Annotated in this window: 49 protein-coding genes and 1 tRNA gene; 19 read left to right on the top strand and 31 right to left on the bottom strand. The window is 64.6% G+C overall.

From position 1 onward, the window contains the following. The first annotated feature begins 46 nt into the window (after positions 1-46). Entirely contained in the window at positions 47-2,074 is a 2,028-nt protein-coding gene (locus tag C725_RS11975; RefSeq protein WP_051051378.1) for a S9 family peptidase, read from the top strand. Here the strand turns inward: C725_RS11975 and C725_RS11980 are convergent. From C725_RS11980 to C725_RS12000, 5 genes are all read right to left on the bottom strand, one after another. After that, on the bottom strand, positions 2,055-2,795 hold the full coding sequence (locus C725_RS11980; RefSeq protein WP_243442748.1) for an RNA methyltransferase: 741 nt from the start codon (positions 2,793-2,795) through the stop codon (positions 2,055-2,057). The genes C725_RS11975 and C725_RS11980 overlap by 20 nt on opposite strands. A 35-nt stretch (positions 2,796-2,830) precedes the next feature. After that, positions 2,831-3,367, bottom strand: coding sequence for a transcriptional regulator NrdR (gene nrdR, locus C725_RS11985; RefSeq protein ID WP_008603340.1), 537 nt, complete (start codon positions 3,365-3,367; stop codon positions 2,831-2,833). 25 nt (positions 3,368-3,392) lie between these two features. Beyond that, positions 3,393-4,709 (bottom strand): serine hydroxymethyltransferase, encoded by a 1,317-nt coding sequence (glyA, locus tag C725_RS11990; RefSeq protein WP_008603342.1) that lies wholly within the window; start codon positions 4,707-4,709, stop codon positions 3,393-3,395. A 6-nt stretch (positions 4,710-4,715) separates the two neighbouring features. Next, positions 4,716-5,141: a ribose 5-phosphate isomerase B gene (gene rpiB, locus C725_RS16225; RefSeq protein WP_008603343.1), complete on the bottom strand. Its 426-nt coding sequence runs from the start codon at positions 5,139-5,141 to the stop codon at positions 4,716-4,718. Between the two features lie 77 nt (positions 5,142-5,218). Further along, a complete protein-coding gene (locus tag C725_RS12000) occupies positions 5,219-6,055 on the bottom strand; it encodes a TauD/TfdA dioxygenase family protein (RefSeq protein ID WP_008603345.1) in 837 nt (278 codons plus the stop codon). A 128-nt stretch (positions 6,056-6,183) separates the two neighbouring features. On the opposite strand from C725_RS12000, the gene C725_RS12005 reads away from it, so the two are divergent. Next, positions 6,184-7,128, top strand: a complete 945-nt coding sequence (locus tag C725_RS12005) for a prolyl hydroxylase family protein (protein WP_008603347.1) — start codon at positions 6,184-6,186, stop codon at positions 7,126-7,128. Between the two features lie 4 nt (positions 7,129-7,132). Here C725_RS12005 and C725_RS12010 read toward each other — a convergent pair whose 3' ends face one another. From C725_RS12010 to murI, 5 genes are all read right to left on the bottom strand, one after another. Further along, positions 7,133-8,161 (bottom strand): patatin-like phospholipase family protein, encoded by a 1,029-nt coding sequence (locus C725_RS12010; RefSeq protein WP_008603349.1) that lies wholly within the window; start codon positions 8,159-8,161, stop codon positions 7,133-7,135. A 612-nt stretch (positions 8,162-8,773) separates the two neighbouring features. Continuing rightward, positions 8,774-9,988, bottom strand: coding sequence for a 5-aminolevulinate synthase (hemA, locus tag C725_RS12015; protein ID WP_008603351.1), 1,215 nt, complete (start codon positions 9,986-9,988; stop codon positions 8,774-8,776). A 122-nt stretch (positions 9,989-10,110) separates the two neighbouring features. Continuing rightward, positions 10,111-11,145 (bottom strand): enoyl-CoA hydratase/isomerase family protein, encoded by a 1,035-nt coding sequence (locus tag C725_RS12020; protein ID WP_008603352.1) that lies wholly within the window; start codon positions 11,143-11,145, stop codon positions 10,111-10,113. Next, positions 11,142-11,588 carry a PaaI family thioesterase gene (locus C725_RS12025; RefSeq protein ID WP_149864665.1) on the bottom strand — a complete coding sequence of 149 codons (447 nt, stop codon included), beginning with the start codon at positions 11,586-11,588 and terminating at the stop codon, positions 11,142-11,144. Before C725_RS12025 ends, C725_RS12020 begins: the two co-directional genes overlap by 4 nt. An 11-nt stretch (positions 11,589-11,599) precedes the next feature. Next, positions 11,600-12,397: a glutamate racemase gene (murI, locus tag C725_RS12030; RefSeq protein ID WP_008603354.1), complete on the bottom strand. Its 798-nt coding sequence runs from the start codon at positions 12,395-12,397 to the stop codon at positions 11,600-11,602. A gap of 62 nt (positions 12,398-12,459) precedes the next feature. Between murI and hemB the strand changes: the two genes are divergently transcribed. The 4 genes from hemB to C725_RS12050 all read left to right on the top strand — a co-directional run bounded on the left by hemB (position 12,460) and on the right by C725_RS12050 (position 16,676). Continuing rightward, the gene (gene hemB / locus C725_RS12035; protein ID WP_008603357.1) at positions 12,460-13,452 is read left to right on the top strand and encodes a porphobilinogen synthase; all 993 of its coding nucleotides are present in this window, start codon (positions 12,460-12,462) and stop codon (positions 13,450-13,452) included. A 255-nt stretch (positions 13,453-13,707) separates the two neighbouring features. Beyond that, entirely contained in the window at positions 13,708-14,079 is a 372-nt protein-coding gene (locus C725_RS12040; protein WP_038283124.1) for a DUF805 domain-containing protein, read from the top strand. Between the two features lie 84 nt (positions 14,080-14,163). Next, positions 14,164-15,687, top strand: a complete 1,524-nt coding sequence (locus tag C725_RS12045) for an AMP-binding protein (protein ID WP_008603360.1) — start codon at positions 14,164-14,166, stop codon at positions 15,685-15,687. Positions 15,688-15,695: 8 nt separating this feature from the next. Continuing rightward, positions 15,696-16,676 (top strand): META domain-containing protein, encoded by a 981-nt coding sequence (locus tag C725_RS12050; protein WP_008603361.1) that lies wholly within the window; start codon positions 15,696-15,698, stop codon positions 16,674-16,676. Here the strand turns inward: C725_RS12050 and C725_RS12055 are convergent. Genes C725_RS12055 through C725_RS12075 form a run of 5 tightly spaced genes read right to left on the bottom strand, consistent with a single transcriptional unit; the run spans position 16,649 to position 21,927 of the window. After that, positions 16,649-17,497 carry a nitrilase-related carbon-nitrogen hydrolase gene (locus C725_RS12055; RefSeq protein ID WP_008603364.1) on the bottom strand — a complete coding sequence of 283 codons (849 nt, stop codon included), beginning with the start codon at positions 17,495-17,497 and terminating at the stop codon, positions 16,649-16,651. The genes C725_RS12050 and C725_RS12055 overlap by 28 nt on opposite strands. Then, a complete protein-coding gene (locus tag C725_RS12060; protein WP_008603366.1) occupies positions 17,494-18,462 on the bottom strand; it encodes an agmatine deiminase family protein in 969 nt (322 codons plus the stop codon). Before C725_RS12060 ends, C725_RS12055 begins: the two co-directional genes overlap by 4 nt. Further along, positions 18,459-20,159, bottom strand: a complete 1,701-nt coding sequence (locus tag C725_RS12065; protein ID WP_008603368.1) for a M28 family metallopeptidase — start codon at positions 20,157-20,159, stop codon at positions 18,459-18,461. Before C725_RS12065 ends, C725_RS12060 begins: the two co-directional genes overlap by 4 nt. Positions 20,160-20,191: 32 nt before the next feature. Next, positions 20,192-20,890: an RlmE family RNA methyltransferase gene (locus tag C725_RS12070; protein ID WP_008603370.1), complete on the bottom strand. Its 699-nt coding sequence runs from the start codon at positions 20,888-20,890 to the stop codon at positions 20,192-20,194. Beyond that, positions 20,887-21,927 (bottom strand): Ppx/GppA phosphatase family protein, encoded by a 1,041-nt coding sequence (locus tag C725_RS12075; RefSeq protein ID WP_008603371.1) that lies wholly within the window; start codon positions 21,925-21,927, stop codon positions 20,887-20,889. The genes C725_RS12070 and C725_RS12075 overlap by 4 nt, the downstream gene beginning before the upstream one ends. A gap of 216 nt (positions 21,928-22,143) precedes the next feature. Here C725_RS12075 and C725_RS12080 point away from each other — a divergent pair. Continuing rightward, positions 22,144-22,217: transfer RNA gene (locus C725_RS12080), tRNA-Gln, on the top strand. A 181-nt stretch (positions 22,218-22,398) separates the two neighbouring features. Continuing rightward, positions 22,399-23,640 carry a Gfo/Idh/MocA family protein gene (locus C725_RS12085; protein ID WP_008603372.1) on the top strand — a complete coding sequence of 414 codons (1,242 nt, stop codon included), beginning with the start codon at positions 22,399-22,401 and terminating at the stop codon, positions 23,638-23,640. A 132-nt stretch (positions 23,641-23,772) separates the two neighbouring features. On the opposite strand, the gene C725_RS12090 is transcribed toward C725_RS12085, so the two are convergent. Continuing rightward, on the bottom strand, positions 23,773-25,554 hold the full coding sequence (locus tag C725_RS12090; protein ID WP_008603373.1) for a family 43 glycosylhydrolase: 1,782 nt from the start codon (positions 25,552-25,554) through the stop codon (positions 23,773-23,775). A gap of 355 nt (positions 25,555-25,909) precedes the next feature. On the opposite strand from C725_RS12090, the gene C725_RS12095 reads away from it, so the two are divergent. The 5 genes from C725_RS12095 to C725_RS12115 all read left to right on the top strand — a co-directional run bounded on the left by C725_RS12095 (position 25,910) and on the right by C725_RS12115 (position 34,213). Continuing rightward, complete coding sequence (locus tag C725_RS12095) at positions 25,910-27,481, top strand: sulfatase family protein (RefSeq protein WP_008603374.1); 1,572 nt, start codon at positions 25,910-25,912, stop codon at positions 27,479-27,481. 44 nt (positions 27,482-27,525) lie between these two features. Next, complete coding sequence (locus tag C725_RS12100) at positions 27,526-28,659, top strand: hypothetical protein (RefSeq protein WP_008603375.1); 1,134 nt, start codon at positions 27,526-27,528, stop codon at positions 28,657-28,659. 2 nt (positions 28,660-28,661) lie between these two features. Further along, positions 28,662-30,584 (top strand): family 43 glycosylhydrolase, encoded by a 1,923-nt coding sequence (locus C725_RS12105; protein ID WP_038283135.1) that lies wholly within the window; start codon positions 28,662-28,664, stop codon positions 30,582-30,584. A 201-nt stretch (positions 30,585-30,785) separates the two neighbouring features. Then, positions 30,786-33,599, top strand: coding sequence for a TonB-dependent receptor (locus tag C725_RS12110; protein WP_008603377.1), 2,814 nt, complete (start codon positions 30,786-30,788; stop codon positions 33,597-33,599). Between the two features lie 152 nt (positions 33,600-33,751). Further along, positions 33,752-34,213, top strand: coding sequence for a hypothetical protein (locus C725_RS12115; RefSeq protein WP_038283177.1), 462 nt, complete (start codon positions 33,752-33,754; stop codon positions 34,211-34,213). A gap of 31 nt (positions 34,214-34,244) precedes the next feature. Here the strand turns inward: C725_RS12115 and C725_RS12120 are convergent, their stop codons facing one another. Genes C725_RS12120 through C725_RS12130 form a run of 3 tightly spaced genes read right to left on the bottom strand, consistent with a single transcriptional unit; the run spans position 34,245 to position 36,682 of the window. Further along, positions 34,245-35,681, bottom strand: a complete 1,437-nt coding sequence (locus C725_RS12120; RefSeq protein ID WP_008603379.1) for a sensor histidine kinase — start codon at positions 35,679-35,681, stop codon at positions 34,245-34,247. After that, on the bottom strand, positions 35,641-36,315 hold the full coding sequence (locus C725_RS12125) for a response regulator transcription factor (protein ID WP_008603380.1): 675 nt from the start codon (positions 36,313-36,315) through the stop codon (positions 35,641-35,643). Before C725_RS12125 ends, C725_RS12120 begins: the two co-directional genes overlap by 41 nt. Positions 36,316-36,364: 49 nt before the next feature. Next, complete coding sequence (locus C725_RS12130; protein WP_008603381.1) at positions 36,365-36,682, bottom strand: PepSY domain-containing protein; 318 nt, start codon at positions 36,680-36,682, stop codon at positions 36,365-36,367. Between the two features lie 131 nt (positions 36,683-36,813). On the opposite strand from C725_RS12130, the gene C725_RS12135 reads away from it, so the two are divergent. The 4 genes from C725_RS12135 to C725_RS12150 all read left to right on the top strand — a co-directional run bounded on the left by C725_RS12135 (position 36,814) and on the right by C725_RS12150 (position 40,767). Next, the gene (locus tag C725_RS12135) at positions 36,814-38,607 is read left to right on the top strand and encodes an ABC-F family ATP-binding cassette domain-containing protein (protein WP_008603382.1); all 1,794 of its coding nucleotides are present in this window, start codon (positions 36,814-36,816) and stop codon (positions 38,605-38,607) included. After that, positions 38,607-39,026, top strand: a complete 420-nt coding sequence (locus tag C725_RS12140) for a secondary thiamine-phosphate synthase enzyme YjbQ (protein WP_038283137.1) — start codon at positions 38,607-38,609, stop codon at positions 39,024-39,026. The genes C725_RS12135 and C725_RS12140 overlap by 1 nt, the downstream gene beginning before the upstream one ends. Positions 39,027-39,114: 88 nt before the next feature. Continuing rightward, positions 39,115-40,098, top strand: a complete 984-nt coding sequence (locus tag C725_RS12145) for an HWE histidine kinase domain-containing protein (RefSeq protein WP_008603384.1) — start codon at positions 39,115-39,117, stop codon at positions 40,096-40,098. A gap of 27 nt (positions 40,099-40,125) precedes the next feature. Further along, a complete protein-coding gene (locus tag C725_RS12150) occupies positions 40,126-40,767 on the top strand; it encodes a glutathione S-transferase family protein (protein WP_008603385.1) in 642 nt (213 codons plus the stop codon). Positions 40,768-40,781: 14 nt separating this feature from the next. Here the strand turns inward: C725_RS12150 and C725_RS12155 are convergent, their stop codons facing one another. From C725_RS12155 to C725_RS12195, 9 genes are all read right to left on the bottom strand, one after another. Beyond that, positions 40,782-42,575 (bottom strand): ABC transporter transmembrane domain-containing protein, encoded by a 1,794-nt coding sequence (locus tag C725_RS12155; RefSeq protein WP_008603386.1) that lies wholly within the window; start codon positions 42,573-42,575, stop codon positions 40,782-40,784. 87 nt (positions 42,576-42,662) lie between these two features. Then, complete coding sequence (locus C725_RS12160; RefSeq protein WP_149864666.1) at positions 42,663-43,016, bottom strand: hypothetical protein; 354 nt, start codon at positions 43,014-43,016, stop codon at positions 42,663-42,665. Between the two features lie 166 nt (positions 43,017-43,182). Beyond that, positions 43,183-44,226 carry a recombinase RecA gene (gene recA / locus C725_RS12165; protein ID WP_008603388.1) on the bottom strand — a complete coding sequence of 348 codons (1,044 nt, stop codon included), beginning with the start codon at positions 44,224-44,226 and terminating at the stop codon, positions 43,183-43,185. Between the two features lie 122 nt (positions 44,227-44,348). Beyond that, entirely contained in the window at positions 44,349-46,784 is a 2,436-nt protein-coding gene (locus C725_RS12170) for a hybrid sensor histidine kinase/response regulator (RefSeq protein WP_008603389.1), read from the bottom strand. A gap of 186 nt (positions 46,785-46,970) precedes the next feature. Next, positions 46,971-47,288: a polyhydroxyalkanoic acid system family protein gene (locus tag C725_RS12175; RefSeq protein ID WP_008603391.1), complete on the bottom strand. Its 318-nt coding sequence runs from the start codon at positions 47,286-47,288 to the stop codon at positions 46,971-46,973. Between the two features lie 73 nt (positions 47,289-47,361). Continuing rightward, positions 47,362-47,718, bottom strand: a complete 357-nt coding sequence (locus C725_RS12180; protein ID WP_008603392.1) for a DUF1428 domain-containing protein — start codon at positions 47,716-47,718, stop codon at positions 47,362-47,364. Between the two features lie 48 nt (positions 47,719-47,766). Further along, positions 47,767-48,222 (bottom strand): SRPBCC domain-containing protein, encoded by a 456-nt coding sequence (locus C725_RS12185; RefSeq protein WP_008603394.1) that lies wholly within the window; start codon positions 48,220-48,222, stop codon positions 47,767-47,769. A gap of 2 nt (positions 48,223-48,224) precedes the next feature. Beyond that, a complete protein-coding gene (locus C725_RS12190; RefSeq protein WP_008603396.1) occupies positions 48,225-48,719 on the bottom strand; it encodes a VOC family protein in 495 nt (164 codons plus the stop codon). Then, positions 48,716-49,513 (bottom strand): VOC family protein, encoded by a 798-nt coding sequence (locus C725_RS12195; protein ID WP_008603398.1) that lies wholly within the window; start codon positions 49,511-49,513, stop codon positions 48,716-48,718. The genes C725_RS12190 and C725_RS12195 overlap by 4 nt, the downstream gene beginning before the upstream one ends. Positions 49,514-49,687: 174 nt before the next feature. Between C725_RS12195 and C725_RS12200 the strand changes: the two genes are divergently transcribed. Continuing rightward, positions 49,688-50,293, top strand: coding sequence for a winged helix-turn-helix transcriptional regulator (locus tag C725_RS12200; protein ID WP_038283141.1), 606 nt, complete (start codon positions 49,688-49,690; stop codon positions 50,291-50,293). Here C725_RS12200 and gatB read toward each other — a convergent pair. Beyond that, positions 50,290-51,774, bottom strand: coding sequence for an Asp-tRNA(Asn)/Glu-tRNA(Gln) amidotransferase subunit GatB (gatB, locus tag C725_RS12205; RefSeq protein WP_008603402.1), 1,485 nt, complete (start codon positions 51,772-51,774; stop codon positions 50,290-50,292). The two genes, C725_RS12200 and gatB, sit on opposite strands and share 4 nt — an antisense overlap. A gap of 142 nt (positions 51,775-51,916) precedes the next feature. Here gatB and C725_RS12210 point away from each other — a divergent pair, with 142 nt between their 5' ends. Continuing rightward, positions 51,917-53,005: an AI-2E family transporter gene (locus tag C725_RS12210; RefSeq protein WP_008603404.1), complete on the top strand. Its 1,089-nt coding sequence runs from the start codon at positions 51,917-51,919 to the stop codon at positions 53,003-53,005. Positions 53,006-53,008: 3 nt separating this feature from the next. Here C725_RS12210 and gatA read toward each other — a convergent pair whose 3' ends face one another. Continuing rightward, positions 53,009-54,484: an Asp-tRNA(Asn)/Glu-tRNA(Gln) amidotransferase subunit GatA gene (gatA, locus tag C725_RS12215; protein WP_008603406.1), complete on the bottom strand. Its 1,476-nt coding sequence runs from the start codon at positions 54,482-54,484 to the stop codon at positions 53,009-53,011. Positions 54,485-54,564: 80 nt separating this feature from the next. Then, entirely contained in the window at positions 54,565-54,852 is a 288-nt protein-coding gene (gene gatC, locus C725_RS12220) for an Asp-tRNA(Asn)/Glu-tRNA(Gln) amidotransferase subunit GatC (protein ID WP_008603409.1), read from the bottom strand. Positions 54,853-55,255: the final 403 nt, after the last annotated feature.

Below are 55,255 nucleotides of genomic sequence, written 5' to 3' on the forward strand. Positions count from 1 at the left end.
TTATTATTAGGCCGCGACGGAAAATTGGGGGATTATCATGGCCAGAATGGCAAGAACGCTGGGAAAGACACAAACCCTGACGCTTTCGCGGGGGATTGCATTTATCGCGGCACTTGTCTGTGGCAGCGCAGAATTAGTATCCGCAGAACCCATCGCAGAGGCGTTCGGTACGATGCCGACCGCCGACGACATGCGGCTATCGCCGGATGGCACGCATATCGCCTACCTGAACCGTTCCGGGACTTACGATGTTCTGTTCGTGGCGGACGTCGATAGCGGCGAATCGGTTCCCATTCTACGATCGAATGCGTCGTCGAGCTTCTCCAATTGCCGATTCCTGAATACCGAGCGGCTGGCTTGTCTCGCTTATGGATCGGCGGAGATAGCCAGGAGCCTGCACACGGCTACCGCATCGACCATTGCCCTTAATGTCGACGGCAGCGATCTCATACGACTTGGACGCCAGGGATCGGGACGCGACCTTTACGGAACATCGGTCTCGGGCACGATCGTGGACCCGTTACCGAATGACGCGGACCACGTCCTGATGTCAGTATATCTGGTCCCGCAATCGACGGCGGATACCCGCATCGCCAAGCGCGAAGAGGGGCCGAGCGTTCAGAAAGTGAACGTCTATACCAACCGGATGTCGACGGAATTCGGGCCTGTGACGGACGCCAGGCAATTTTTCACTGATACGAAGGGCGAAGTGCGTGCCTACAGCATCCTGTATTCCGCCCCTGACGGCTATACGGGAAACCGCCGCGTTTTCCGCGTACGTCCAGCCGGAAGCCGCGACTGGCGCCTTCTGGGAGAAGATAATGTATCCGATTATGACAGGATAAGCATCGAAGGTTTCAGTGAAGATGGAACTTCCGTTTTCATGTTAAAACCGCACGAGGGGCGAAGCGCTCTTTTTTCGGTGCCCGTTACCGCGAATGGCCCGGAAACGCTCGTCTGGTCGCGTGACGGTGTAGACGCAGACTCACTCGTCACCTTCGGACAAGAGCGCCGCCCCGTCGGCGTGGCGTGGTCCGACGAATATAATCACATCGACTTTTTCGATCCCGAACTCGAAGCGCTTTCCAAAGCGCTCGCGTCCGCGCTTGGCGGCGACGTCGAGGTGAGCCTGATCGAGAGCAGCGCAGACGGTAATCGCATACTTTTGACTGTCAGTTCCGCAGACAAGCCTGGACACTATTACGTGTATGACAAATCAGCGCGAAAGCTGATCGATTTGGCGCCAGCCCGCGGCAGTATTGACACTCGCGCGCTGGCGACGACGACGCCGATTTCCTACGAGACGGAGGACGGCACTTCTGTTCCTGCCTATCTCACCATTCCGCCCGGCAAGACGAGAGATAGCAAAAACCTGCCCTTCATCGTCCTTCCCCATGGTGGCCCCACGGCCCGCGATTACTGGGGCTTCGACTGGCTGGCGCAATATCTGGCGGCCAAGGGCTATGCGGTCCTGCAACCAAATTATCGCGGTTCGGCGGGATATGGCGCCGACTGGCTCGGTGAAAATGCCTTCCGGTCGTGGAAACTTGCCGTGTCGGACATCAACGGCGCTGCCTACTGGGCACAAGAGGCGGGGCTTGCCGACCCCGAGCGGACAGCTATCGTCGGCTGGAGCTATGGCGGATATGCTGCGCTTCAGGCGAACGTCATCGATCCAGATCTTTTTCGCGCGACAATTGCCATCGCGCCCGTGGTCGATTTGGAAATGCTGAAGCAGGACGAAAGCTATTATGCCGGCGCGCGACTTGTCGCCAATATGATCGGTTCCGGAGATTGGGTCGCGGCGGGATCCCCCCGTCGGTATGCGGACCGTTTTGAAAACCCCGTTCTACTCGTGCATGGCACCGAGGATGCGAATGTACGCGTTCGCCACTCTCATACCATGCGAAACGCACTGCAAAGCGCGTCGAAGCCGGTCGAGTATCTGGAGTTCGAGGGCCTCGATCATCAATTGGCAAGCAGCAAATCCCGTATTGAAATGCTGGAAAAGATTGGTCTGTTCCTGGCCAACTCGCTTGACAGGCAGACCGAGCTTACCGCGTCAGGGAACTGATGATCCCCCGCAATGTGCGGACCTCCTGCGCCGTATAGCCCGGACGGGTCAGGAGGCTGCGGAGGGTGCGGCGGGCGGCGGGGGCGCGGCTTTCGACGCGGTAATAGCCTGCCGTCTCCAGCGCCTCGTCGAGCTGGCCGACAAGACCGTCGACTTCCGTCTGCGGAGCCGGCGGCTCGAGCGGCTCCGCGCGAGGCAGATCGGCATGGCGCGACCATTCATAGGCGCAGAGGATGACCGCCTGTGCCAGATTCAACGATGAGAAGTCCGGATTGACGGGTACGGTCAGGATTTCCTGCGCCCGCCCCACCTCGTCATTGTCGAGGCCGGTTGCCTCCGCGCCGAACAGAATGGCCGTGCGCCCGCCGCGCATATGCGTCTCGCGCGCCGCCTCCTCGGGCGTGACGACGCGCTTGATGAGGCCGCGCTTGCGCACCGTGGTCGCATAGACATGCGTGCAGTCCGCCACCGCCGCATCGACGGTCGGGAACACCTCCGCCCCGGCAAGAACCTCGTCCGCGCCGCTCGCCGCCGGGCCGGCGTCCGGATTGGGCCAGCCATCGCGCGGCGCCACGAGTCGCAGGCGTGTGACGCCGAAGTTCAGCATCGCCCGCGCGGTCGTTCCGATGTTGCGGCCAAGCTGCGGGCGCACGAGCACGACGATGGGGCTGGCCGCCTCGCTTTCCATGGGCGCGGCGGGCGTATCACTTGTTTCAGACATGGGCATAGGGGGAAACGGGGCCGGGCATAGGGACGCTAGAACAGCGTATCCTTGGGTTCGCCAGCAGGTTCGCTTGTCGCGCTCGTCTTCGTGGAGGACCGTTTGTCGCCGTCATCCTCGCCGCCGTCCGGCATGCTGCCAAGCAGCTTCTCGAAATCGCTGGCTTCGCGGAACTCGCGGTAGACGCTGGCGAAGCGGACATAGGCGACCTCGTCGAGGGCGTGCAGCCCTTCCATCACCAGTTCGCCCAGTTCGTCGGCACTGACCTCGGCCTGTCCAGAGGCTTCGAGTTGGCGCTGAATACCGGAAACGAGGCGTTCGACCTTCTCCTCGCTCACAGGCCGTTTGCGGCACGCAATCCGGATAGAGGCGGACAGCTTGTCGCGGTCGAAGCCCTGCTTCTCCCCCGACTTCTTGACGATGGAGAGATCGCGCAGTTGTACCCGCTCGAACGTCGTGAAGCGGGCGGCGCAGGCAGGGCACTGGCGGCGGCGGCGAATGGCGGACCCATCCTCCGTCGGCCGCGAATCCTTCACCTGCGAATCCGCATTCATGCAGAACGGACAGCGCATGTCCTAATCCCGCCCCCTTACCGGCTCAGCGCGCGGGATAGATGGGGAAGCGGCCGGTCAGCGCCAGCACGCGCTGCTTCACGGCATTTTCAACCTCGCCATTCCCGTCCGCGCCGTTCTTCGCGAGACCGTCCAGCACGTCGCCGATCATCTCGCCGATCTGCGCGAACTCCGCCTCTCCGAAGCCGCGCGTCGTTCCGGCGGGCGAACCCAGGCGAATGCCGCTGGTCTTCGCGGGCGGCAGCGGGTCGAAGGGCACGCCGTTCTTGTTGCAGGTGATGTTCGCCCGTCCGAGGGATTCCTCCGCATCGGCGCCGGTCACCCCGATCGGCCGCAGATCGACGAGCGTCACATGCGTGTCGGTCCCGCCCGAAACCATGTCGCAGCCGCGCGCCTGCAGCGCCTCGGCCAGTGTTTTGGCATTGGCGACCACAGCCTCCGCATAGGCGCGGAAGCCGGGGCGCAGCGCCTCTCCGAAGGCCACGGCCTTCGCAGCGATTACATGCATCAGCGGTCCGCCCTGCAGGCCCGGGAACACGGCGCTGTTCAGCTTCTTGCCAAGCGCCGGATCGTTCGACAGGATCATGCCGCCGCGCGGACCGCGCAGCGTCTTGTGCGTCGTCGTGGTCGTGACATGCGCATGTTCCAGCGGGCTCGGATGCACGCCGGCTGCGACCAGGCCGGCGAAATGCGCCATGTCGACGTGCAGATAGGCACCGACCTTGTCCGCGATCTCGCGAAAGCGCTTGAAGTCAATGTGGCGCGGATAGGCGCTGCCGCCGGCGATGATCAGCTTCGGCTGCGCCTCAACCGCCTGCGCCTCCAGCGCGTCATAGTCGATCAGGTGCGTATCCTCGGTCACGCCGTACTGGACGGCGTTGAACCATTTGCCGGACTGCGCCGGCGGCGCGCCGTGCGTCAGATGACCGCCTGCCGCCAGGCTCATGCCCATGATGGTATCGCCGGGTTTTACGAGCGCCAGCAGGACAGCGCCGTTCGCCTGCGCGCCCGAATGCGGCTGCACGTTCACCCACTCGCAGCCGAACAACGCCTTCGCGCGCGCCTGCGCCAAGTCCTCGACCGTGTCGGACGGGCCGCAGCCGCCATAATAGCGGCGACCGGGATACCCCTCCGCATATTTGTTGGTAAGGACGCTGCCCTGCGCGGCGAGAACGGCTTCCGAAACGATGTTTTCGGACGCGATCAGTTCGATCTCGTTCTGCTCGCGGTGGAGTTCGTCCTGGATGCCGGCGAAGACCTCTGGGTCTGCCGTCTTCAGGCTGTTGGAAAAGAAGCCCGCATAATCATCGGTCTGGCTGGCGGAGGTCGGATTGGTGCTCAAGGTCTCTTATCCCATCTTGTCGACGCGGCGCTGGTGCCGGCCGCCTTCGAAGTCGGTGTTCAGGAATTCATTGACGCAGTCGCGCGCGACCTCCTCGCCCAGCAGGCGTTCGCCCAGGCCGAGGATGTTCGCATCATTGTGCTGCCGGGCAAGCCGTGCCATCAGCCCGCTCGCGCAATTGGCCGCGCGGGCGCCGGCGACGCGGTTCGCCGCAATGGTAATACCGATGCCGGAGCCACAGATGGCAATGCCCCGTTCCGCCTTTCCGCCCGCAACCGCCTCTGCCAGGGCCTTGCCAAAATCGGGATAATCGACCGAATCGGTGCCGCCCGTGCCGAGGTCGAGAACGTCGTGTCCGTCCGCCTGCAGCCAAGACTTCACCTTTGATTTCAAGGCGAATCCGGCATGGTCGGACGCAAGGGCTATGGTCATTCGCGCTGTCATGGCGCGACATCTAGTGATTTCGCCGCCGCGAGGCTACCCGCGGCGGCGCGGCATTTTCGGGCGCTTCAGGCGGCCCTGTAGAACGGCTTGTCACCCTTGATCGTGGCGCGTTCCATGACCCGGCGGGCGGGGTAATAGTCGGACGCAGCCAAATGCTGCGAGGCGCGGTTGTCCCAGAAGGCGATGGAGCCCGCCTGCCAGCGGAACCGGCACTGGATCTCAGGATCGTGCGCCTGTGCATAAAGGTGCTTCAGCAGCCAACTGCTCTCCTCTGCCGACAGGCCCTTGATGTGGCTCGTGAACGCCGTGTTCACGTAAAGCCCGGGCTCGCCCGTTTCCGGATGGGTGCGCACCACCGGATGCTCCATCGGCGGATATTTCTCGTGCAGTTCCTCCGGGCGTTTCCCGAGGCGGCGGGCGAAGACGCGCGCAATGTCGTGCACGGCAGTCAAGCCGGTGATCCAGTCGCGCATGGGGGCGGACAGACGCTCGAACGCGGCATTCATGTTGGCGAACAGCGTGTCGCCGCCCACCTCCGGCACCTCCACGGCGCGCAGGATCGAACCGAGCGAGGGTTCCGCGCGCCACGTCACGTCGGAATGCCAGAAATTCTCTTGTCCGCGATTGCCCGGTCCATGCTCGATGCGCAGGATCTCCGGGTTGTTCTGATCCTTCGGTGTCGCCGGATGAATTTCCAGCTCGCCGAACCGCTGCGCGAAAGCCAGATGCTGTTCGCGCGTGATGTGCTGGTCGCGGAAGAAGACCACCTTGTGGGCCAGCAGCGCCTCGCGCACGGCGGTGATATCTTCATCGTCCAGCGGCCCCGCCAGATCAATGCCGTACAGTTCGGCACCGATCATCGGTGTCAGCGGTCGAATGTCGAGTTTCGTTTTCGTGGTCATGGCCGAGCGAACTCCTCCCAAGAGTTTTCCAGGCAAAGGATGGTGCCGACGCCCCGGCGCGGCAACTGTCATTCTTGCGTGCCGGCCACACCGCGTTAGGCCGGTGTGCGAAAGGAGGCGCGCACCCCGTGGCGAAGCTCGAAGACGCAAAACGCCTGTTCCACGCCGGCGATCCCGATGGCGCCGTCGCCTTGGTCGCCGCGGCGGCAGAGGACGGCGACAGCGAGGCCGGCCTTGCCATCGCGCATTGGCGGCTGTTCGGCCTCTACGGACCGCGCAGCCTGCCCCAGGCGGATCATTATTTGCGATGCGCCGCGCGGACGAGCGCGGAGGCACGGCGCCTGCACCTTTATCTGCGGGCGAACGGCACGCTGGGGACGCTCAGCCATGAACAGGCGGTGGAAGAGTTGCGCGACCTTGCTGTGGACGATCCGGTTGCGCAGCAGCAGATGCGCCTGTTGAATGCTGCGGAGGAGGAGGAGAACTGGCGCACCGAACCGGTGTCGGAGACCCCCTCGATTCGCATGGTCAGACACCTCTTCTCATCGGCCGAGTGCGCTTATCTGCAGCAGATGTCGGCGCCGCGCCTGCGCCCCTCGACCATTCTCGACCCGCAAACGGGCGCGCGGCGGCCCGATCCGGTGCGCACCTCCGTCGGCGCGGCACTGTCGCCGGTTGAGGAGGATCTGGTGGTCGGCATGCTGAACCGGCGTATCGCCGCCGCTACGGGCACGGACCGGATGCAGGGGGAGCCGCTGCACATTCTGCGCTACAGCGGCGCGCAGGAATACAGGCCGCATCATGATGCCGTCGCGGGGCTGGAGAACCAGCGCAGCCATACGCTGATCGTCTATCTGACTGCGGATTATGAGGGGGGGGAAACCGCCTTTCCCGAACTCGGGTTCAGGCTGCGCGGGCGGCAGGGCGATGCGCTGCTGTTCGCGAATCTGCGCGAGGATGGACGACCGGACCTGCGGATGCGCCATGCCGGCCTGCCCGCGACCAGCGGCGCGAAGTGGATCGCGACGCGGTGGATTCGCACCCGCCCCTATCATGTGTGGAAGGACGGCTGACGGGTCACCCGAACATGGCGCGCAGGTCCAGCGTGTCGCGTTCCCCGATGGCGTCGCGGTTCGCCGAGAGCCAGTTCTCGGCACTGGTCCGCCCCAGGTCGCGCAGTTCGGTCAAGAAGCCCCAGTCGGTGCGCACCTTCGACGCCGCGCCGAAATTCGTCAGTTCGTCGCCGCCGACGCGGTGCAGGCGCAGGCGGCTATAGCCCTCCCCGGGATTCAGTGTGCCGCTGTCCATCAGCCGCTGAACGAACTCGACTGCGCGGAGCTCCCTGAGGAGAGCGCCGGAGAAGGCGATCTCGTCGACGCGGTTGTCGATCTCCTCCCGCGTCTTGGGCACCTCCCGCCGCTCGGCCGGATTCACCTGCACCAGCAATATGTCGCGGCAGCTCTCGTCGTCGTAAAGCGGAAACAGCGCCGGATTGCCCATATAGCCGCCGTCCCAATAGGGCTCGTCCTCGATCGTCACGGCCTGGAAGAATTGCGGCAGGCAGGCGGACGCGGCGAGCACGTCCGGGCTCATCTCCTTGCAGCCGAATATGCGGACCTTGCCGGTGAAGACGTTCGTGGCGGCCACGTGCAGCTTCAGATGGCGACAGCGGCGAATCGCGTCGAAGTCGAACAGATCCTCCGTGATGCCACGCAGCGGATTGAGGCCGCTGGGATTAAAATTGTACGGTGAAAAGGCGTGCGCGAACTGGCTCAGGAAATTGATTTTCGGCATGCCGGGAAGCAGAGAGAAATTGCCGAACCAGGTGTCGTAGGCGCTGGCCGGAACCGGCGCATAGGCGACGAGGTCCGACACCCGCTTCCACAGCGCCTCCAGCGCGGCGCGGGCTGCCTCGGCCCCGCCCTTGCGGCCGCCCGTCGCCATTCCGTGCGCGACGGCCGCGCCGTTCATCGCCCCCGCGCTGGTGCCGGAAATACCGGCGATTTCGATGTCGCCATCCGCCAAGAGGGCATCGAGAACGCCCCAGGTGAAGGCGCCGTGGCTGCCGCCGCCCTGCAGGGCGAGGTTCAGTCGCTTCGCGGTCATGGCCGGCCGTCTACCCCAGACGGCGGCGCCAACCTAGAGGGTGACGCGGGTGAGTGTTTCCGAAGCGGTTCAGATTGAATTGCGTAAGGTGGGTCACTCGCATCACGGATGCATCTGTTGAACCGTGGGTTTCGGGTTTGGCATCGGGAGGTGGGCCCCTGCCTAGGCAGGGGCGACGAGGAAGGCTGGGATGCGGGAGGATTCTGCCGGTTCGGTGGAGCGGAGGGGCACGGCCGGCGCCCGCCACTAAGGCCGCAAAAAAGCCGCGCACGTCTTCCATCGTCACCCCTGCGAAGGTGGGGGTCCAGCCACCAGCACATCGGTTCCTGGCCTTGATACCGGAGGTTTGGCCCCTGCCTCCGTAGAGGCGACGAAAAGGCTGGCGGTACGTACGAGAAGTTCTTTGGGTTTGATAAAGCGGAGGGGTCATCACACGCGCCGCACCAAGTCTGCGCGCACGAATTCGCAGGACGCTCCCCCTCATCGTCACCCCTGCGGAGGCAGGGGTCTATCCGCTGGCGCACCGGTCGAGTCTTGACCGTCACGGGGCCCCTGCCTTCGCCGGGGCGACGGTGGAGAGTGCGGGGCCTGTTGGAGGACCCATGAGCGCTGCTACGCCGCCAGTTGCAGCTCCAGCCGGTCCCAGACCTCCACCAGCGCCTTGACGAGGTCCGCCATCATGGTCTCGTCATGGGAGGGACCCGGCGTGAAGCGCAGGCGCTCCGTTCCGCGCGGCACGGTCGGATAGTTTATGGGCTGAACGTAGACGCCGTACTCCATCAGCAGGACGTCGGAAATGCGCTTCGCTTTTACCGGATCGCCGACGAGCAGCGGCACGATGTGCGTTGTCGAGGGCATGACCGGCAGGCCGGCCTCGCTCATCATCGTCTTCAGCCGTGCGGCGGCGGCCTGTTGCGCATCCCGCTCCTCTACCGATTCCTTCAGGTGCCGCACGCTGGCCAGCGCGCCGGCAACGAGAACGGGCGACAGGCTGGTGGTGAAGATGAAGCCCGGCGCATAGCTGCGAATGACGTCGATCAGCGTCTTCTTCGCGGTGATGTAGCCGCCCATCACGCCGAACGCCTTGCCGAGCGTCCCCTCGATGATGGTCAGCCGGTCCGCCACCTCGTCGCGTTCGGAAATGCCGCCACCATGCGGGCCGTACATGCCGACCGCATGCACCTCATCGAGATACGTCAGCGCGTTGTACTTGTCGGCCAGGTCGCAGATTTCGGCGATGGGGGCAATATCGCCGTCCATCGAATAGACGCTTTCGAAGGCGATCAGCTTCGGCGCCTCCGGATCGTCGGCGGCCAGCAGCTCCTCGAGATGCGTAAGGTCGTTATGGCGAAAGACGCGCTTTTCGCAGCCGGCATTGCGGATACCGGCGATCATGGAGGCGTGGTTCAGTTCGTCGGAATAGACGATGCAGCCGGGCAAAAGCTTCGCCAAGGTGGACAGCGTCGCCTCGTTGGAGACATAGCCGCTGGTGAAAAGCAGCGCCGCCTCCTTCGCGTGCAGGCCGGCAAGCTCTTCCTCAAGCTGGATATGCAGGTGCGTGTTGCCGCCGATGTTGCGCGTGCCGCCGGACCCGGCGCCAACGTCGTGCAGCGCGCCCTCCATGGCCTCCACCACCTTCGGATGCTGGCCCATGCACAGATAATCGTTGGAGCACCAGACGGTGATCGGCTTTGGCCCGTTATGGCCCGCGAAGCAGCGCGCGTTCGGGAAGCTGCCGCGATTGCGCATGATATCGATGAAAACCCGGTAGCGGCCTTCCTCATGAAGACGCTCGATCGCCTTCTCGAATATCTGATCGTAGTTCACGCGCGCTTCCGGATGTTGCTTCGATCTGCGGGCCCCATGTAGCGCCCGGCGCGCGCACATTCACCCCCTCTTTTGTCGCACCGGACTGAAGAGGGGGTGAATGCAGCGGCAAGCAGGCCAGATCAGAGGGCGAGATCGCCGTGCGGCGGTGTCTGGAAATAGGCGTCCACCATCTCGTCGGTCACGTCGCGCAGGTTCGAGGGATTCCAACGCGGCTTCCGGTCCTTGTCGATCAGCTGCGCGCGCACGCCCTCAAAAAAGTCGTTCCCCCTCTTGATGTTGCCGACGATGCGGTATTCCCGCTCCAGACAGGCGGCGAGGTCGTCATGCGCCCCTTCTCGCAAGGCGCGCAGCGTCAGCTTCATCGACGTGGGCGACATCTTCATCAGGAGGTCGCGCTGCCCCTCCGCCCATTCGTCGCCCATGGAGAGGGACGACATGATGGCCTCGCAGGTGTCGCCGGAAAAATGCTTGTCGATACCGTCGCGATACGCCTCGAGCGTCGGCGGCTGTTCCGGCGAGGCCGCGAACCGGTCGATGACGCCCGCGACGCCGTCCACATCGCTGGCAAGCGCCTCGATCAGCGCATCCAGATTGGCGGCGGGGACGTAGTGGGTCGCGATTTCCGCATAAAGGCAATCCTCCGCCTTCAGCCGCGCGCCGGTCAGGCCGAGATAGGCGCCCAGCGCGCCCGGCAGGCGCGGCAGGGCGTGCGTGCCGCCGACATCGGGAATGAGGCCGATGCCCGTTTCCGGCATGGCGAACAGCGTGTTCTCTGTCGCGATCCGATAATCGCCATGGATGGAAATGCCGACGCCGCCGCCCATGGTGATACCGTCCATCAGCGCCACATAGGGCTTCCTGTACGTCCCGATCCTGTGGTTCATGCGGTATTCCTGGGCGAAGAAATTCTCCCAGTCCGCCGTTCCTTCCGTTCCGGCCCGGTGCAGGCCGACGACGTCGCCGCCGGCGCAGAAGGCCCGGCTCCCTGCCCCGCGGATCGCCACCACCGCGATCCCGTCGTCGCCCTCCCACGCGTCCAGCACGCGCAGGATTTCCGTGCACATCTCCTCGTTCAGCGCATTCAGCGCCTTCTGCCGGTCGAGCGTGATGAGGCCCAGCCGGCCGCGCGTTTCGGAAAGGACGGTATTGGTCATTGTGTCTCCACGAGGTTCGGATTGTCGAGGTCGATGGGGGCGGCCGTGGTCGTCAGGCGGGCGAGCATGGTGCCCTCCCCGTCCTCCAGATCCGCCTCCATGAAGCTGATCTTGCGGCCGAACTTAATGCAGCGGCCGTTCGCAAAAAGCCGCCCGTGCCGGGCCGGACGGAAAAAGCTGACCTTCATTTCCAGCGTCGGCACGAAGATCTTCTTCTTGGAAAAGACGATGGCGGCATAGGCGGCGGCATCGTCCAGCATGGCCGCGACGATGCCGCCCTGCACGGTGCCACTGGGGTTGCAGAGATGATCGCCGATGTCGAAGGCCATGCGCACCGTGCCGGCATCCTGATCGACGGCGAGCAGCTCCGTATTCAGGAAGCGGGCCGTCGGCGGCGCGCGGCGGTTCATCCGCTCCAGCACCTCCTCGTTCGTCATCACCATGTCTGCACCCCCTACAGATAATCCGTCTGCGTCAAGCCGCGCGCGGCAAGCGCAGGCGCCAGCGCGTCTACCGCAGCGGTCCGGGCCGTGAACACTGCCCTATGTGCCGGTTCGTCTTCGCTCCACCGCCTGCCGGCGAGCAGATGCGCGGTTCTGCGGGCGATCCCCGCGCCGCCGTCCAGAAAGGCAATGTCCTGCCGGCCAGACGCGGCGACGAGTCGGTCCTCGACGAGCGGGAAGTGCGTACAGGCGAGAACGCAGACGTCCATGCACGCCCCGCCGTCCTGTGCCAGCAAACCACGCATCGGTCCTTCGAACTCGCTCTCGGGCACGGTTTCCCCGCGCAGCACCGCCTCGGCAGCGGCGGCGAGGCCGGATGCGCCGTGACGCAAAACGGTGCACCCGGCCGCGAAGCGCGCGGTGAGATCGTCGACGTAACGCTGGCGCACCGTCGCCGGGGTGCCGAGGACGCCGATCACGCCCGTCCGCGTCCGCTCGGCGGCCGGCTTGATCGCCGGCACCGTGCCGACGACGGGCAGATCAAGTGCGGCGCGCACATGATCGAGCGCTATGGTCGAGGCGGTGTTGCAGGCAATGACGACCAGCGCGGGCCGGTAGCGTTCGACCAGACGGCCGAGAAGAGCGGGCACGCGGGCCGCGATCTCTGCCTCGGTCTTGGATCCGTAGGGGAAACCGGCATTGTCGGCGGCATAGACGATCGGCGCGTTCGGTAGCCGGGACATGATCGGGCCGGCGACAGACAGGCCGCCAATACCGGAATCGAAAATAAGGAGGGGCGCGGAGGTCATGCCGTACCCGCAGATGGCCGGAGCCCTTGCAAAGTTCAACGGTAAGTTGAATTTGCGGGGTCATGACAGCCAGCTTTCCCGCCCTTCGCCTTCGCCGTCCCCGCGCGCACGACTGGTCGCGCCGCCTGCACGCCGAGAACGTCCTGACCCCCGCCGACCTGATCTGGCCGGTCTTCATCCGAGACGGGGAAAATGAGCGGGAGCCTGTCGGCGCCATGCCGGGCGTCGACCGGCTGTCTGTCGATCTGATCGTCGAGGCGGCGCGGGAGGCGGTCGATCTTGGCATTCCCGTCCTCGCCCTCTTTCCCAACACGCCGCCCGATGCGCGCAGCGAGGATGGGCGAGAGGCGGTCAATCCAGACAATCTGATGGCCCGTGCCTGCCGCGCCGTGAAGGATGCGGGCATTCCCATCGGCCTGCTGACTGACGTCGCGCTCGACCCCTACACCAGCCACGGTCATGACGGGCTGCTGTCGGGCGATGGCCGCATCCTCAACGACGAGAGCCTCGACATCCTTGCCGCGCAGGCGGTCAATCAGGCGCGCGCCGGCGCCGACATCATCGCGCCGTCCGACATGATGGACGGCCGCGTCGCCGCCATACGGCAGGCCCTGGAGGCAGAGGGCTTCCGCGACGTGCAGATCATGTCCTACGCCGCCAAATACGCCTCCGCCTTTTACGGCCCGTTTCGCGACGCAGTCGGATCCGGCGGCTTCCTGAAGGGCGACAAGAAAACCTATCAGATGGACGGCGCCAATTCGGACGAGGCGATGCGCGAGGTCGCAATGGATCTGGAGGAAGGCGCGGACAGCGTCATGGTGAAGCCGGGCCTTGCCTATCTCGACATCATCGCGCGGGTGAAGGCGCGCTTCAATGCACCAGTCTTCGCCTATCAGGTGTCCGGCGAATATGCGATGATGCAGCTCGCGATCGAGCGGGGCATATTGGAACGCGATCGCGCGATTCTGGAGGTGCTCACCGCCTTCAAGCGGGCCGGCGTCAACGGCGTCCTTACCTACTACGCACGCGACGCCGCGAAGCTGCTGGGGCGGTAGGCTGACGGGACTTGTCCGGTGGAAGGTTCGGGGGGTCCCTCCTTTTCGGCCTGACCGATCAACACCATCGTCATCCCGGCGCAGGCCGGGACCCACCCCATTTGTTTTGGACTTCCGCTTTGGACGACCTGTCACGGCATGGTCCCGGCCTGCGCCGGGATGACGACTTTGTGAGAGACGCTGCCCAGGCTTGTCGGCGCGCCGATCAACCGCTTATGCCTTTTGGCCCACACCACGCACGCGGACGGGGAGATCATGCGGAAGGTTCGGCTGAACCGGGCATCCTACTGGACGGCGATGGGCGCCGTTCTGGCCGTTCTGTTCGTGCTGAACAGCCTGGGCCTGCCGCCGGGGCTGATGGAACTGGCATTGCTGGCGCTGGGCATTCCGCGTCTTCACGATGCAGGGCATAGCGGCTGGTGGCTGACAGGGCTGTTCGGAGGCCAGGCCGCCATGATCGGACTTGCCGTATATTTCGGCCGGGAGTGGCGCCCCGGATCCGAAATCGCGCTGCTTCTGGCGGGCACCTACTGGATCGCGGTCATCATCGTTGGGACGATCCCCGGCCAGCGCCGCGCGAACCGCTGGGGCGCGCCGCCGCGAGCGGGCATTTCCTTGGCGCGCTGACCCCCCTCTTTTCTCGCGGTTGTGAGGGGTTTTCACGACCCCTACCCTCCCCGCCCACAACCTGATCCTGGGGAGGTTCAAGCCGTGCATCCGTTCGTTCACGCCGCCGCCACGCCCGAAAAACCCGCCATCATCATGGCCGACGGGTCCGGGACGCTCAGCTATGCGGAACTTGAGGCGCAATCGAACCGGGCGGCGCATTTCTTCCGCGGACAAGGGCTGCAGCGAGGCGATACGGTCGCCTTCCTCCTGGAAAACAGCCTGGAATATCTGCCGCTTTGCTGGGGCGCGCAGCGCGCGGGGCTGATCTTCGTCGCCATGTCGACTAAGCTCGGCCCGCAGGAAACGCAGTATATCGTCGAGAATTCCGGTGCCCATATCGTCATCGCCCATGGCGCCCTCGCGGACGTTGCGAAGGCGCTGACCGCGCCGAAGGGAGGCTATTCGCTGGGCGGACCGATCGAGGGATTCGACCCCCTGGAACCTGAACTTGCCGCGCAGCCGCCGGGACGTATCTCCGACGAAAGCCAGGGCCGCGATATGCTGTACTCCTCCGGCACGACCGGACAGCCCAAGGGGATCACAGGGCCGCTGCCGGAGGGGCCGCTTGACGAACCCAATGCGCTCCTCGGGCTGACGAAGATGCTGTACAGCTTCTCGCCCGACATGCGCTATCTATCGCCTGCGCCGCTCTATCACGCCGCGCCGCTGCGCTATTGCATGGCGGTCCACCGTTTCGGCGGCACCGTCGTCGTCATGAAGAGCTTCGACCCGGAACGCTATCTGGCGCTGGTGGAGGAACACCGGATCACGCACTCCCAACTGGTCCCCACCATGTTCGTGCGCATGCTGAAACTGCCGGAGGATGTGCGCGCACGTTACGACACCTCCTCGCTTCAGGTGGCGATCCATGCCGCCGCGCCCTGCCCAGTCGAGGTCAAGCGGCGCATGATCGACTGGTGGGGGCCGGTCATCCACGAATATTACGCGTCCACGGAAGGGACGGGCTTCTGCGCCATCAACGCGGAGGAGTGGCAGGCGAAGCCGGGCAGCGTCGGCAAATCCTATGTCGGCGAGATCCGTATCCTGGGTGAGGACGACAACCCCCTGCCGCCGGGCCGCGAGGGCCGCATCTTCTTCGCGGGCGGCGGCGATTTCGAATATCACAATGCGCCGGAAAAAACGGCCGGTGCGAAACATCCCGAGCACGGCGCTACCTTCGGCGATATCGGCTATGTCGATGAGGACGGTTATCTGTTCCTGACCGACCGCGCCGCCTACATGATCATCTCTGGCGGCGTGAACATCTACCCGCAGGAGGCGGAGGACGTTCTCGTCATGCATCCGAAGGTAGCCGACGTCGCCGTCATCGGCGTCCCGCACGAGGAGATGGGCGAAGAGGTGAAGGCTGTGGTACAACCCCGGAACTGGGCCGATGCGGGCCCCGAACTGGAGGCCGAGCTGATCGGCTTCGTGCGGGAAAGGCTGAGCCACGTAAAATGCCCCCGAAGCATCGATTTCGAGAAGGAACTGCCGCGCCACGATACAGGCAAGCTGTACAAGCGCCTGTTGAAGGACAGGTACAAGGCAGCGGCAACGGCCGCCTGAGCGCCCGTTTGGCCCTTGCCAGCCTGTGCCTGATCGCCGCTTGCGATGGTGATGCCGCGCGTGATGACACCCAATCGCCGGCAGGCACGCGGCCTGCGGGAAATGCAGGGAACGAAACGGACGCGGATGGCGCGGCGACCAGCGAAAGCGAAACGCCACTCGGCCGTGCCGCCCGCTCTGTCACCGGCGCAGGACTGCGCGCGGCCCGCGAACTCAATCGCCCGGTCAAGAGCGCGGAGCCGGCGCGGCTGTCCGAAACGCTTGCCATTACCGGGACGGGCGGGACGTGGCACGCCCTGCTGACACCGCAGCAACTGGTCTTTCGAACGCCGGAACGGCGCGGATGGTACGCCGCCTCCTACAGCGGCACCGTCACGTCCGGCTCGCACGAGCTGAAATTACCTGAAAGCCGCTCGACGCTGCGCGTCATGCCGGGGGCCTGCCGAGATCCGCAGCTTGCACCGGCGCATCCGCACGGCGTGACCTTCGCCCATGGCGGGAATGCGCTGACAGGCTGCGCCGGAGCCGTAAAGCCGCCGGAAGAGCTTGAAAATACGGTCTGGCGCATCCTTGCCGTCGGGGAAGAGGTCCCGCCGGCGGACGCGCACACCGTGGCGACCCTCAGCTTCGATCGAAGGGGGCATATCGGCGGCACCGCCGGCTGCAGCGCTGCACACCTGCCGCTTGCCCTGGACGGCAATGGCTTCACCCAGCTGGAGGCGGCAAGCGGCGCCCGGGAAGAGGCCGAACCGGAGGATGGCTCGGACGGAAATATCCCGAACGGAAACCCGACAGGCATGCGCCTGACGCGCGGCGACTGCGAGGCCGAGGGGGACGGCGCATTCGGACGCATGGCCTTGGCGGCGATGGACGACGCCCTGGGCTGGACCATCAACGACGGCAGGCTGATCGTCGATCTGGGGAACGGCAACGAACTGATCGCCAGTCCCATTACTCAGCGTCAGACGTCTTTTGACAATCGCCCGTAAAGATCAGGCCGGCGGTCGCGGAAAAAGCCGAAGCTGGCCCGATGCCCTCTGACGACGTCAAGATCGAACGCCCTGCATACGAACCCGGTCTCCATCCGGTCCAACTCGTCCCGGGTATCACCATATTCATCGACGATGAAGCTGGACCCGTAGAAGGTTTGGCCGTCCTCGGTTCCCGTTCGGTTCGCTGCGACGACAGGACAGGTGTTGGAGACTGCATGGCCTGTCATCGCGCGCTTCCACATCGCGGCGGTGTCGAGGTCGGGTTCCTCGGGCTCGGATCCGATGGCCGTCGGATAGAACAACAATTCCGCGCCCATCAACACCATGGCGCGCGCGGTTTCCGGAAACCACTGGTCCCAGCAGATGCCGACGCCGATCTTGCCAAAGCTCGTGTCCCAGACCTTGAAGCCCGTGTTTCCGGGCCGAAAATAGAATTTCTCCTCATAGCCGGGACCGTCCGGAATGTGGCTCTTCCGGTAAACGCCGTCGATCTCGCCATCCGGCCGGATCATCGCCATGCTGTTATAATGGTGAACCCCGTCGCGTTCGAAGAAGCTGGCGGGGATATAGGTGCCGGTCTGTTTCGCGACCTTCTGCATGGCGAGAACGGGCGGGCTGTCGGATAGCGGCCTTGCGCGCTCGAACAAATCCTCGCGCTCGTAACGGCAGAAATAATGGCCCTGAAACAGCTCCGGCGGCAATATGATATTGGCACCGGCCCGCGCGGCATCCGCAACCAGATCGGACGTCGCCTGGATGTCGGCCCTCTCATCGTCGGTGAAGGACAATTGCAGTCCGGCGGCCGTCACCATCCTCATGCCGGCACCTCCCTCGTCATGCAGTGAAACGCGCCGCCCCCCGATAGAAGCGCGCGCGCATCCAGACCGATGGCCTCCCGCCCCGGAAACAACGCACCCAGTGCCTGAACGGCCGGTTTGTCCATGGGAACGGCGTAGGTGGGCACGATGACCCTCTCGTTGGTCAGAATGAAGTTCATATAGCTCGCCGGCACGATCTCTCCGTCAGTGCCCTTCACGCGCCCGGCGGAGGGGATGCGCACCACATCGATCCGCGCCTCGGCGAGTCGACGCGCGGCGTCCTCATAGACAAGGGCGTTCGGATCGTCGGTCCCCATCGCCTGCGGCACCACGGCGCGGCCGACCGCAACGAAGCGGGCCAGATTGTCCACATGGCCGTCGGTATGGTCCTTTGCCAGACCCCGACCCAGCCAGATCAGGCGGTCGAATCCCAGCGCCTCGCAAACGGCGCGCTCGACATCCTGCCTGTCCATGCCCGGATTGCGGTTCGGATTGAGAAGGCATTCCTCTGTCGTGATGGCGAGGCCGTTGCCGTCATGGTCGATCGCGCCCCCTTCCAGAACGAAGTCGTGCGCGTCCAGCCGCCGACCCTCGCGCCGTGCCAGCACGGCCGCGACGCGCTCGTCCCCCGGCATCTCGAACTTGCCGCCCCAGCCGTTGAACCGAAACGCAGCGGCGCGGTCGCCGGCGAAGATCGGCCCGGTGTCGCGCAGCCAGATGTCTCCGTAGCGTGTCCGGAGAAAGTCCGCCCCGCGCAGGTCGCCCACCGCAGCCCGCGCGGCAGCCTCGGCGGCTGCATCCGGCACGAGCATCGTCGCCGGCGTGCCGCCGACGACGATGGCACGCAGCAGGAAGGCTGCCCCCTGCTGCGCCGCCTCAAGCGCCCCGTGCCATTCCCGGCGGCGCCAGGGCCATGCCGTGTAGATGCGGGCAACCGGTGCCCATTCCGGTGGCGGCAGGCTCATTCCGCGCCGGCGCGGCTCTTGTCGCGGATCGCACGGAATTCGTCGCCCTCGCGCCAGTTGGGCCAGCGCTCGCTATCCGCCAGAACCCGGCCGAACTGATAGTAGAGGGCAAGATCCTTGACCGCCCCCTGCCAGGTCCAGCTCGGATCATATTCGTCGGCGGGCTGGTGATAGCGGTTCTCGATGTAGTCCGCTTCCTGCTGCCGGCCATATTCCGCGCCCTTGCCGACGACATCGACGCCGCTGCCGGCGTAGAGCATCGGCACGCCGTATTTCGCCAGGCTGAAATGATCGGAGCGATAATAGCTGCCCTTTTCCGGCGAGGTTTCCGGCTCGATCCGGCGATCCTGCGCGGCGACGAGCGGCTGGAACAGGTCGTCGAGTTCGCTCTTCCCAGCGCCGACGACCACGACATCGTTCGTCGGCTCCATGGTGTTCAGGCCGTCCATGTTCACGCCGCCCACCGTCTGCGCCAGCGGATAGATCGGATTGGCACCGTAATAGGCGGAGCCGAGGAGACCCGATTCCTCACCCGTCACCGCCAGGAAGACCATGGAGCGCTCCGCCGCGCCGGCTTCCGCCTGCATGCGGCCAAGCTCGATCAGACCTGCAATGCCCGAGGCGTTGTCGAGTGCACCATTGCAAATATCATCGCCGGTTTCATCGGCCTTGCAGCGACCGACGTGATCCCAGTGCGCGGAATAGAGGACATATTCCTCCGGCCGCTGCGTGCCTGGAAGAACGCCGACGACATTGTGCGACATCTGCCGGCGGATCGTGTTGTTCAGCTTGGTCGAGGCGGTGATGCCCAGCGGAACGGCCTCGAACCCCTTCTTCTTCGCGCTCGCCATCAGCGCGGCGAGGTCCTTGCCGGACGCCTTCATCAGGCGCTCCGCCACCGGCTTCTGCACCCAACCCTCGACGGCGACGCGGCTGGCGCCGTCGTCCTGGCTGGCCATGTCGACCTGCGCGCCGGTCCAGCTGCTTTCGACCGTCTGCCAGCCATAGGCGGCAGGGAAGGTGTCGTGGATGATGATCGCGCCCGCCGCGCCCTGGCGCGCCGCCTCCTCATACTTATAGGTCCACCGACCGTAATAGGTCATGGCGCGGCCGCCGAAGGGACCGTCCAACCCCTCCATCTCGTAATCGGGATCGTTCACCAGAATGACGGCGACCTTCCCCTCCATGTCGACGCCGTCATAGTCGTTCCAGCCCTTTTCGGGCGCGTTGATGCCGTAGCCGACGAAGACGAGTTCCGCATCGTCGAGCGAAACCTCTTCCCGCACCCGCTTCGTCCAAACGACCTCATCGGCACCATATTCAGCAGTGAAGAGCGGCTTGCCGTCCTGCATGAACCTCAAGTCCGCCGTCTTCGGGTCCGTGGTGATCTCGACGAGTGGGACCTCCTGGAACCATTCGCCATTGTTGCCGGGCTGCAGGCCGGCTGCCTCCATATGCTCGGCGATATAATCGATGGTCATATCCTCGGCCGGCGTCATCGGTGCGCGGCCCTCATATTCGTCGGAAGAGAGAGTCTCGGTGATGGACTTCAGATTGGCCACCTCCACGGCCGGCGCGTCTGGAATCTCGACCGCGGCCTCGGTCTGTGCCGCCTGCCCATCGTTCGCCGCGCCGTCATCCCCGGTCGGCGTGCAGGCGGTCAGCAGCGCGGCGGCGGCCGCGCCGCAGATCAACATCGTCTTCAACTCTTCTCTCCCAATCGGATTTTTCATTCCGGCACGGGGCCGGCCCCCTTGAACCCTTGCGCGACGACATACCATTCCGACGAGCCCTTGCGGCTGGCCGGCGGTTTGACGTGCTTGACGCTCGTAAAGCGCCGTTTCAGTTCACTCACAAGCGCGGAGTCCGCACCGCCAGCGAGCACCTTCGCAACAAAAGCGCCGCCGGGTGCAAGCGCGTCCACCGCGAAATCCATCGCCGTTTCGACCAGCGCCATGGTCCGCAGATGATCGGTCTGCTTATGCCCGATGGTATTTGCCGCCATATCGCTGAGAACGAGATCGGCCGGCCCGCCCAGCGCCTGCATCAGCGCATCCGGCGCCTCGTCGGCCATGAAATCCATGGTCAGGATCTCCGCGCCCTCGATGGGATCCATGTCGAGAAGATCGATGGCCGCGACGCGCGCCTTCGGTCGTCGCTCGAGCACGACCTGCGTCCAGCCGCCTGGCGCCGCGCCCAGATCGACGACCCGGCTCGCCTGTTTCAGCAGGCCGAACTTCTCGTCCAGCTCCTTCAGCTTGAAGGCGGCGCGGCTGCGATAGCCTTGCGCCTTTGCCTCCTTCACATAGGGGTCGTTCAGCTGCCGCTGCAGCCACCGCGTCGAGCTGTTGGAACGACCGCGCGCCGTCTTCACGCGCACGGTGCCGGCCGCGCCGCGCCGCCCGCCGGAACTTGACGTCTTGCTCATCGATGACCGTCCCGTTGCATCAGGGTCCGCAAGATGCCCTCGCGGATGCCGCGATCGGCAACGCAGAGATTGGGCACGGGAAAGGCGCCCAGAATGGCGTCCAGAATAGCGCAGCCGGCGACGATCATGGTCGCGCGTTCGCGGCCGATGCAGGGCTGCTCGCCCCGCTCCTCGAAACTCATGGAGGCGAGGCTGGAGGCGATGGCGCGCATGGCGCCCGATTCCACCCATGCGCCGTCGACCTGGCTGCGGTCATAGGATGGCAGTCCCAGATGCAGACTGGTCAGCGTCGTGATGGTGCCGGACGTCCCCAGAAGCTGCATCCGGTCGAAGGATCCGCCCGGCGGCGTCAGCATCGGCTTTGCCCGCTCCAGATTCTCAACCACCCGGCGGCGCATGCGGTGATAGGCTGCGATCCGCGCCTCCAGCGTATCCTCCTCCTCGCCGCGTCCGAGTTCGGTTTCCGTCAAGGAGACGACACCCCAGGGCACGCTGTTCCAGCCAAGCTGGCGCACCGCTCGCTTGCCCTCGCATTCGACAAGGCTGATCTCCGTCGATCCGCCGCCAATGTCGAACACGAGAGCATAATCATATTCGTCGCGGAACAGCGCCTGACAGCCGAGGACGGCCAGCTGCGCCTCCTCGGCAGGCGTGATGACGTCGAGCGCGATGCCGGTCTCCTCGAAGACGCGCTCGATGAACTCCGGACCATTGGCTGCCCGGCGGCACGCCTCCGTCGCGACGTTCCGCGTCACCCAGACATCGCGGCGCTGCAGCTTTTCCGCGCATACGGACAGCGCCTCGACCGCACGGTCCATGCTGGTCTGCGAGATGCGGCCGGTATCCAGCAGCCCCTCGCCAAGGCGGACGATGCGGGAAAAGGCGTCGATGACGTAGAAGCCGCCGCGCGTCGGACGCGCGATCAGCAGACGGCAATTGTTCGTGCCGAGGTCGATGGCGCCATAAACGCGGCGGCCATTCGGTATATGCTTCGCCCGCGAACGGGTCGCGGGTCGGGGGGCGGCGCTCGTCGCCATCGATCCCACCTTACTATCTCTATTCGTGCCGGACGGAAAATCCGCACCGGTAGCCTGCCCATGGTGGTAGCACCGGCTGAGACGCAAAGGCAAGTTGGCGCCCGCCCCGATGCGGACAGGCGTTGACAGGCCGCACCCCCTGCCCCTATCAGGCCGGCCTCCGCCGGAGCGTCGCCGAGATCGACGCCGCACGCCCGCCGGAGAGAAAAGCGCCAATGCCCCGTCGTCTAATGGTAAGACTACGGACTCTGACTCCGTCAATTGAGGTTCGAATCCTCACGGGGCATCCAGCCGCTACCAACCAGCCACTGCCGGGCTCCTTCTTTCCTTTGAAATCACTTGGCCCCCGTCTTCCGGTTTCCCTGCCGACGGAGCGCAAGCCCGCCTGATCCGTTGGGGAGCGGATTGGGGCGACGCAGGGCTTCGCGAATCAGGCAGATATGGGCGAGCCGCTAAAAAAGGAGGCACTCCATGATCGACAAGAATTTGACGCGGCGCGGTTTCATCGGCGCCGGTGGCGGCATGGCGGCGGCATCCCTGATGCTTGCCGCAGGCTTTCCCGCCGCTGCGCATCAGGAGCGAGGCGAGGCGCGGGCGACAGGCCAGCCCATGCCGGACGGCGTCGAGCTGCCAGCCACGCCTCCTCGCAAAAAGCGCGCAGACAGCCTCGGCTTCGCGATCGTCGGGCTGGGCGGCTATGCGCTCAATCAGATGATGCCGCGCTTCGCCGACGCGGAGCGCGCGCACGTTTCTGCTGTCGTCTCCGGAAACCCCGACAAGCTGCGCAAGGTCGGCGATGCCTATGGCGTGCCGCGGGATGCTCAATATTCCTACGAATCGTTCGCGGACATCGCGCAAAACCCGAACGTCGATGCGGTCTACATCGTGCTGCCAAGCGGGCTGCATGCGGAATGGACGGAGCGCGCCTTTGCCGCCGGCAAACATGTCTTGTGCGAAAAGCCGATGGCGCTCTCCAGCGCCGAGTGCGAGCGCATGATTGCCGTAAGCCGCCGTGCGGACCGCAAGCTGATGATCGGCTATCGTTCGCATTTCGAGCCGCATAATCTGAAAGCCATGGATCTGATGGCGCAGGACGCCGTCGGTCCGCTTCGCCTGATCCGGTCCGAACAGGCCAGCCGCATGGAGCCGACGACGCCGAGCGAGAACTGGCGCGTGAACCGCGCGCTTGCCGGCGGCGGCCCGCTGGAGGATACCGGCATTTACGGTCTCCAGGCCGCGCTCTACCTGTCCCGCGAAATGCCCGAAAGCATCAGCGCCGCCGCCTTTCGGCCGAGCGGTGATCCGCGTTTCGCCGAGATTTTCGCCCATGTCGCGTCACAATGGCGCTTCCCCTCCGGCGCCGTCGCCCATCTTGCGACCTCCTACGATTCGCTGGGCACCAACTTCGTCCATGCCCGCGGGGCGACCGGGGCGCTGATCATGGAACCGGCGACCAGCTATTCGGGCCAGAATCTGGTGCTGGAGGGGCGGGGCGCCGATGGCCGCACGTCGCGGGACTTCGAGCCGGGCGATCCGACCGTCCAGTTCGCGCGGCAACTCGACCATCTGGCCGATGCGGTCCGCGACGGGACGTCCATCAGGACACCGGGCGAGATGGGGCTGCGAGACGTGCGCCTGATCGAGGCCATCTACGCCTCCGCCGCGGCAGGGCGAACGGTCATGCTGAACCCCGACGGAACGATGAAGAGCTGACGCGCAGGAGGGCGCTTGCGAAACTAAGGACAGACGCCGTCATGCCGGACGCCCTTCTTCGCTCGCCGCTGCTCGCCACCGTTGTGACGAGGCCGGCGCTTACCAACGTCAACGATTCCCGTGCGGTCCCGATCAATCCGGCACGAGTTCGCCCTCGCGGCACGTGCCGGGGGTCAGTTCGCCGGCAAGGCTGACGCGGATCGGGACGAGACCGAAGCGCTTGCGGAAGGGCGCCGTGACGTCGTTGCCGAACATGGTCGTCCACCAGCAGCCGGCGCGGTCCTTGAACACGGTTCCATGTCCCGCGTGCGGCGCGCCGACCCGGCGTTTCGTATAGGGACCCTCGATGGAGCGGGAGGCGGCGTACATCATGTCATAGGTTCCGTGCGTACGCAGCGGACCGTTCCATTCGGCGCCGGTTATGAAGTAGGTGTCGCCGATGCGGACGAGGGCATTCCCTTCGTAACCCACATGCTCGCCGTCGGTATCGACCAGCTTGACGGGCTCCCCTTCAAAGCCGTCGCGCCGGGCGTTCAACTTGCCCAGATTTCCGCCGCCCCATAGCAGATAGAGCGCGTCCGAATCCTCGAATATGAAACCGTCGATCCCCGTGGCGAGGCTGCCGGACGTGACGTTCTCATAGGGACCTTCGGCTCGTCCGGACGTACTTCGGTAGAGCCAGGTCCTGCCGCCAACGTCCCGCTCCATCATCGAGAATGCCAGATAGAATGTTCCGTCGGTTTCCGACCATTTGATTTCCGGCGCCCAAAGCGCAACTGCATTTCGAAAGCTGCGGCCAAGGCCGTTCCGGTCGAAACGAAGTCTGGTTTCCGTCCAGCTTCGCATATCGTCCGAGTGCCAGAGCGCGAGTTCGCCCTCGGCCTCCCGGTTCTTCCCCGTCGTCCCCACCAGGTAATAACGGCCGTCGCCCGCGAGCGTGACCGATGGATCGCGGATCTGAATGTCGGCATCGGCGGGAATTGCCGACGCGACCGCGCTGCTTTCGGTCAGGACCTCGCTTGCCGGGCGCAGCCGGCCATCGTCCGCATGTTGAAGGGGAACGAAACCGACCTGTTCGCAAAAGAGCGCGTAGCGATCGGCACATTGCGGATTGTACGTCGCGAGAAGCGCACCGTTCGCCCCTCTAACCAGCGATGTCCTTCCTGCATGAGGCACCGCCAGGAAGCGGCGGGTGAACGGCCCATACGGCGTGGGCGCGGACGCCATGAACACGTCCTCCGTCGGCGACCGCATCCGCCCGGTCACCTCGCTGGCAGCGATCAGATAGCGATCTCCATCCCTGATCATCGCCGCGCCTCTTTCGCCGATCCGCAGGCGGACGGGCCAATCCTGCCCCTCCGGCAGGGGCGCGGCGAACAGGACGGGGTCGGGTTTCAGGAAGCGGGGCGCCTCCGCGAGCGCATCGAGAGACGGCGACAGCCGGCCGATACGCCCGCCCGCCCATAAGAGATAGGCGCTGCCATCACCGTCAAGGAACAGGGACGGATCCCGTGCATCGGGGACCAGGCAGGGGCTTTCCCGATATGGCCTCTGCGGCGCGGACGCGGAACCGATGGCGATACGCGCGCAGCCATCCTGGTCCTGGAAGGTCAGGAACATACGATCACCGCGAATGCTGACCTCTGGCGCAAGCAGGCGTCGTCCGCGCGCGTGCACGGCCCCCAGATCGTCCCAGGTCTGTCGGTCCCTGGAGGCCCAAAGTCGCACGCCGTCCTTTGGACCGTCGCGCTGAGGTGTTCCGGTCAGGAACCAAGTGCCGGCATCGCTGCGCGCTATCGACGCGTCGAGAAGCGCCCTTTCGCGGAAAAACGCCCGAACCGCATGCGCCTCCGCATCGGGCTGGGTGGTCGCGTTTCGATCCATTGATGGGTGGTCGAGGAAGATATCGTCCACCGGCTTATCCGCCGCCCTGGCGGGAGCGAATGCCCCAAGCACCAAGACGATCGGCCAAACCTGCGTTCTGCGCAGGCGCCTTAACGTGAAAAGCGCTGAACGGACGCGAGCAGCAAGGCTGGAATACAGCCAGCCTTGCTTAAGGATCCGCTGAGCCCGCCCCCTTGTGCTGGGCATTGACGAGCGTGGCCGGAGTCCAGCGCGATAGATCATGACTTCCTCCCAAAGATGCGTATATTATTTATCTGATGTATTCCCGCCGGCAAGGACGTCCGAAAGCGCTGCGCTGAGCGCCATTTGAGTAAATATTATAAATCGGATATGCCGCAGCGTTGCCGAAGGGGAGATTGGTATTATGGCGCTAACACGGCGAAGTTTGCTGCTGTCCGGGGCATCGATTTGCCTGCTGCCGTCGGAACTGTTGGCCGGCAGCCCTGACCGGCAACCCAACATCCTCATCATCTATGCCGACGATCTCGGCTACGGCGATCTCAGCTGCTACGGGGCGGATACGATTCATACGCCGAATATTGATCGGCTCGCCGCCCGCGGCACGCGCTTTACCAACGGGCATTCGCCGTCGGCCACCTGCACGCCGTCCCGCTATGCGTTGATGACCGGCGATTATGCCTGGCGCGCCTCCGGGACGCAGATCCTGCCCGGCGACGCCCCGGCGCTGATCCGTCCGGGCCGCTTCACCCTTCCCGCCATGCTGAAGGATGCGGGCTATGCGACGGGCCTTGTCGGCAAATGGCATCTCGGTCTGGGGAACGGATCGGTGGATTGGAACGAGGAGATTGGCCCCGGCCCCCGCGATATCGGCTTTGACGAAGCCTTCTTCATACCCGCCACGCTCGACCGCGTGCCGACTGTGCTCATCGACGGGCGCCGGGTGCACAACCTCGATCCCGCCGATCCCATTCGAGTCAACTACAAGACGAGGATCGGCGATGAGCCAACCGGCGCGGAGCATCCCGAGGCGCTGAAATACGGCGCGGACCCGGAACATTCGAACACGATCGTGAACGGAATCAGCCGCATCGGCTATATGGAGGGTGGCCATGCGGCCCGCTGGCGCGATGAGGAGCTGAGCGACTTGCTCTTGAGCAAGGCAGTCGATTTCATGACCGCCAATTCGGACAATCCCTTCTTCCTCTATTATGCCGTGAACGAACCGCATGTGCCGCGCGCGCCCCATCCTCGGTTCGTCGGTAAATCCGGCATGGGACCGCGCGGCGACGCGATCCTGCAGCTCGACTGGTCGGTGGGCGAGTTGATGCGCACGCTGGACGAGTTGGGCCTGACGGACGACACGCTGGTCATCTTCAGCAGCGACAACGGCCCGATCCTGTTCGACGGCTACGAGGACCGGGCCGTGGAACTGGCCGGCGATCACGATCCGTCCGGGATATACCGCAGTGGCAAATACAGCATTTTCGAGGGCGGCACCCGCGTCCCCATGATCACCTGCTGGCCGGGGCATGTCAGGGCAGGCCATGTCTCCAGCGCGCTCGTCGATCATGTCGACATGGCGGCGTCCCTCGCGGCTCTGGTCGGCCGCCCCCTGCCCCGCGATGCGGCGGTCGACAGCCTCGATATGCTCGCGCCGCTGATGGGCCGGACCGACAAGGGCCGCGATCATGCGGTCGAGGATACGAAACTGATGGTGACGACGGGTACGACAGTCGCCAGCAGCGGCGAACGCATTCTGGCGCTTCGTACCGACCGGTGGAAACTGATCCGCGGCAGCGTCGAACCGCACGAATTTCACGGCAATGCCATCGGCACGCAGCCGAGAGACCAGCTCTACGATCTGCAAAAGGACCCGGGGGAGCGGAACGATCTGGCCGCGTCTCGGCCGGAAATTGCGCGGGCAATGGCGGCGCAACTGGACCGGATCGAGAGTGCCGGGCGAAGCCGCCCCTGAGGGAAGCCTGACGACAAGAACACTATTATTTGGGGAGAAAAATCATGGTGAGCGTTCCCGCCACGAGGAAGATTGCACTGGCCTTGGCATGCACTGCCGCGCTGTCATCCGCCGCCACGGCACAAGAAGCGCTCGGCGCCAATTTCAACGAGCATTTCGAGGACGTGGATTACCGCGATCTGGAAAGGGCCGATGCGGAATGGGTTCGGCTGTTCCTGCCGATGCCGCAAGTCGACGGCGGCGCCGCTCAACATGGGGCCGTGCGCACCATCCTCGATGTCGGCGCGCACGGCTATCGGACCATGCTGACGCTGAAATGGCCATATCACCGGAAAGACTTTCCAACAGCCGGCAGCGCGGAGATGCAGCGCGAGCTGGCGCGCCTCGACGCCGTTCTCCCGCTCGTCATGGGCAAGGTCGACATTCTGGTCGTCGGCAACGAACCCTATATCGAAAGCCGGGAAGAGGATCGCGATCTCGACCTGAACGCCTTTTACGAGGCGATGGCCGAGCGCGTGATCGACTATCGGGACGGGCACTGCGCCTCTGATTGCAAGACGCGTCTTTACATGGGCGCGCTGAACCGGCTCGATCTTGAAAGGAACCGCACGCCGTCCACGGAGCGCTGGATGGCCTTCGTGAAGGCGACGCCGGCGATCGACGGCGTGAACATTCACCCCCACATTCCCGCGATTGAAGCCTCCAGGCCCTTTCTCGCCTACATCCTGCCGCGCATGCGGCCGGATCAGAAATTCACCGTCACCGAATTTTCGCTGATCTGGTGGTGGCAGGCGCAGATGAAGGAGCCGGTCTCGCCTGACTATGCCGAAAAGTACGATCTTCCGGCCTCCACGCAGAATTGGGAGGTCATAGAGGCGGCCCTGAAGGATCCCTTCCCCAAGCAGCAATGGGACGATTTCCTGCGGCTGAGCCCATGGTTCGAGACGCGCAAGCACTACATCCGCAATCAAATGAAGATTTTCCGCGACACGCGACGCCTCGCGGTCGCCACCTACGGCTTCAAACAGGGCAGTTCCATGTCGGCGAATTTCGGACCGGACAAGACGCCGTGGCTGCTGAACAGCGTCGTTGCCGGGCGGACCGTCCAGCCCAACCCGGATGGCAGCGACGCCTTCAACTATGCCTGGATCGACGACTTCAAGGCCTTGCAGAAATGACCATGCGCAGTTCCCTTTATCTTGCCGCCTCCTACCTCATTGCTTCCTGCCTGATTACCGGCGCCGCCGGCCTTTCGCCCGTCGGGGCGCAGGAGCAGACGTTCAAGAAGGCGGTCGCCGACGATATTTTTTCAGATCATCCGTCGATGGACCGTAATGCCGTGGTCATGCCGGACGAGGACGCACAGCCCGTAACGCCGTTCTTCTCCGAGCGGCCCATCGGCGATGCGTCCCTCGCGCAGCGGGAGGACGGCAGCTGGATCCTGACTGGCACGACGCTGAGGACCGGAACGCGTCACGGCGTCGAACTGTGGACCTCGCCCGACCGGCAGACATGGAAGAACTGGGGTCCTGCGAAGATCGAGGGCGAAGGCATTGTGCCGGGGGATGTGTCCGAACGCTATCTCGCCCCCTCGCTCACTGTAGCTGGACCTGCGCTCTACATCGCCTTTTCGGACAAAACCGGCTGCGCCCGCATCGCGGGCGGCATGGCCGCCGCCCCCGGCGGCGCGTTCGCCGCGTCGCCCTGCCTCGTCGACGGGGCCAGCGACGTTTCCCTGTTCGTCGATGATGACGGCACGGGATATCTGCTTTGGGGCGGCGGCTCCATCGCCCGGCTCAACGAGGATTTTTCCGCACTCGCCGAAGCGCCGCGCGTCCTGAAGCCCGACCAGGCTCTGTTCGCGGAACATTCACCGGTCGGCAAGGACTGGCCGGTGCGCACGCACATCGGCAAGACCGGCGCCGCCATGATCCGCGACGGCGATCGTTACATTCTCGCAGCCAGCGAGGTGACCGGCCGCCTGCGCACCGCGACCGACGACCTGTTCCTGGCAGAGGCGCCCACGCCCTACGGCCCGTTCACGATGCGAATGCTGGCGGTGCCGCATGGCGGCGGCGGCTCCCTCCTGAAGCTGGCAGGCGGCGCGCTTGCAGCGACCTACAACCCTCGCTGCGAGGACGGTTTCGCGATGTTCTGCGAACAGGTCGGGCTGGTGCCGCTCGAGCGGGCACCGGATGGCCGCCTTCGCCAATCGGCATCCGTCCTGACGGAAGACAGCGCCGTTGCCGGCCGCCGCCCGCTCGTCACCAGCGAAACCATGCGCGATCCGTCCGTGACGCTAGGCGGCGATGGCTATTATTACCTCGTCGGGACCCTCGACGGCTATGGCTATCACCGGCCGAACGGCGGGGTGAAGCTGTGGCGTTCCGCCGATCTGGAGACCTGGGAAGAGGTCGGCTTCATTTTCGAGTGGCAGGACATGGGCTATGATTTCGGCGGCAATATCGCCGAACTCTGGGCCCCGGAAATCAAGTGGGTCGAGGGCGACAAGACCTTCTATCTCGCCTTCTCGGTGATGGAGCGCGGCGTCGGCGGCAAGACATGGCTGTACCGCTCCACAAGCGGCAAAGCGGAAGGGCCCTACGTCAACACATCGGGCAGCTATTTCGTCGAAGGCATAGACGGCTTCCCGTTCGAGGATGAGGACGGCCTCTACTTTCTGTGGGGCGGCGGCAGCATCGGCCGCCTGAACGCAAAACGAGACGGGTTCGACGGTGCGGTGCGAAAGCTCGTCGACCTAGACGGCGATGCCGTCGGCTATGAAGGCAACGGCCTGATCAGGGTCGATGGGATCTACTTCCTGACAGGGGCGGAATGGCACGGCCCGCTCCGCACCCACGGCACCTATGACATGATGTACGGGACATCGACGTCGTTATTCGGACCCTACAGCCAGCGCCGGCTCGGCGCGCCGCATGGCGGCCATGGTACGGCCTTCCGCGATCGGGACGGGCAGTTCTGGTATACAATGTTCGGGAATGATCCGACGGCACCATGGCGCATGCACTTCGGCCTCGTGCCCATTGATATCGGTGATCCGACCTCCATCGGTGTGCCGCGTTTGGGGGATGCGCGGCACTGACGGGGGGGGGCTTGTTCCGCGTCCGCCGCTTTGATCCGTCGGGACGGTTCATTGTTTCAGCGGATGTGTCGCCCATTGGCCACGCCCAGTTCGTAATTATCTTATTTATCCTTTTTATCTTTACGAAGTGGAGTGAGACTCGCTATCGCGGCGCGCGAGAACACCGGGTGTTTCCCGGTAAGATCCATGGGGAGTATTATTATGACATGGCGCGCATTCGTGCTCGGTACCGTTTCGGCATTCACTCTTACGTCGGCAGCGTCGGCGCAGCAGGCAGCGCCCCAGCCGCTGCCGGAGGAACAAGAAGAGACGCCCTCTGACGTCGGAACGGTTCCTGCCGATAATCAGCAGCCTTCGGCGCAGCAGCCGATCGTCATCACGGGCATTCGCAGTTCGCTGGAGCGCGCGGCGGAGATCAAGCAGAATGCCGATCAGGTGGTCGATTCGATCATCGCGGACGACATCGGCAAGTTCCCGGACCCGACAACGGCCGCCGCGCTGCAGCGCGTGCCCGGCGTGCAGGTCACCGTCGGCGGCAATAACGAGATCACCGGCGTCCTTATCCGCGGTCTCAGCGACATTCTGACGACGGTGGACGGGCGCGAGCTGTTCTCGACCGCCGGCCGCACCTTCGAATTTCAGGACCTGCCGGCCGAGGCGCTGGCGCGCGTCGACGTCATCAAGTCCTCGACCGCCGATCTGATCGAAGGCGGCATTGCCGGCATCACCGACCTGCAGCTGAACAAGGCGTTCGATTTTCAGGACCCGACCGTCGTCGTCACGGCGCGCGGCAATCATGCCTCGAACACCGACACGATCACGCCGCAGCTCGGCTTCCTGGCGACCGACACCTGGGAAACCGGCATCGGCGACATCGGCGCGCTGATCAACGTCACCTGGTCGCGCACCGACTATAACCGGCCCTATTTCTTCCTTGCGGAGCGTCGCAGCGGCACATTCAGACTCGAAACACCCGGCGTGGCGCTGCCGAACGCGACCGGCGGCCTGAACGAATACGGCGATTACGAGCGTCCGCAAGCCAATGCCTCGCTGCAATGGCAGGCATCGCCGGACCTCGAAATCTACGCCGACGGCCTGTTCACGGGCTTCCGCTCGGAAAACCAGTCGGTTTTCGTTTCGACGCAGTATTTCAATCCCGGCACTGAGGTGTCCAACATCGTCACCGACGACAATTGCTTCACCTCCCGCGTCAACAATGCTGGTTTCAACGCCCGCGTCATCCAGAACCCGAACGTGAATGGCGGCGAGCCCTATCTTGAGGATTACACCGTTCAGACCCTCTGCAACGTCACCTCGGCGACGTTCAGCAACGCGACGGGCATGACCAGCACGCAGTCGCGCACGGCAGAGACCAACAATTATCTGGGCGCTCTCGGCTTCCGCTATGAGAAGGACGCCTTCAAGCTGGACGGCGACTTCTCGTACCAGGATTCAACCTATACGAACGAGACGTTCATCGTCGACATCGGCAAGCGGATCGAGGAAATCCAGATCGTCACGAACGATGGCAATGGCGGCCGTTACTTCCAGCCCGGCAATCCGCTCTACAATCCGGACGGGTTCTTCTTCCGCAACGGCCTCAATCAGAACTTCACGCGCAGCACCGGCGACATGCTTGCCGCGCAGCTGGACGCCGAATATGAAATCGGCGGCATCATTGACCGAATCCAGATCGGCGGCCGCTTTGCGGATCGCTCGGCCCGCTCCGATCAGGCGCTTCTGAACATTGCTGCGCCGGGCGGCGATCTCAACACGCCCATCAGCGATGCGACGGGTCTTCCGAGCGACTTCCTGGTGACGACGCCGGGCATTCCGCGGCAGAACAACGGTGCGCCGGTGCTGACCCCGAACCCGGATTATCTGCGCTCCGATGAGGGCCGCGACTATCTGCGCGGCTTCTACGGCCTGCCGCTCGGCGATCCGGAATATCAGGCCGAGCGCCGCTTCGACGCGCAGGAAAAAACCTATGCCGCCTATATTCAGGCTGCCTACGATATTCCGCTGGGCGATACGATCAACATCGACGGCCTGATCGGCGTGCGTCCCACCCGCACCGAGCGCACCATTGCCGGCGCGGGCCTCGTCGACGGCGTACCGGTGCCGGTGGAATCCTCCACGACCGACACCGACGTGCTGCCGAACGCCAGCGCGCGTATCGACTTCGGCGGCGGTCTGCAGGCGCGCGCCAATTACAGCAAGACGATCCGCCGGCCGGGATTTGGTTCGCTGAATCCGGGTATCAACTACGTGCTGGCAACCAACCCGAACGTCATCAATTCGGGCTCGGCTGGCAATCCGGATCTGCGTCCGCAGAAGTCCGACAGCTATGACGCCACCCTGGAGTATTACTTCCAGAACGGCTTCCTCGCCGTCGCCGCCTTCTACCGCGAAATCAGCGACCGGATTATCACATCCGCAAGCGCCGAGGTGATCGATGGCAATACCTACAACATCTCGCGTCCGCGCAACCTGGGCGCGGCGGAGCTGAAGGGTGTCGAGGTCAGCGGCCAGACCTTCTTCGACTTCCTGCCCGGCGCGCTCTCCGGCTTCGGCGTGTTCGGCAACTATACGCTCGTCGACAGCGAGGTGACGGCCGAGGACGACAATCTGTTCGGAGAGACGCTGCAGGGCGTGTCGAAACACAATTTCAACGCTGGCCTCCTCTACGAGAAGTTCGGCCTGTCGACCCGCCTCGTCTACACCTACCGCTCGCGCTACTATGATGGCGACGCCACCGGCCTGAACGTCGTGCGCCCAGTCGATGCCGACCGCATCGAGGAGGTCTACACACCGAACGTCCTCAACTATGTGCGCCCCGGCGGCCGTCTCGACCTCAGCATCGCCTATGACCTCAACGAGGATATTCGTCTGACGGTCGGCGGCACCAACATCCTGCGCAACAAGTACAAGAGCTACTTTCAGCAGTCCTATCGTGGCCGGGACGTCCGCTACGACGATTCCATCTACACCTTCGGTATCCGCGCGAAGTTCTAGCACGGACCTGATTTTTAAGAGGCGTCGGCCCCCTTATGTGGGGTCCGGCGCCTTTTCTTATGACGGCAGCTCCTGAACCCAAAACCGCGGGCGCTTGCCCTGCCGGCAATAGGGTGCAAAGAGATTCCTCCTTATGGGATAGGGAGTTGGTCTTGCTCACAATCATGATTGCCGCTGTCGCCGCTCAGCTATCAATGTCCGCCCCATGGGCGGAATTCAGCCGCTCCGGAGCGCTGAACCACGTCGACGAAACCGTAGAGATCAGCACGCAAGGTGGAAGATCGGAGAGGGGTCCGATCTACGAGCTTCGCTACACGACCGAGCGTTTGGACAGCGCTCCGGAAACCCGCTCGACCGACAGTGGTGCCTGCCCCGCCGCTCGCACCGTCGTAGAAAGCATGCGGGACATCGATACGCCCTCTCCCGCACCCTATGGCATTAACGGCAAGACTGCCGGAATCGTGCTCGACGGCGCCAGCTATCGCCTTCGCGTGCCCTCCTCGTACAAGACGGGGGACCTGACGATGACGTCCAATGCCGATACGCCGCTCGCGGAGTGGATAGACGCCTCCTTCGAGAGCTTTGCCTCCTGCTGGAAAGCCGAGCCCCGCTAAAGACCGGTTCGATTGCCCAGGGCCACCGGCTCTACTGCCGGGCGCGGGGAAGGATCAGACGGACGGTGAGGCCGCCGAGGTCTTCGCTTTCGCCAAGTTCGATCCGGCCGCTGTAGATTTCCGCGACGTCCTTGACGATCGCGAGGCCAAGCCCGGTTCCCGGCTTGTCCGTGTCGAGCCGTGTGCCGCGCTGAAAAATACGCGCCCGGGCGGTCTCTGGAATGCCGCGACCATCATCCTCAACGTCGATGAAGAAATGTCCGGTGCCGGCGGCGCCGACCGTGACGAACACCCGGCCGCCGCCATATTTCGCGGCATTGTCGAGAAGGTTGCCGGCCATCTCCTCAAGGTCCTGGCTTTCGCCCAGAAACTGTATGTCCCGTTCGCCGTCGAGGTCGATGGTGACGGCGCCGGGATACATGCGCTCCACAGTGCGGCGCAGCGCCTCCAGGCTGGGCCAGACGGCGCTGCGCATGTTCAGCGCACCGCGGCGACCGAGCGCGCGGGCCCGGGCCAGGTGATGATCGACATGGCGGCGCATGGAGGCCGTCTGCCGCCGCACCGTTTCGGCAAGCGGCGAGGCCTGCCCCTCGCTTTCGTTCATCAGCACGGTCATGGGGGTCTTCAGCGCATGGGCGAGGTTGCCGGCGTGACGCCGCGCGGATTCCGCCTGACTTTCCGCCTGTGCCAGCAGCGCGTTGATTTCCACCATCAGGGGGGCAACCTCCCGAACGAAATCGGTCGAAACGCGCTGCGCCCGCCCGGCGCGGACGGCCCCCACCTCCTGCCCCACCCGCCGGAGTGGCAACAGGCCGTAGGTCGCCTGCAGCGCCGCGAGGACGATCAGCACCAGGCCAAGGACACCCAGCGACCAAAAGACGGTCTTGCTGACCCGGCGCAGCTGCGCATCGAGAGCCGTGCGGTTCTGGCCGACCTGAAACTGGAATACCGTTCTGCTGCCGGGCAGCGTGGCGTCGAGCTGGGCGATACGCAACGGCTCGTCGCCGAACTGCTGATCATAGAACAACGTCTGGTCGGTGCCGGCCGGTGCGACGTCGAGGGCACGGTCCCAGAGAGAGCGGGAGCGATAGGGTGGCTGCCCGGTCCTCGACACCTGCCAGTAAAGACCCGACAGGGGCTCCAGGAATCGCTGCTCCGCCCAGTCACGGCTGAACCGAACCTCCCCTCGCGCGGACAGTTCGCTGCTGGCGATCATGGCCTGCAGCCGCTCTTCGAGCTGATTGTCGAACTGATCGGCAACGATGCCGCTGACGGTGCGGTCGAGGAAGAAGCCGCCGACGATCAGGGAAAAGGCGATCCACATCGCCGCGACCGCAAGCATGCGGCGCGCCAGCGTGCGCGGACCGAAGCGGCGCCCGACCCGCGCGAACAGGCCGCGCTGCGGCCCATCCTCCCCCGCGGGAACGTCAGGCGGGGCGGTTTTCGGGATCGTCGAGCGTGTAGCCAAGGCCGCGAATCGTTTCGATCAGCTCTGCACCGAGTTTCTTGCGAATACGCGTGATGAAAACCTCGATCGTATTGGAATCGCGGTCGAAGTCCTGATCGTAAATATGCTCGATCAGCTCGGTCCGGCTGACGACCTTGCCCTTGTGATGCATAAGATAGCTCAGCAGCTTATATTCCTGCGCGGTCAGGCGGACCGGCTGACCGCCGCGCGTTACGCGGCCGGAGCGCGTGTCGAGCCGCACGTCTCCCGCCGTCAGTTCGGAAGACGCGAGACCGGCGGAGCGGCGAATGAGCGCGCGCAGCCGCGCGATCAGCTCCTCCATCTTGAAGGGTTTGCCGAGATAGTCGTCAGCGCCGGAATCGAGGCCGGCCACCTTGTCGGACCAGCTGTCCCGCGCGGTCAGCACCAGCACGGGCATGGTCACACCCGCCTTTCGCCACTTGTCGAGAATCGTCAGCCCGTCCATCTCCGGCAGGCCGAGATCGAGGATGGCGGCGTCATAGCTTTCCTCCGCGCCCATGAAATGACCGTCCTCCCCATCCGTGGCGAGGTCGACGGCATAGCCGTTCGCTTCCAGGGTTTCCTTCAGCTGCTCGCCAAGGGTCGGTTCGTCTTCCACGATAAGGAGGCGCATGGGGTCTGCCCTTCTTCTGTCGGCCGGTGCGGCGGACGCGTGTCCCCCGCTATTCGTTGATGCGCAGGATATTGCCTGTTCGGGCGTCTACGTCCACCATTACGACCTTCCCCTCCCGCAGAAACTTCATGCGGTAGCGTGCGGCGTGGGGATCGCAGTCGCAGCCGAGGAACTTGCCGCCGACGACGCCGGCGACATTGCTGCGAATGTCACCAAGGCTGAGAAGACGCCCCGCCTCCCGCGCTTCGAGCGCCGCATCCTGATCGCGCAGCGCATCTTCGCTTTGCGCCTGGCCGGGAAACGCGGCCGGACCCAGCGCCGATGCGGCGAGCAAAAGCGATGCGATCAGGGGAGTTAGACGCTGCATTTGGACCCTATCCATGACGATGCCCGGAATAGGGTGCAAGCACTGAACGAGTGGTGAATGCGCCCCGTCCGTAGGGGCAGGCCGCCTCTCTGCTTGCAGGCGCGCCTGCCATATCCCAGATAGCGGCCTCCATGTCCGCTCCCATCGTCTCGCTCGAATCCATCGGCCTCAACCAGGGCACCTCCTGGCTGCTGCGCGGCCTTGATCTTTTCATCGGCGAACGCGACCGGCTGGCACTGATCGGACGGAATGGCGCCGGCAAGACCACGCTGTTCAAGATCATCGCCGGCCTGATCGACGTCGACGAGGGGCAGCGCAAGCAGCGGCCAGGCACCAAGATCGTCATCCTGTCCCAGGATCCGGCCGTGGCCGGCCACGCGACGCTGCGGGATTTCGCGCTTGCCGGAGAAGACGCACCGGAGGCGCATGCGGTCGAGGCGGTTGCCGATCAGATGGGTATCGACCTTTCGCGAGAGGCCGAAACGGCCTCAGGCGGTGAGCGGCGCCGCGCCGCCCTTGCCCGGGCCCTGGCATCGGAGCCCGACCTTCTTCTTCTCGACGAACCGACCAACCACCTCGATATCGCGGCAATCGAGTGGCTGGAAGGGTGGCTGCAGCGCTATGGCGGCGCTTTCGTCACCATCAGCCACGACCGGGAGTTCCTGAAGCGGCTAACGCGTTCGATCATCTGGCTCGACCGCGGCGCCATCCGCCGCAACGAGATCGGCTTCGGCGGATTCGAGGCATGGACGGAACAGATTTACGACGAGGAGGCGCGCGCCGCGCAGAAGCTCGACACGAAACTGGCGCAGGAGATGAAGTGGCTGCAGCGCGGCGTGACCGCGCGGCGCAAGCGCAATCAGGGCCGGCTGGAAAATCTGCACAAGCTACGCGCACAGCGGGCTTCCATGCTGGGCCAGCAGGGAAAGGCGAAGCTCGACCTCGACACGGACGATGCGAAGACCAAGGTGGTGATTGACGCCAAGGACATCTCGAAGACGTTCGATGGACGCCAGATCCTGAAACCGATGAGCTTCCGCATCCAGCGCGGCGACCGCATCGGTCTCGTCGGGCCGAACGGGGCGGGCAAGACCACCTTCCTGAAACTGCTGACCAAGGAACTGGAGCCCGATACGGGACGGGTGCGCCATGCCAAGACGCTGAGCGGTATTCTGATCGACCAGCAGCGCAGTCTTCTCTCCCCGGAAAAGCGCGTGCGGGATATCGTAGCGGAGGGCGGCGAGTGGGTCGAAGTGCGCGGCGAAAAGCGGCACATCGTCGGTTATCTGAAGGATTTCCTATTCACGCGGGAGGACGCTGATCGGCAGGTCAGCGCCATGTCCGGCGGCGAGCGCTCTCGCCTGCTGCTGGCCCGGGAATTTGCGCGGCCGTCGAACCTCCTCGTTCTCGACGAGCCGACCAACGACCTTGACCTTGAAACGCTCGACCTGCTGCAGGAAGTTATTGCCGACTATGACGGCACGGTCCTCCTCGTCAGCCACGATCGCGATTTTCTGGACCGCACGGTCAACATGGTGGTGGGCCTCGACGGATCCGGTGAGGTCGACATCGTCGCCGGCGGGTTCGCCGACTGGGAGGCGAAGCGCAAGCGGCGCACGACAGCCAAACCCTCGTCGAGATCGGGCTCCAGGTCCGCGCCCGCTGCGCCCCCACCGACGGACCGCGCCGAGCGGCTGTCGTTCAGGGACAAGCACGAGCTGGAGACATTGCCGAACCTAATTTCCGGCCTGGAACGCAAGATCCGCATCCACGAGACCGCGCTTGCCGACCCCGAGCTTTATGCGGCCGGTCCGGCGGCGGCGCAGAAGCTGGGGGAAGAACTGGACGCCCTCAAGGCGAGCCTCTCCGCGGCGGAGGATCGCTGGCTGGAACTCAGCGAGAAGGAAGAGGCGCTGGCGGGTTGATGCAACAGCACACCACCAGCCTGGATATCGAAACGCCCGGAAGCGGGCTTCACGAGGTGACGGCGCGCATCCGCGACTGGACAGCGAAGGCAGGCGTGCAAACGGGGCTCCTCACGATCTTCTGCCAGCACACGTCCTGCTCCCTTCTCATCCAGGAGAATGCCGCGCCCGCCGCGCGCCGCGATCTCGAAACCTATTTTGCGCGCATCGCCCCGGAAGATGCGACACGCTACGAACATGACGATGAGGGTCCGGACGACATGCCAGCGCACCTTCGTGCGGCGCTGACGCAGGTTCAGTTGAGCATACCGGTCATGGAGGGCTCGCTCGCGCTCGGGAGGTGGCAGGGCATCTACCTGTTCGAGCACCGGAGGCGTCCACAGGCCAGAACGCTCGCCCTGCACCTTCTCGGCAAATGAGCACGGGGTTGCCAGAAGAGCGGCTTTCTTCCCGAATACCGGGAACTTCCTCAGTGACGAGGCGTCTCATTCCATTCTGGACGAGCCTATGGACCGCGTAGATTACAGGCGCCTCTTCGACAGTCTTCCCGCGCCCTACATGCTGGTTGATTGCAATCTGAACATCATCGGCGCGAACGCGGTTTACCTCGCTACGGTGCGCCGCACGTCAGAAGACATCGTCGGCAAGAATGTTTTCGAAGCCTTTCCCGGCGATCCCGAACGCGTCGACGTCTTTCGGAACTCCGTTAAGGAGGCCATGACCGGCAAGCCGACAAATCTGGTGAAGGAATTGTTCAGCATCCCCGACGCCGATTCGCTGGGCGGAATGCGAGACGTCTGGTGGACCTGTTACCATGTTCCCCTGTACGGCAAGAACGGAGACATTGTCGGCGTTGCGCAAAGCGCGCTCGACGTCACTGCCGAGGTTCGCGCTGAGCGGCGTTCCAACCGTTTATCCCGTGAACTTCACCACCGCGTCCGCAATCAGCTGGCCTCGATCACGGCGATCGCCCATCGCACAGCGCGTGCCGCCGGTTCGCTTGACGAATTCAAAGGCTCTTTTCAGGCAAGGTTGGAATCCCTCGGCCGCACGCAGCAATTGCTGGCCGATGGCGACGGGCGGGGTGCCCTTCTAGGCGATCTTGTCAGGAACGAACTCAGCCCTTTCCTCCTGGAACCCGAATTGGACCGGCAAATCCGTGGTCCAGAGGTCCGTTTGATAGCAAGTCAGTTGCAACCGCTTGGGATGGCGCTGCACGAACTGGCAAGCAACGCCGCCAAATACGGCGCCCTTCGCGGGGAGGTTGGGACGCTTTCCGTCAGCTGGGAACGAGACGGTCCGCAGGTGACGCTTCGCTGGGAAGAGAAAGATGTCCCGGATGTGTCGATGGACGAGCGGGTTCGCGGTTTCGGCACGGACATCGTCGAAAAGCTACTCCCGGCCGAACTTGGCGGAAGCGTGCGACGAGAATTCCTCTCCGACGGGCTGCTCTGCACCATCACCTTTGCGATCCCCCACTATGTCGCATAGACCGGCGGGCAAAGGGAGGACATCGCCATGCTGACCGTTCATCATCTTCGCCAGTCGCAATCGGAACGGATCGTCTGGCTGTGCGAGGAACTTGAGCTCGATTACGAACTGAAGCTCTACGATCGCCGTCAAGACAACCGTCTTGCACCTGACGAATACAAGGCCCTGCACCCCATGGGGATCGCGCCCGTCATCACCGACGGCGATCTCGTTCTGGGCGAAAGCGGCGCCATCATCGACTATATCGCAGCGACCTATGGACCGGGCAGTCTCGTCCCGGCCCCCGATCATCCGGATTTCGCCCAGCATCTGTTCTGGCTGCACTGGTCGAACGGCACCTTCATGGCCACCATGATGATGCAGCTGATGCTGACCATGTCCGGCGCGCCGGAGGGCATGGCCCATACCTTCACCGCTGACCGTGCGCGACGCGGCTGGGAAATGGTCGAGCAGCGGCTGGGCGAGGCCCCGTTCTTCGGCGGCGCACAGCTGACGACGGCCGACATCATGATGGGCTATCCGCTGACGACGGCACGCGCCATGCGCGGCATTAAGCTGCGGGACGATCAGCCGAACCTGAAAGTCTATCTGCAAAGGATCGGGGAACGCCCGGCCTATCGCCGCGCGATGGAGAAGGCCGAACCGGGTATGGAGCCCGTGCTGAGCTGAGGGGCCGTTCCGACCTAGGCGGCATCATCGAACTGTAGCCGCGCAAGCCGAGCGTATAGCCCCCCCGCCGCCACCAGTTCGTCGTGCCGCCCCTCCGCGACGATGCGGCCGCCGTCCATGACGACGATCCGGTCCGCGCCGCGCACGGTGGCAAGGCGGTGCGCAATCACCAGCGTGGTCCGCCCCTGCATCAGCCTTTCCAGCGCCTGCTGCACCTCCCGCTCCGACTGGGCGTCGAGCGCGCTTGTCGCTTCGTCAAGGAGAAGGATGGGCGCGTCCCGCAGGATCGCACGCGCGATGGCGATACGCTGACGCTGGCCGCCCGACAGCCGCGTGCCCGCCTCTCCCAGGAAGGTGTCCAGCCCCTGCGGCAGTTCGCGCAGAAAGGCCGCGGCATTCGCTGCCTCGGCCGCTGCCCAGATCTCCCCCTCACTCGCATCCGGCCGGCCATAAGCGATATTGTCGCGCGCCGTGGCGGCGAAGACGACCGTTTCCTGCGGCACCACCGATAGCCGCGCGCGCAGGTCCGCCGGTGCCGCCTCCTCAATACGCACCCCATCCACCGAAATGCTGCCGGCCTGCGGGTCGTAGAAACGCTGGATCAGGCCGAACAGCGTCGACTTGCCCGCGCCGGAGGGGCCGACGATTGCGACCGTCTCGCCCGGCCGCACGTCCAGCGTCAGTCCATGCACGGCGGCGCTATCCGGCTTGGTGGGATAGCGAAACTCCACATCCTCGAAGCGCAGGGCGCCGGCGGCCGGACTGGGTAGAGAGTGCGGCTGGTCCGGCGGCCGGATCGCGGGCACCTGTTCCAACAGTTCCGCCATGCGCCCGGCCGCGCCCGCCCCGCGCATAATGTCGCTATAGGTCTCGGTCAGCGCGCCGAACGCCCCCGCCACGAGCGCGCTCGCGAAGATGAAGGCCGTGATCGTGCCGCCGGTGATGCCGCCGGTGATGACGTCGACCGCCCCCTCCCACAGGACCAGCGTGATGGCGCCGAAGATCAGCAGAATGACGAGAGAGGTCATGACCGCGCGAATGGCGATCCGCCGCTTTGCCGCCGTGAAGGCCTCATCGACGGCGGCGCCGAAGCGCCGGCTTTCGCGCGCTTCCTGCGTGAACGCCTGCACAATGCGGATCGCGCCCAACGTTTCCGATACCAGCGCGCCGACATCCGCGATGCGGTCGAGGCTCGTACGGCTGAGCGTTCGAACCTTGCGCCCGAAGAAGACAATTGGTGCAATCGTCAGCGGGATGACCAGCATCATCATACCTGTCAGCTTTGGGCTGAGGTAGAGAAGGTAGAGAATGCCGCCCGTACCCATGAACAGGTTGCGCAGCGTCACGGAGAAGCTCGTTCCGACGACCTGCTCGATGACGGAAGTATCCGCCGTCAGGCGCGAGGCGATCTCGGAGGGGCGATTTTCCTCGAAGAAGCCCGGATCGAGGCTGAGAAGATGAGCGTGCACCGTCCGCCGAAGGTCGGCAACGACCCGTTCGCCAAGCCACGAAACGAAGTAGAAGCGGATGGCGGTCGCAGCGGCAAGGACGACGACGACGCCCAGAAGCGCCGCGAAATAGGGGGCGATGGCGGACGGGTCGTCATTGCCGAAGCCACGGTCGACGATCAGCTTCAGCCCTTGCGGAATGGCGAGCGTTGCCGTCGCCGAAACGATGAGGGCAAGAAGTGCCGCGGCGAGATGACCGGGATACCGGCGCGCGAAATCCCAGATCAGCCGAAGCTTGGAGAGGCGCTTCGGCGCATCCTCTCCCGACAGGGTGCGCGAGTCTTGAAGGGTGTCTGACATGCCGGTTGCGGCCTATCAGGCGCCCCCCGCCCCGCCAAGTCGCCGGCGTCGGCAGATCCGTCGCCATTGTTCTTCAGTCGACAACGGTCAGCCCGTGGGCGGCCAGCTGATCGGCAGCACGGCGGTGCCGCCCTTCCGCTGCGGCGGCGGCGGGAACTGCGGCAGCGTCAGCATCAGATCGTCGGTCGCCCGTGCAAGAATGTCGCTCGAACAGCGCGGCGCCACATCGTAGCGCGTGACAAGGCCGTTGCCGTCGACGGTGATCGTCAGATTGGTCCGGCACGAGACGCCGCGCAGTTCCGCCGAACGTGGCATGACCTGGTGACTGACGATATGCGATACGGCGCGCTCTCGCCAGGCTGCCTTTACGGGGCCGGCCCATGCCAGAACGGCCGGCGCGACCATCAGCATACCGATACCAAGAGCGGATAGACTCTTCACGTGGTTCTACTCCCAAAAGCTGCTCGCCACTCCGATGGAGTGGCGTTCGGCAGCGGATTAGGAGGATCAGCGTAAGCGAGGTCTTAACGAAATATGAAAGTTCGGAGGCGCCCATATTGCAGATTTATGAGCGCCGCCCCAAGGGCATCTCGAACCGGGAAAAGGTTTACTCCTTCCCCTCCAGCAATGCCTCGTCCACTTCGTTGGACTTTCCGCGAATGGCCTTTTCGATGCGGTCCAGCATCTCCGGATTCTCGTTCAGGAATGTTTTGGCGTTCTCGCGGCCCTGACCGATGCGCGTGGAATCGTAACTGAACCAGGCGCCCGCTTTCTCGACAATGCCAGCCTTCACACCCAGATCGAGGATCTCGCCGGTTTTCGAAATGCCCTCACCGTACATGATGTCGAATTCGACTTGCCGGAACGGCGGCGCGACCTTGTTCTTCACCACCTTCACGCGCGTCGTGTTGCCGACGATCTCGTCCCGGTCCTTGATCTGCCCCGTGCGGCGAATATCGAGGCGGCAGGAGGCATAGAATTTCAGCGCATTGCCGCCCGTGGTCGTTTCCGGATTGCCGTACATGACGCCGATCTTCATGCGCACCTGGTTGATGAAAATCACGGTTGTACGCGACCGGTTGATGGAACCGGTCAGCTTGCGCAGCGCCTGGCTCATCAGGCGGGCCTGCAGGCCGACATGGCTGTCGCCCATCTCGCCCTCGATCTCCGCGCGCGGCGTCAGCGCCGCGACGGAATCCACGACAAGAACATCGACGGCGTTGGACCGCACCAGCGTGTCGGTGATCTCGAGCGCCTGCTCTCCCGTATCGGGCTGCGACACGATCAGCTCGTCGATATCGACGCCCAGTTTCTTGGCATAAATCGGGTCGAGCGCATGCTCGGCGTCAACGAAGGCGGCAGTGCCGCCGGTCTTTTGCGCCTCTGCGATGGCATGCAGCGCCAGCGTCGTCTTGCCGGAGCTTTCCGGGCCGTAGATCTCGATGATACGGCCACGCGGAAACCCGCCGACGCCCAGCGCCAGATCGAGACCGATCGAGCCTGTGGAAATCGCCTCGATCTCCTGCTTTTCCTGCTGACCCAGCTTCATGGCCGAGCCCTTGCCGAATGCCCGGTCTATCTGTGCGAGCGCCGCATCCAGCGCCTTCTGCTTGTCCATACCGCTCTCTACCACCTTCAGCGCTGCCGACATGTCCGAGCCTCCCTAACCGGCCCCCGGGGGCCATTCAACATGCACAGCACGTACCCCGTTTGTTCTCCTGTCGCAAGCGGAAAGTTCCTATTCTGTTCCGAGCCACCTTGCATGTGACGGGTTCAGGATTTCAGGGCTTCCCGAACCGTTTCCGCCACTTCGGCGACGCTGAAGGGTTTGGCGAGAAAACCGGCATCGTCGATTTCGACGGAACTGCGCAGTTGCTCCTCGGCATATCCGGACATGAAGATGATCTTCAGGCCCGGATATGTCTCCCGCGCCTTGGCGACGAGCGTCGGCCCATCCATGACGGGCATGACGACGTCCGTGACGAGAAGGTCCGGGGGCACGTCCATCGCCGCGAGCTTCTCCAGCGCCTCTTCCCCATTCTCGGCGGTAATCACATCATAGCCCTTGCGGGTGAGCGCCCGCTGTGCGACCGCCCGCACCATCGCCTCGTCTTCGGCGATCAGGATCGTGCCGCTTCCGAAGGCGATATCCTCGACCGCCCGCGCGCGGCGCTGCGCGGGCACCTCCACCGGCGCTTCCTGCGCCGGCAGGTAGATGGTGAAGGTCGTGCCTTCCCCTTCCACCGAATCGGCAAAGATGAAGCCGCCCGTCTGCTTGACGATTCCATAGACGGTGGAGAGGCCCAGGCCGGTGCCGCGGCCAACCTCCTTCGTCGTGAAGAAGGGTTCGAATATCTTGGTCTGCACGTCCGCGGGAATGCCCGTACCCGTATCCTCGACGGCGATGGCGACGTAATCGCCGGGGGGCATTCCCTCCCGCCGCAGCCGCTTCGTTTCGAGCGGCCCCACCGCGAAGGTGCGGATGGTGAGCTCTCCGCCCGCCGGCATGGCGTCGCGCGCGTTGACGGCCAGGTTGATGATGACCTGCTCCATCTGGCCGGGGTCCGCCCGCACGGGATCGAGGCCGCGGCCATGCTCCACCTTCAGCGACACCCGCTCACCCAGCAGCCGCTTCAAGAGATGCGATAGTTCGCCGACGATGTCCGACACCTGCAGAAGCTGCGGGCGGAGCGTCTGCTGGCGCGAAAAGGCGAGCAGCTGCCGCACCAGATTGGCCGCGCGATTGGCGTTCTGGCGCACCTGGTTGATGTCGTCGAAGTCCGGATCGCCCGGTGCGTGGCGCATCATCATCAGGTCGCAATAACCGATGATCGCCGTCAGGATATTGTTGAAGTCATGCGCGACGCCGCCGGCGAGCTGGCCGACCGCCTGCATCTTCGTCGCCTGCGTAATCTGCCGTTCCAGCTTCACCTGCTCGCGGTTGTCCTTCAGCGACAGGACGACGGCAGGACCGCCGCTCCAGGGCGCACGGCCGATGGTCAGCATGACGGGATCGTCCGGCCGATGCTTCAGCCGCACGCGCAGATCGCGCACGCCCTCCGCCGCCAGCGCACGCCGCACGAGGTTGGAAACCGGCGTCTTGTCATCGTCGCTGACCAGGTCCGAAGGATAAAGAAGCCCCTCATGATCCTCGCTGATCCCCGCCGCCGCGCGAAACGCCTCGTTCATGAAGACGAGCTGGCCGTCCCGGTCGGCCATGGCGAGGCCGATGGGAAGCACGCCCATAAGCTGCGGCAGATCGGCGGGCGGATGCTCCTCGGTCACATGCTGCGGTTCCCGTTCGCGCAGCAGGAACAGATAGGCCTCCGCCGATTCCGCGTCGGCATCCTCGGACAGCGGCAGGCGCGACAGGGCGACCGGCACGACGCGCGGCTCCATCGTCCCCGTGTCCGCCTCGACGAAGGCGCTTCCGCCGCTTTCCATGCGGATCATACCGCCAAGATTGCCGCCGACGCCGGGCGGTTGCCGCCCGATCATTTCCCGAAATGCAGCATTGCCCGCCAGCACCCGGCCGGCATCGTCGGCCATGACGCAGGCAAAGCCGGCCCGGCCGAGCCAGGTGCCGAGCAGGCCCTGCAGCATTTCGCGGACATCGTCGACGGCCTTGTCGACGCGTTCCCGCCGCAACGTCCAGAGCAGATAGTCGCGGCCCTGCTCGGCTGGCCTCACCGTCATGCGCAGACGTCGCGCCAGCCCGTCCTCCCCCGTCAGCTCCAGGTCTGCGAACCCGGTGCCGTCGCGGCGTGCGGCGGCTGCCGCGGCGCGGAGCTCGTCATGGCCCGGAATTCCGGGCGGCACGAGATCGAGAGGCGTCGGAAAGCCAGCCGCACGCAGGCCATAGGCGGCGTTTGCGGAGACGAGCCGGCCGTCGGCATCGGTGATCGCGAGCGCCACCTGCTGTGATTCGAGCGCAGCGCGAACCAGCGCCCAGTCAATGCGGCCGCCGCCCCGCTTGGCGCGGCCGAATGCGGCTGCGTAGGCGATGGTGGTGGCCGCCAGCACGACCGCCAGGAACAACGCCGCGAACTGCCAGACACCAAGCGCGTAGCCCACCAACGCTGCCGAACCGATCGCCAGAACGATGACGGCGGCCACCACCGCCCACATTCCGCGAGTCACACCCGGCAGACTGGGCCATTCGGTCGGGTCGGGCAATTGATCCGCCCGCACCGGTACCTCTGTCGCCATTCGCATCCCTCTCCCAGCCGTCCTTCAAAGTGCGGCTCCGCACGTCTACGGACGTAACGCTTCTACCACCCCTCCAAAAGGTTAAGGCAAATGCTTAATGCCGCCCGCGCCCTTTGGCGAGACAGTCCAGAAATCTTTCGGTGATTGCAATATGATGACCCACGGCCTTGACCGGCCGCGACAGGATCAGCGCGGCCGGCGCTTGTCCTCCAGCATGTCGCGCGTACCGCGTCCCAGCATGCCGGCAATCTTGTCCCCCATCGCCGCCAGCATGCCGCCGAGCGTGATGGTCACGAGAACGCGGTCCTCCAGAACCTCCATGCGCGCCGACGCGCTCTGGCCGAGGGCAGCATAATCCATCAGCATCGCGTCGCCTTCCCAGCGGTGATCCGCGCGCCCGCCCGGCAGCATGGACAGGAGTTTCGGCAGACCGTCCTCCATGCGCCGCTTCGCCTCTGCCTTCCCGAGTTTGTGCGGCACGTCCTGCTGAAACGTCTTTTCCATGACACGGAAGATGGCCCGGGCGTCTTATCTTTGCAAGACGCCCGGGCGATCTGGTGTGATGAGCCTGAACCGGTCAGCGGCTGGTCTGCCAGATCGGCTCGAAGCCGCCCCAGAACATGCGCTTGCCGTCGAAGGGCATGTCGCCCGGCATCTGCATGTCCGGGTCGGACTGCATGGCGGCGGCCGCCTTGTCGCAGGTTTCGCGGTCGGGCCATATGATCCAGGAGAACACGACGGTTTCGCCCTCTTCGGCCTTCACGGCACGGTGGAAGTCTGTGGTCTCACCCTTGGGAAGGTCGACACCCCACGCTTCCATGGTCTCGATCGCCCCATGCTTCTTCAGGTACGACCAGAAGGATTCCGCCATCTCACGGTACGCCGCCTTCTTCGTTTCCGGCACGGGCAACACGAAGCCTTGAACATAGGTCATGGTTAAGCCTCTCCTTCCTCCTCATTGAAATCGGCATGGGGCCACATTTCAGCGCCCCTCCGCAAGAGCCGCAAGTTGCTCAGCGACTGCGGTCCAGCCGGGCTCGAACCCCATCTCCCGATGCTGCGTCAACGCAGCCGCGTCCCAGTGGCGGGCAGCAGCGGTGTAGCGCGTTCCGGTCCCCTCCGGCTCGAACCGGAAATCCGCGACCATCATGAACCCGGATTGCGGGATCCATCCGGCGGAAAGGGTCGTGGTGAAAACGATGCGCCGTCCGGGCTCCACCTCCAGAAAGACGCTTTCGCCCGTCTCCGCTTCGCCCTCCGGCCCGCGCATCGTACTTGCGAAACGGCCACCGGCGCGCAGGTCCATCTCCTCGACGTGGGTCGTCCACGGACGCGGCGCCCACCAGTCGGCAAGGCGGCCGACCCAGATGTCGAACACGCGCTGCGGTGAGGCGTCGATGTAACGCGTGACCCTGAGCTCATGCGGCGAGGTGCCCATGACTATTCTCCTCGCGCGGCCCGTTCCAGCGCTGCAATCTCGATCTTTACCATGGTCATCATGGCCTCGAAGCTACGCTTTGCCACGTCCTTGTCAGAACTTGAGTTGAGTTCCAGAAGGCGCTTCGGCGTGATCTGCCAGCGCAGGCCGAAACGGTCCTTCAGCCAGCCGCAGGCGACCGGTTCGCCGCCGCCCTCGATCAGCCCGTCCCAAAGCCGATCGATTTCTTCCTGCGTGTCGCAGGTCAGCATGATGGACACGCTGTCGTTGAATTCGGCATGCCCCTCTGCCGGTCCGCCGTTCATGGCAATGAAGGGCCGGCCGTTCAGCGTGAAGTCTACGGTGATCAGGCTGCCGGCCTTCGGTCCCGGCGTATCGGCGGGTGCGTGAAGCCGGTCGCCGAGGGCGGAATTCGGGACCAGCGATGTATAAAGCGTCGCGGCCTCCTCGGCCTGTCCGTCGAACCACAAGAAGGTGATGGGTTCGGAAATGGTCATGATGCATCTCCCTTGGGGCCGGCCACCAGGGCAAAGGCGGCTCCCTGCGGATCGATGCCGTTCAGGATCCATGCGCCACCGGGGACCTCCATCGGCCCGCTCGTGACCGTGCCGCCATTTGCCTCGACGGAGGCCTTGGCGGCGTCGATATCGGGAACCGTGAAATAGAACTGCCAGACCGGCGGCCCCGACCAATCGGAACCGGCCGTCATCATCGCGCCGGCTGCCATGTCCTCGCCCGGCGCCGCGGCGGTCCAGCCGAACATCTGGTAGATGCCCATTTCCCCCATATCCATGCGGTCCACCTCGGCCCAGCCGAACTCGCCCGTGTAGAACGACCAAGCCGCGCCCCGGTCGGTCGTCATCAATTCGTGCCAGCCGATCTGGCCGGGCGTCATCTGGTGCGGAGCTTCTCCCGGCAGTCCCTCCGGTTGGAACAGTCCAAGGACGACACCCTGCGGATCGGCGATCATCGCCATGCGCCCGACCCCCGGAATGGCTTCGGGTTCGACATGCACGGCAGCGCCGGCGCCCTTGGCGGAGGTTAGAGCCTCGCTCAAATCCTCAACCCAGATCTGTCCCAACCAGACCGGCCCGGCACCCTTGGCGCTTTCCGGGATTGTGAAGATGCCGGCAGCGGGGCCGCTATCAGCGGACATCAGCGTGTAGCGCATCTGGCTCTGCCCGGAGTCCGAAGCCGTCCACCCGACCACCTGCGCATAAAAGGCCTCGGCCGCGTCCATGTCGGTCGTCATCAGCTCGTACCAGATGAACGATCCGGGTGCCTTTGCCATAGCTCCACCTCCTCCCGCGTGATGATTCGACTCGTCACTCGCCTCGGGGTTGATGATAAGCGGCCTAGGTTCTATTTTACAACCTATTCGTTAGAACTTTTAAGCACGGAGGCTCAAACGTCTGAACTTAAAAAAAAACGGCGTTACGACGACGCCTGCGCCGCCGCTCATGCCATGGATCTGGTGGGGGAACGCTGGGCGCTGCCCGTGGCGAGAGAGTTGATGTTGGGGCCGAAGCGCTTTGCCGATTTGAAGCGGGCTATGCCGGGCATCAGTGCGCCGGTCCTGTCGCAGCGCCTGAAGGATCTGGAAGAGGTCGGCGTGCTCGTGCGAGAAACCATGGGTCCGCCCGTATCGGCACAAGTGTATCGGCTGACCGAATGGGGGTTGGAGCTCGAGGGCGTGCTGCAGGCGCTTGGCAATTGGGCAGTGAAGTCGCCGTTTCGCGATCCCGATGCGCCGATGGCCGTCACGTCGCTGATCCTGTCGCTGCGGACGATGTTCTCGGCCGAGGCGGCGGCAGAGATGGCGGCCCGCATCCAGCTCGTCTTGGATGGCGAGCCATTTCGTATGCTTATCGAGAATGGCACGCTGGAAATCGACCGGGGCACCGAGCCGTCCGCCGATGCCGCGCTGGCGGGAACGCCTGACGCAATCGTCGCCTTCGTCTACAATGATATACCGCTAGACAGGCTCGAGCGGGCCGGCGGCCTGTCGGCGTCCGGCGACCGCAGGATCATTGCAGCCCTTCCCTCGATATTCGCGCTCCTTTCGGGCTAGGCCAAAGCCTTTTTCAGCAGATCGTTGACCACGGCCGGATTGGCCTGGCCCTTCGTCGCCTTCATGGTCTGACCGACGAAAAAGCCGAACAGCTTGTCCTTGCCGCCGCGATACTCGGCGACCTTGTCGGCATTGGCCTCCAGCACCTTGGCGATCTCCGCCTCGATAGCGCCGGTGTCCGACACCTGCTTCATGCCGCGTTCCTCGACGATCTTCGCCGGATCGTCGCCCGTTTCCACCATGATGGCAAAGACGTCCTTCGCAAGCCGCCCCGACAGCGTGCCATCACCGATCAGCGCCAGCAGTTCCGCGCCCTGAGCCGCGGAAATGGGGCTGTCGGTAATGCTTCGCCCGGCGGCGTTCAGGGCGCCGAACAGGTCGCCAATGATCCAGTTCGCGGCGGCCTTCCCGATGTCGGCGGCCTCCTTCTCCTGTTTCAGCGCCGTCTCGTTCAGCAGCAGCTCGAAATAGGCCGCGGTTTCCTGATCCGCCGTCAGCACGCCGGCATTATAGGGGCTGATGCCAAGCTGCTCGATATAGCGGATGCGCTTCGTATCCGGCAGTTCGGGCAGGTCCTTGCGGCACGCCTCGATAAAGGCGTCATCGAATTCCAGCGGCAACAGGTCGGGATCGGGGAAGTAGCGATAATCATGCGCCTCCTCCTTCGACCGCAGCGGCCGCGTTTCCATGCGCGCGGGATCGAACAGGCGGGTCTCCTGATCGACGGTGCCGCCTGCCTCCAGCACCTCCACCTGCCGCTGCGCCTCATATGCGATGGCCGCCTCCACGAAGCGGACGGAGTTCACATTCTTGCACTCGGTGCGCGTGCCCAGCCCCTCGCCGGGTCGGCGAACCGAGACGTTGACGTCGGCCCGCATCGACCCCTGATCCATGTTGCCGTCGCAAGACCCGACATAGCGCAGGATGGAGCGCAGTTTCCGCACATAGGCCCCCGCTTCCGCCGGGGAACGCATGTCAGGCTTTGACACGATTTCCATCAGCGCGACGCCCGACCGGTTCAGGTCGACGAAGCTGTAATCCTTATGCTGGTCGTGCATCGACTTGCCCGCATCCTGCTCCAGATGGATGCGCTCGACGCCGATATCCTTGGTGGCGCCCTCCTCAGGCTCCACGGTGATGACGCCCTCGCCGACAATGGGGTGCGCGAACTGGCTGATCTGGTAGCCTTGCGGCAGATCGGCATAAAAATAATTCTTGCGGTCGAAGCGTGACCATTTGTTGATTTCGCAGTTCAGCGCGACACCCGTGCGCACCGCCTGACGCACCGCCTCTCCGTTAATGACCGGCAACATGCCCGGCATGGCCGCATCGACCAGGCTGACCTGCGTGTTCGGTTCTGCACCGAAAGCCGTCGCGGCGCCGGAGAACAGCTTCGCCTTTGTCGTCACCTGGGCGTGAACCTCAAGACCGATGACGACTTCCCACTCGCCGGTTTCGCCATGGATTCGGTAATCGCTCATCGTCCGCAAACTCTTTTCATCCTGGGGAGCCAATTGGCTGCATGTCTGTTGCCTCCCATACAAAGCGAAGCGGGCGGCGAACAAGCCGCGCCATCATAAAAAGACGGCGCGCTTCCTACGGCGCGCGGAAAAGGGAGTGCCCATGACGGACGGACGCGCGGCGGAGCACGGGGACGAGCGGCCCGGCCGCAAGCCTGTTCATAACGGCGTCACGGCGGACCTGCCGCGATTTGCCATCCGCATCGTCGCCGCCATCGCGCTGTTCGGACTCGCCTGGCTGCTCTGGCGCCTGCACGACGTCCTCCTTCTCCTCTTCGCGGCCGTCCTGATCGCGGTCATCCTGCACGCGGCGGCGGGGGCGATCCGCCGGTTCCTGCCGATACCGGAGGGCGCGGCGCTGGCGCTCGCGGGCATCCTCATCCTCGCCTTTGCCAGCTTCTCGGCCGCCATCTTCGGGCGAGAGGTCAGCCGCCAGCTAAGCAGTCTGGGCGACATCCTGCCCGGCGCTCTTGAGGCGCTGCGCGACTGGATCGGCGCTGACCGGGCACAGGCGCTGCAGGATCAGCTCATGCCGTCGGGAACCACCCTGGCGGGATGGGCGGAGCAGGTCTTTGCGATTTCGACGGGGGTCCTGTCCGCCCTCGTTCTCGCCATTGTCGGCGGCGTTTATCTTGCCGCGAATCCAGATCTCTATCGGCGCGGCGCGCTACGGCTGCTACCACGCGGCGCGCGCCCGGCCGTGCGGGATTTTTTCGATCACACCGGTATCGCCATGAAGCGTTGGCTGTTTGCGCGGCTATCCGCCATGCTCGTCATCGGCGTCATCACCTATGCGGGTCTTACCGTTATCGGTGTCCCTTCCGCCCTCGCGCTCGGTCTCATCGCCGGAATTCTGGAGTTCGTTCCGTTCGCAGGCCCCATCCTCGCGGCGGTTCCGGCCCTGTTACTGGCGCTGACGGTCGGGCACTCGACCTTCTTCCTGACCGCCGGCCTGTATCTCGGGATCCAACAGATTGAGGGCAATCTGCTGACGCCGCTGTTCCTCAAACAGGCCGTCGACCTGCCCCCCGCCGTAACGCTGTTCACCCTTTTCATCTTTGGCGCGATGTTCGGCGTGGTCGGCGTGCTCCTCGCCGGCCCGCTGACCGTCGTCGCCTATATCGCCGTGCGCTCGCTATGGATGGAGCGTGCGTTGGAGGAGGATGTCACCTACGCCGCGGAAGAGGACTGAGGCCTACCACCATTTGTCCGGCACGCCGGCAAAGCCCGCCGCCCGTTCCAAGGCGTAGCCGGCGTTCAGCACGCCTTCCTCGTCCAGCGCCTTGCCGATCAGTTGCAGGCCGAGCGGCAGGCCATCGTCGCTGAGGCCGGCCGGTACGCTCATGGCGGGAAGGCCCGCAAGGCTCGCCGGCACGCAGAAGACGTCGTTCAGGTACATGGCGATGGGATCGTCGACCTTGTCACCCATGGCAAAGGCGGCGCTCGGCGCCGTCGGCGCCAGCAGGAGGTCGCAGCGTTTCCAGGCCTCGTCGAAATCGCGCTGGATCAACGTGCGAACCTTCTGCGCCTTCAAGTAATAGGCGTCGTAATAGCCGGCGGAGAGGACGTAGGTGCCGATCATGATGCGGCGTTTCACCTCGTCGCCAAAACCGGCGGAGCGCGTCGCCTCGTACATGTCGATCAGATTGCCGCCCTCGGGCGCCTCGCGCAGGCCGTAACGCACGCCGTCATAGCGGGCGAGATTCGACGACGCCTCTGCCGGGGCGATGATGTAATAGGTGGGCAGCGCATATTTTGTGTGCGGCAGCGACACCTCCACAAGCTCGGCGCCGGCATCGCGCAGCATGTCCGCACCGCGCTGCCACAGCGCATCGATTTCGGCCGGGATGCCGTCGATCGTATATTCCTTCGGAATGCCGACCGTCTTGCCCTTCAGGTCGCCGGTCAGCGCCGCCTCGAAATCGGGTACGGGCAGATCCAAACTTGTCGAATCCTTGGGATCGAAACCGCACATGGATTTCAGAAGGATGGCGCAGTCGCGCACGTCGCGCGCCATTGGGCCCGCCTGATCGAGCGAGCTGGCGAAGGCGACGACGCCCCAGCGGCTGCAGCGGCCATAGGTCGGCTTGATTCCGGTGATGCCGGTGAAAGCGGCGGGTTGACGGATCGAACCGCCCGTGTCCGTTCCGGTCGCGCCCGCGCACAGGCGCGCGGCCACGGCGGCGGAGCTGCCGCCCGACGATCCGCCCGGCACCAGTGCCTCGTTGCCCTTGCCGCGCCACGGGTTCGTCACCTTGCCCCAGGCGCTCGTTTCGTTGGAGGAGCCCATGGCGAACTCGTCCATGTTCAGCTTGCCCAGCATGCCGGCGCCGTCCGCCTTCAGCTTTGCGCTGACGGTGCTTTCATAGGGCGGCGTGAAGCCCTTCAAAATGTTCGAACCGGCTGTGGATTCCACCCCCTCCGTGCAGAACAGGTCCTTGATGCCCAGCGGAATGCCGGCCAGCGGCTTCGCCTCGCCCCTTGCCAGTGCCGCGTCCGCCGCCTCCGCCGCCTGCAGCGCCACTTCCGGCGTTTCCACCGTGAACGCGTTCAGCGCCCGCGCGCCGGCAACCGCGTCATTGTGCGCCTCTGCCAAATCCTTGGCCGAAAACGCCTTGGCGCGCAGCCCGTCGCGCATGGCGGAAAGCGTCAGGTCGGTCAGCTTGGTCACGTCGGCAATATTCCTTCTTACATCCCGCGGGCTCGGCGGCGGGGCAAATCCGTTCGGGGCGGGTGGCGGGCGGCAGCCGCCTATTCGATGACCTTGGGAACGGCGAAGAAGCCGTGCATCGCCTTCGGCGCGTTCGACAGCACCTTGTCCTGCACGCCGCCGTCCGTCACCGCATCCTCGCGCCAGCGCAGCGCGTTCGGAATGACGGTCGACAGCGGCTCCACGCCGTCCGTGTTCACCTCGCCAAGCTGTTCGACCCAGTCGAGGATGTTCGACAACTCCTTGGCCATCGGCTCCACGCGCTCCTCCGGCATCTGGATACGGGCAAGATGCGCGATCTTGCGGACGGTTTCGGGGCCGATCGACATGCACACTCCACTTTTCGAAATCGCCCGCGGCACTAGCAGAGCGCGCGGCGCGGCGGCAAGCGGCGGTTGCGCCGGGCCGCCCCGCACCCTCAACCGTCATCTCGGCGAAGGCCGGGACCCACGCCATTCCGGTCGGCACCGTTGCCTTGCCTGCACCCTCGGGAGGTGGACCCCGGCCTAGGCCGGGGCGACGATTTGGGCTTGGCGGAGGGAACGGCACCGGGCGGCCAGGCAACTACGGGAATCGGCAAGCGGGGAAGCGGCGCACGGACCGCCCCCCCTTCGCCCTTCCCCAACCGTCATCCCGGCGGTTTATATTTCGCGCGAGGGGAACGGCACCGGGTTCACGGACCGCACCCCTTCGCCAACCCCTCAACCGTCATCCCGGCGAAGGCCGGGATCC

It is taken from the genome of Pacificimonas flava, assembly GCF_000342165.1.
Lineage (GTDB): Bacteria > Pseudomonadota > Alphaproteobacteria > Sphingomonadales > Sphingomonadaceae > Pacificimonas > Pacificimonas flava.

Bases quoted from the DNA above. Each gene is read 5' to 3' on its own strand.
- C725_RS11975 (WP_051051378.1), top strand. From the start codon at position 47: ATGGCAAGAACGCTGGGAAAGACACAAACCCTGACGCTTTCGCGGGGG.
- C725_RS11980 (WP_243442748.1), bottom strand. From the start codon at position 2,795: ATGTCTGAAACAAGTGATACGCCCGCCGCGCCCATGGAAAGCGAGGCG.
- nrdR (WP_008603340.1), bottom strand. From the start codon at position 3,367: ATGCGCTGTCCGTTCTGCATGAATGCGGATTCGCAGGTGAAGGATTCG.
- rpiB (WP_008603343.1), bottom strand. From the start codon at position 5,141: ATGACCATAGCCCTTGCGTCCGACCATGCCGGATTCGCCTTGAAATCA.
- C725_RS12000 (WP_008603345.1), bottom strand. From the start codon at position 6,055: ATGACCACGAAAACGAAACTCGACATTCGACCGCTGACACCGATGATC.
- C725_RS12010 (WP_008603349.1), bottom strand. From the start codon at position 8,161: ATGACCGCGAAGCGACTGAACCTCGCCCTGCAGGGCGGCGGCAGCCAC.
- C725_RS12020 (WP_008603352.1), bottom strand. From the start codon at position 11,145: ATGACCAATACCGTCCTTTCCGAAACGCGCGGCCGGCTGGGCCTCATC.
- C725_RS12025 (WP_149864665.1), bottom strand. From the start codon at position 11,588: ATGGTGATGACGAACGAGGAGGTGCTGGAGCGGATGAACCGCCGCGCG.
- murI (WP_008603354.1), bottom strand. From the start codon at position 12,397: ATGACCTCCGCGCCCCTCCTTATTTTCGATTCCGGTATTGGCGGCCTG.
- hemB (WP_008603357.1), top strand. From the start codon at position 12,460: ATGACAGCCAGCTTTCCCGCCCTTCGCCTTCGCCGTCCCCGCGCGCAC.
- C725_RS12040 (WP_038283124.1), top strand. From the start codon at position 13,708: ATGCGGAAGGTTCGGCTGAACCGGGCATCCTACTGGACGGCGATGGGC.
- C725_RS12055 (WP_008603364.1), bottom strand. From the start codon at position 17,497: ATGAGGATGGTGACGGCCGCCGGACTGCAATTGTCCTTCACCGACGAT.
- C725_RS12060 (WP_008603366.1), bottom strand. From the start codon at position 18,462: ATGAGCCTGCCGCCACCGGAATGGGCACCGGTTGCCCGCATCTACACG.
- C725_RS12065 (WP_008603368.1), bottom strand. From the start codon at position 20,159: ATGTTGATCTGCGGCGCGGCCGCCGCCGCGCTGCTGACCGCCTGCACG.
- C725_RS12070 (WP_008603370.1), bottom strand. From the start codon at position 20,890: ATGAGCAAGACGTCAAGTTCCGGCGGGCGGCGCGGCGCGGCCGGCACC.
- C725_RS12075 (WP_008603371.1), bottom strand. From the start codon at position 21,927: ATGGCGACGAGCGCCGCCCCCCGACCCGCGACCCGTTCGCGGGCGAAG.
- C725_RS12085 (WP_008603372.1), top strand. From the start codon at position 22,399: ATGATCGACAAGAATTTGACGCGGCGCGGTTTCATCGGCGCCGGTGGC.
- C725_RS12095 (WP_008603374.1), top strand. From the start codon at position 25,910: ATGGCGCTAACACGGCGAAGTTTGCTGCTGTCCGGGGCATCGATTTGC.
- C725_RS12100 (WP_008603375.1), top strand. From the start codon at position 27,526: ATGGTGAGCGTTCCCGCCACGAGGAAGATTGCACTGGCCTTGGCATGC.
- C725_RS12105 (WP_038283135.1), top strand. From the start codon at position 28,662: ATGCGCAGTTCCCTTTATCTTGCCGCCTCCTACCTCATTGCTTCCTGC.
- C725_RS12110 (WP_008603377.1), top strand. From the start codon at position 30,786: ATGACATGGCGCGCATTCGTGCTCGGTACCGTTTCGGCATTCACTCTT.
- C725_RS12125 (WP_008603380.1), bottom strand. From the start codon at position 36,315: ATGCGCCTCCTTATCGTGGAAGACGAACCGACCCTTGGCGAGCAGCTG.
- C725_RS12130 (WP_008603381.1), bottom strand. From the start codon at position 36,682: ATGCAGCGTCTAACTCCCCTGATCGCATCGCTTTTGCTCGCCGCATCG.
- C725_RS12135 (WP_008603382.1), top strand. From the start codon at position 36,814: ATGTCCGCTCCCATCGTCTCGCTCGAATCCATCGGCCTCAACCAGGGC.
- C725_RS12140 (WP_038283137.1), top strand. From the start codon at position 38,607: ATGCAACAGCACACCACCAGCCTGGATATCGAAACGCCCGGAAGCGGG.
- C725_RS12145 (WP_008603384.1), top strand. From the start codon at position 39,115: ATGGACCGCGTAGATTACAGGCGCCTCTTCGACAGTCTTCCCGCGCCC.
- C725_RS12150 (WP_008603385.1), top strand. From the start codon at position 40,126: ATGCTGACCGTTCATCATCTTCGCCAGTCGCAATCGGAACGGATCGTC.
- C725_RS12155 (WP_008603386.1), bottom strand. From the start codon at position 42,575: ATGTCAGACACCCTTCAAGACTCGCGCACCCTGTCGGGAGAGGATGCG.
- recA (WP_008603388.1), bottom strand. From the start codon at position 44,226: ATGTCGGCAGCGCTGAAGGTGGTAGAGAGCGGTATGGACAAGCAGAAG.
- C725_RS12170 (WP_008603389.1), bottom strand. From the start codon at position 46,784: ATGGCGACAGAGGTACCGGTGCGGGCGGATCAATTGCCCGACCCGACC.
- C725_RS12175 (WP_008603391.1), bottom strand. From the start codon at position 47,288: ATGGAAAAGACGTTTCAGCAGGACGTGCCGCACAAACTCGGGAAGGCA.
- C725_RS12180 (WP_008603392.1), bottom strand. From the start codon at position 47,718: ATGACCTATGTTCAAGGCTTCGTGTTGCCCGTGCCGGAAACGAAGAAG.
- C725_RS12185 (WP_008603394.1), bottom strand. From the start codon at position 48,222: ATGGGCACCTCGCCGCATGAGCTCAGGGTCACGCGTTACATCGACGCC.
- C725_RS12190 (WP_008603396.1), bottom strand. From the start codon at position 48,719: ATGACCATTTCCGAACCCATCACCTTCTTGTGGTTCGACGGACAGGCC.
- C725_RS12195 (WP_008603398.1), bottom strand. From the start codon at position 49,513: ATGGCAAAGGCACCCGGATCGTTCATCTGGTACGAGCTGATGACGACC.
- C725_RS12200 (WP_038283141.1), top strand. From the start codon at position 49,688: ATGGATCTGGTGGGGGAACGCTGGGCGCTGCCCGTGGCGAGAGAGTTG.
- gatB (WP_008603402.1), bottom strand. From the start codon at position 51,774: ATGAGCGATTACCGAATCCATGGCGAAACCGGCGAGTGGGAAGTCGTC.
- C725_RS12210 (WP_008603404.1), top strand. From the start codon at position 51,917: ATGACGGACGGACGCGCGGCGGAGCACGGGGACGAGCGGCCCGGCCGC.
- gatC (WP_008603409.1), bottom strand. From the start codon at position 54,852: ATGTCGATCGGCCCCGAAACCGTCCGCAAGATCGCGCATCTTGCCCGT.